At 42.3% G+C, this 57671-nt stretch carries 61 protein-coding genes, 1 tRNA gene and 1 pseudogene (2 of these 63 cut by a window edge); 43 read left to right on the top strand and 20 right to left on the bottom strand.

The window, feature by feature from the left end:
• From IPP74_07915 to IPP74_07900, 4 genes are all read left to right on the top strand, one after another.
• A protein-coding gene (locus IPP74_07915; GenBank protein ID MBL0319199.1) for a hypothetical protein crosses the window boundary here: on the top strand, positions 1-464 show its 3' portion. It extends 265 nt beyond the left edge of the window; 464 of the gene's 729 nt are visible here — the last part of the coding sequence; its start codon lies beyond the left edge, outside the window; it ends in the stop codon at positions 462-464.
• Between the two features lie 369 nt (positions 465-833).
• A complete protein-coding gene (locus IPP74_07910) occupies positions 834-1319 on the top strand; it encodes a filamentous hemagglutinin N-terminal domain-containing protein (protein ID MBL0319198.1) in 486 nt (161 codons plus the stop codon).
• The gene (locus IPP74_07905) at positions 1273-3711 is read left to right on the top strand and encodes a hemagglutinin repeat-containing protein (GenBank protein ID MBL0319197.1); all 2439 of its coding nucleotides are present in this window, start codon (positions 1273-1275) and stop codon (positions 3709-3711) included. Before IPP74_07910 ends, IPP74_07905 begins: the two co-directional genes overlap by 47 nt.
• Positions 3712-3722: 11 nt before the next feature.
• Positions 3723-3926 carry a DUF4926 domain-containing protein gene (locus IPP74_07900; protein ID MBL0319196.1) on the top strand — a complete coding sequence of 68 codons (204 nt, stop codon included), beginning with the start codon at positions 3723-3725 and terminating at the stop codon, positions 3924-3926.
• Between the two features lie 145 nt (positions 3927-4071).
• On the opposite strand, the gene IPP74_07895 is transcribed toward IPP74_07900, so the two are convergent.
• A complete protein-coding gene (locus IPP74_07895) occupies positions 4072-4200 on the bottom strand; it encodes a transposase domain-containing protein (protein ID MBL0319195.1) in 129 nt (42 codons plus the stop codon).
• A gap of 30 nt (positions 4201-4230) precedes the next feature.
• Between IPP74_07895 and IPP74_07890 the strand changes: the two genes are divergently transcribed.
• The 6 genes and pseudogenes from IPP74_07890 to IPP74_07865 all read left to right on the top strand — a co-directional run bounded on the left by IPP74_07890 (position 4231) and on the right by IPP74_07865 (position 11116).
• Positions 4231-4980, top strand: coding sequence for a hypothetical protein (locus tag IPP74_07890; GenBank protein ID MBL0319194.1), 750 nt, complete (start codon positions 4231-4233; stop codon positions 4978-4980).
• Between the two features lie 45 nt (positions 4981-5025).
• Positions 5026-5550, top strand: a complete 525-nt coding sequence (locus IPP74_07885; protein ID MBL0319193.1) for a hypothetical protein — start codon at positions 5026-5028, stop codon at positions 5548-5550.
• Positions 5551-5791: 241 nt separating this feature from the next.
• The gene (locus IPP74_07880) at positions 5792-6640 is read left to right on the top strand and encodes a DUF488 domain-containing protein (protein MBL0319192.1); all 849 of its coding nucleotides are present in this window, start codon (positions 5792-5794) and stop codon (positions 6638-6640) included.
• Between the two features lies 1 nt (position 6641).
• A complete protein-coding gene (locus tag IPP74_07875; protein MBL0319191.1) occupies positions 6642-7436 on the top strand; it encodes a hypothetical protein in 795 nt (264 codons plus the stop codon).
• A gap of 832 nt (positions 7437-8268) precedes the next feature.
• Positions 8269-9360: a Fic family protein gene (locus tag IPP74_07870; GenBank protein ID MBL0319190.1), complete on the top strand. Its 1092-nt coding sequence runs from the start codon at positions 8269-8271 to the stop codon at positions 9358-9360.
• Positions 9361-9933: 573 nt separating this feature from the next.
• Positions 9934-11116 (top strand): annotated as a pseudogene (locus IPP74_07865) (IS256 family transposase).
• On the opposite strand, the gene IPP74_07860 reads toward IPP74_07865, so the two are convergent.
• Positions 11097-11420 (bottom strand): hypothetical protein, encoded by a 324-nt coding sequence (locus tag IPP74_07860; GenBank protein ID MBL0319189.1) that lies wholly within the window; start codon positions 11418-11420, stop codon positions 11097-11099. The pseudogene IPP74_07865 and the gene IPP74_07860 overlap by 20 nt on opposite strands.
• A gap of 235 nt (positions 11421-11655) precedes the next feature.
• On the opposite strand from IPP74_07860, the gene IPP74_07855 reads away from it, so the two are divergent.
• Positions 11656-13452, top strand: a complete 1797-nt coding sequence (locus IPP74_07855; GenBank protein MBL0319188.1) for an alpha/beta hydrolase — start codon at positions 11656-11658, stop codon at positions 13450-13452.
• Between the two features lie 414 nt (positions 13453-13866).
• Here IPP74_07855 and IPP74_07850 read toward each other — a convergent pair whose 3' ends face one another.
• The 3 genes from IPP74_07850 to IPP74_07840 form a co-directional block, all read right to left on the bottom strand.
• Entirely contained in the window at positions 13867-14544 is a 678-nt protein-coding gene (locus IPP74_07850; protein MBL0319187.1) for an alpha/beta fold hydrolase, read from the bottom strand.
• A gap of 217 nt (positions 14545-14761) precedes the next feature.
• The gene (locus IPP74_07845; protein ID MBL0319186.1) at positions 14762-15127 is read right to left on the bottom strand and encodes a hypothetical protein; all 366 of its coding nucleotides are present in this window, start codon (positions 15125-15127) and stop codon (positions 14762-14764) included.
• A 73-nt stretch (positions 15128-15200) separates the two neighbouring features.
• Positions 15201-15335 (bottom strand): hypothetical protein, encoded by a 135-nt coding sequence (locus IPP74_07840; protein MBL0319185.1) that lies wholly within the window; start codon positions 15333-15335, stop codon positions 15201-15203.
• 209 nt (positions 15336-15544) lie between these two features.
• Here IPP74_07840 and IPP74_07835 point away from each other — a divergent pair, with 209 nt between their 5' ends.
• The gene (locus IPP74_07835; protein MBL0319184.1) at positions 15545-15928 is read left to right on the top strand and encodes an HU family DNA-binding protein; all 384 of its coding nucleotides are present in this window, start codon (positions 15545-15547) and stop codon (positions 15926-15928) included.
• Between the two features lie 375 nt (positions 15929-16303).
• Complete coding sequence (locus IPP74_07830; protein MBL0319183.1) at positions 16304-16759, top strand: hypothetical protein; 456 nt, start codon at positions 16304-16306, stop codon at positions 16757-16759.
• A 99-nt stretch (positions 16760-16858) separates the two neighbouring features.
• Here IPP74_07830 and IPP74_07825 read toward each other — a convergent pair whose 3' ends face one another.
• Together IPP74_07825 and IPP74_07820 are read right to left on the bottom strand one after the other, a co-directional pair.
• The gene (locus IPP74_07825; GenBank protein ID MBL0319182.1) at positions 16859-17299 is read right to left on the bottom strand and encodes a DNA starvation/stationary phase protection protein; all 441 of its coding nucleotides are present in this window, start codon (positions 17297-17299) and stop codon (positions 16859-16861) included.
• A 95-nt stretch (positions 17300-17394) separates the two neighbouring features.
• Positions 17395-18576, bottom strand: coding sequence for an NAD(P)/FAD-dependent oxidoreductase (locus tag IPP74_07820; protein ID MBL0319181.1), 1182 nt, complete (start codon positions 18574-18576; stop codon positions 17395-17397).
• A 121-nt stretch (positions 18577-18697) separates the two neighbouring features.
• Between IPP74_07820 and IPP74_07815 the strand changes: the two genes are divergently transcribed.
• Complete coding sequence (locus IPP74_07815; protein MBL0319180.1) at positions 18698-18949, top strand: hypothetical protein; 252 nt, start codon at positions 18698-18700, stop codon at positions 18947-18949.
• Between the two features lie 222 nt (positions 18950-19171).
• Positions 19172-19663 (top strand): hypothetical protein, encoded by a 492-nt coding sequence (locus IPP74_07810; protein ID MBL0319179.1) that lies wholly within the window; start codon positions 19172-19174, stop codon positions 19661-19663.
• Positions 19664-19865: 202 nt separating this feature from the next.
• Here IPP74_07810 and IPP74_07805 read toward each other — a convergent pair whose 3' ends face one another.
• On the bottom strand, positions 19866-20048 hold the full coding sequence (locus IPP74_07805) for a putative selenoprotein (protein MBL0319178.1): 183 nt from the start codon (positions 20046-20048) through the stop codon (positions 19866-19868).
• Entirely contained in the window at positions 20045-22096 is a 2052-nt protein-coding gene (locus IPP74_07800) for a carbon starvation protein A (protein MBL0319177.1), read from the bottom strand. The genes IPP74_07805 and IPP74_07800 overlap by 4 nt, the downstream gene beginning before the upstream one ends.
• Positions 22097-22215: 119 nt before the next feature.
• On the opposite strand from IPP74_07800, the gene IPP74_07795 reads away from it, so the two are divergent.
• The 3 genes from IPP74_07795 (at position 22216) to IPP74_07785 (ending at position 25411) form a co-directional block, all read left to right on the top strand.
• Positions 22216-22788, top strand: coding sequence for a LemA family protein (locus tag IPP74_07795; protein ID MBL0319176.1), 573 nt, complete (start codon positions 22216-22218; stop codon positions 22786-22788).
• 17 nt (positions 22789-22805) lie between these two features.
• A complete protein-coding gene (locus tag IPP74_07790; GenBank protein MBL0319175.1) occupies positions 22806-23876 on the top strand; it encodes a DUF3137 domain-containing protein in 1071 nt (356 codons plus the stop codon).
• 119 nt (positions 23877-23995) lie between these two features.
• A complete protein-coding gene (locus IPP74_07785) occupies positions 23996-25411 on the top strand; it encodes an amino acid permease (protein ID MBL0319174.1) in 1416 nt (471 codons plus the stop codon).
• Positions 25412-25530: 119 nt separating this feature from the next.
• On the opposite strand, the gene IPP74_07780 is transcribed toward IPP74_07785, so the two are convergent.
• From IPP74_07780 to IPP74_07770, 3 genes are all read right to left on the bottom strand, one after another.
• On the bottom strand, positions 25531-26760 hold the full coding sequence (locus IPP74_07780) for a DNA recombination protein RmuC (protein MBL0319173.1): 1230 nt from the start codon (positions 26758-26760) through the stop codon (positions 25531-25533).
• A 22-nt stretch (positions 26761-26782) separates the two neighbouring features.
• Positions 26783-28564, bottom strand: coding sequence for a cation:proton antiporter (locus IPP74_07775; GenBank protein ID MBL0319172.1), 1782 nt, complete (start codon positions 28562-28564; stop codon positions 26783-26785).
• A gap of 69 nt (positions 28565-28633) precedes the next feature.
• On the bottom strand, positions 28634-30268 hold the full coding sequence (locus tag IPP74_07770; GenBank protein ID MBL0319171.1) for a type IV secretion system DNA-binding domain-containing protein: 1635 nt from the start codon (positions 30266-30268) through the stop codon (positions 28634-28636).
• 97 nt (positions 30269-30365) lie between these two features.
• Here IPP74_07770 and IPP74_07765 point away from each other — a divergent pair, with 97 nt between their 5' ends.
• Entirely contained in the window at positions 30366-31322 is a 957-nt protein-coding gene (locus IPP74_07765) for a CpaF family protein (protein ID MBL0319170.1), read from the top strand.
• A 394-nt stretch (positions 31323-31716) separates the two neighbouring features.
• Here IPP74_07765 and IPP74_07760 read toward each other — a convergent pair whose 3' ends face one another.
• Complete coding sequence (locus IPP74_07760; GenBank protein ID MBL0319169.1) at positions 31717-32109, bottom strand: hypothetical protein; 393 nt, start codon at positions 32107-32109, stop codon at positions 31717-31719.
• A gap of 158 nt (positions 32110-32267) precedes the next feature.
• On the opposite strand from IPP74_07760, the gene IPP74_07755 reads away from it, so the two are divergent.
• Genes IPP74_07755 through IPP74_07705 form a run of 11 tightly spaced genes read left to right on the top strand, consistent with a single transcriptional unit; the run spans position 32268 to position 41577 of the window.
• Complete coding sequence (locus IPP74_07755; protein MBL0319168.1) at positions 32268-32582, top strand: VirB3 family type IV secretion system protein; 315 nt, start codon at positions 32268-32270, stop codon at positions 32580-32582.
• A 29-nt stretch (positions 32583-32611) separates the two neighbouring features.
• Positions 32612-32926, top strand: coding sequence for a hypothetical protein (locus tag IPP74_07750; GenBank protein ID MBL0319167.1), 315 nt, complete (start codon positions 32612-32614; stop codon positions 32924-32926).
• Positions 32927-32985: 59 nt separating this feature from the next.
• The gene (locus IPP74_07745) at positions 32986-35565 is read left to right on the top strand and encodes a hypothetical protein (protein ID MBL0319166.1); all 2580 of its coding nucleotides are present in this window, start codon (positions 32986-32988) and stop codon (positions 35563-35565) included.
• Positions 35562-36347: a hypothetical protein gene (locus tag IPP74_07740; protein ID MBL0319165.1), complete on the top strand. Its 786-nt coding sequence runs from the start codon at positions 35562-35564 to the stop codon at positions 36345-36347. The genes IPP74_07745 and IPP74_07740 overlap by 4 nt, the downstream gene beginning before the upstream one ends.
• Entirely contained in the window at positions 36344-37219 is an 876-nt protein-coding gene (locus tag IPP74_07735; GenBank protein MBL0319164.1) for a type IV secretion system protein, read from the top strand. Before IPP74_07740 ends, IPP74_07735 begins: the two co-directional genes overlap by 4 nt.
• Positions 37220-37226: 7 nt before the next feature.
• On the top strand, positions 37227-38063 hold the full coding sequence (locus tag IPP74_07730; GenBank protein ID MBL0319163.1) for a hypothetical protein: 837 nt from the start codon (positions 37227-37229) through the stop codon (positions 38061-38063).
• Entirely contained in the window at positions 38060-38905 is an 846-nt protein-coding gene (locus IPP74_07725; protein ID MBL0319162.1) for a TrbG/VirB9 family P-type conjugative transfer protein, read from the top strand. Before IPP74_07730 ends, IPP74_07725 begins: the two co-directional genes overlap by 4 nt.
• Position 38906: 1 nt before the next feature.
• Positions 38907-40226 carry a TrbI/VirB10 family protein gene (locus IPP74_07720; GenBank protein MBL0319161.1) on the top strand — a complete coding sequence of 440 codons (1320 nt, stop codon included), beginning with the start codon at positions 38907-38909 and terminating at the stop codon, positions 40224-40226.
• On the top strand, positions 40216-40599 hold the full coding sequence (locus tag IPP74_07715) for a hypothetical protein (protein ID MBL0319160.1): 384 nt from the start codon (positions 40216-40218) through the stop codon (positions 40597-40599). Before IPP74_07720 ends, IPP74_07715 begins: the two co-directional genes overlap by 11 nt.
• Complete coding sequence (locus IPP74_07710; GenBank protein ID MBL0319159.1) at positions 40589-41221, top strand: hypothetical protein; 633 nt, start codon at positions 40589-40591, stop codon at positions 41219-41221. Before IPP74_07715 ends, IPP74_07710 begins: the two co-directional genes overlap by 11 nt.
• Before the next feature lie 2 nt (positions 41222-41223).
• Entirely contained in the window at positions 41224-41577 is a 354-nt protein-coding gene (locus IPP74_07705) for a hypothetical protein (protein ID MBL0319158.1), read from the top strand.
• 139 nt (positions 41578-41716) lie between these two features.
• On the opposite strand, the gene IPP74_07700 is transcribed toward IPP74_07705, so the two are convergent.
• The 4 genes from IPP74_07700 to IPP74_07685 are packed head-to-tail and all read right to left on the bottom strand — an operon-like array spanning position 41717 to position 45064.
• Positions 41717-42238 carry a DUF3299 domain-containing protein gene (locus IPP74_07700; GenBank protein ID MBL0319157.1) on the bottom strand — a complete coding sequence of 174 codons (522 nt, stop codon included), beginning with the start codon at positions 42236-42238 and terminating at the stop codon, positions 41717-41719.
• A 2-nt stretch (positions 42239-42240) separates the two neighbouring features.
• Positions 42241-43473, bottom strand: coding sequence for an ABC transporter permease (locus IPP74_07695; protein MBL0319156.1), 1233 nt, complete (start codon positions 43471-43473; stop codon positions 42241-42243).
• Positions 43474-43475: 2 nt separating this feature from the next.
• Positions 43476-44120, bottom strand: a complete 645-nt coding sequence (locus IPP74_07690; GenBank protein MBL0319155.1) for an ATP-binding cassette domain-containing protein — start codon at positions 44118-44120, stop codon at positions 43476-43478.
• On the bottom strand, positions 44117-45064 hold the full coding sequence (locus IPP74_07685; GenBank protein ID MBL0319154.1) for a zinc ABC transporter substrate-binding protein: 948 nt from the start codon (positions 45062-45064) through the stop codon (positions 44117-44119). Before IPP74_07685 ends, IPP74_07690 begins: the two co-directional genes overlap by 4 nt.
• 81 nt (positions 45065-45145) lie before the next feature.
• On the opposite strand from IPP74_07685, the gene IPP74_07680 reads away from it, so the two are divergent.
• Positions 45146-45610, top strand: a complete 465-nt coding sequence (locus IPP74_07680; protein ID MBL0319153.1) for a transcriptional repressor — start codon at positions 45146-45148, stop codon at positions 45608-45610.
• Between the two features lie 117 nt (positions 45611-45727).
• On the opposite strand, the gene IPP74_07675 is transcribed toward IPP74_07680, so the two are convergent.
• Positions 45728-45979 carry a hypothetical protein gene (locus IPP74_07675; GenBank protein ID MBL0319152.1) on the bottom strand — a complete coding sequence of 84 codons (252 nt, stop codon included), beginning with the start codon at positions 45977-45979 and terminating at the stop codon, positions 45728-45730.
• A 252-nt stretch (positions 45980-46231) separates the two neighbouring features.
• Between IPP74_07675 and IPP74_07670 the strand changes: the two genes are divergently transcribed.
• Positions 46232-47374, top strand: a complete 1143-nt coding sequence (locus IPP74_07670) for a DUF2336 domain-containing protein (protein ID MBL0319151.1) — start codon at positions 46232-46234, stop codon at positions 47372-47374.
• Between the two features lie 18 nt (positions 47375-47392).
• Here the strand turns inward: IPP74_07670 and IPP74_07665 are convergent, their stop codons facing one another.
• A complete protein-coding gene (locus IPP74_07665) occupies positions 47393-48418 on the bottom strand; it encodes a nucleoside deaminase (GenBank protein MBL0319150.1) in 1026 nt (341 codons plus the stop codon).
• A gap of 181 nt (positions 48419-48599) precedes the next feature.
• Here IPP74_07665 and IPP74_07660 point away from each other — a divergent pair, with 181 nt between their 5' ends.
• Positions 48600-48938, top strand: coding sequence for a hypothetical protein (locus IPP74_07660; GenBank protein MBL0319149.1), 339 nt, complete (start codon positions 48600-48602; stop codon positions 48936-48938).
• A 367-nt stretch (positions 48939-49305) separates the two neighbouring features.
• Positions 49306-49380: transfer RNA gene (locus IPP74_07655), tRNA-Thr, on the top strand.
• Between the two features lie 37 nt (positions 49381-49417).
• Here IPP74_07655 and IPP74_07650 read toward each other — a convergent pair.
• Positions 49418-50116: a type II secretion system protein gene (locus tag IPP74_07650; GenBank protein MBL0319148.1), complete on the bottom strand. Its 699-nt coding sequence runs from the start codon at positions 50114-50116 to the stop codon at positions 49418-49420.
• Between the two features lie 387 nt (positions 50117-50503).
• On the opposite strand from IPP74_07650, the gene IPP74_07645 reads away from it, so the two are divergent.
• The 9 genes from IPP74_07645 to IPP74_07605 all read left to right on the top strand — a co-directional run.
• On the top strand, positions 50504-50983 hold the full coding sequence (locus tag IPP74_07645; protein MBL0319147.1) for a low molecular weight phosphotyrosine protein phosphatase: 480 nt from the start codon (positions 50504-50506) through the stop codon (positions 50981-50983).
• A 352-nt stretch (positions 50984-51335) separates the two neighbouring features.
• Positions 51336-52520: a type III PLP-dependent enzyme gene (locus IPP74_07640; GenBank protein ID MBL0319146.1), complete on the top strand. Its 1185-nt coding sequence runs from the start codon at positions 51336-51338 to the stop codon at positions 52518-52520.
• 20 nt (positions 52521-52540) lie between these two features.
• Positions 52541-53602, top strand: coding sequence for a deoxyhypusine synthase (locus tag IPP74_07635; GenBank protein MBL0319145.1), 1062 nt, complete (start codon positions 52541-52543; stop codon positions 53600-53602).
• Positions 53603-53619: 17 nt separating this feature from the next.
• On the top strand, positions 53620-54507 hold the full coding sequence (locus IPP74_07630) for a DMT family transporter (GenBank protein MBL0319144.1): 888 nt from the start codon (positions 53620-53622) through the stop codon (positions 54505-54507).
• 42 nt (positions 54508-54549) lie between these two features.
• On the top strand, positions 54550-55431 hold the full coding sequence (speB, locus tag IPP74_07625) for an agmatinase (protein ID MBL0319143.1): 882 nt from the start codon (positions 54550-54552) through the stop codon (positions 55429-55431).
• A gap of 89 nt (positions 55432-55520) precedes the next feature.
• Positions 55521-56072, top strand: a complete 552-nt coding sequence (locus tag IPP74_07620) for a hypothetical protein (GenBank protein ID MBL0319142.1) — start codon at positions 55521-55523, stop codon at positions 56070-56072.
• A gap of 15 nt (positions 56073-56087) precedes the next feature.
• The gene (locus IPP74_07615; GenBank protein MBL0319141.1) at positions 56088-56675 is read left to right on the top strand and encodes a sigma-70 family RNA polymerase sigma factor; all 588 of its coding nucleotides are present in this window, start codon (positions 56088-56090) and stop codon (positions 56673-56675) included.
• Positions 56672-57202, top strand: a complete 531-nt coding sequence (locus tag IPP74_07610; protein ID MBL0319140.1) for a hypothetical protein — start codon at positions 56672-56674, stop codon at positions 57200-57202. The genes IPP74_07615 and IPP74_07610 overlap by 4 nt, the downstream gene beginning before the upstream one ends.
• 161 nt (positions 57203-57363) lie before the next feature.
• Positions 57364-57671, top strand: the 5' end (the start) of a protein-coding gene (locus IPP74_07605) for a circularly permuted type 2 ATP-grasp protein (GenBank protein MBL0319139.1). 1144 nt of this gene lie beyond the right edge of the window; only the first 308 of its 1452 coding nucleotides appear in the window; its start codon is at positions 57364-57366; its stop codon lies off the right edge, out of view.

Here is a 57671-nt window from a genome sequence, read left to right as displayed (position 1 = left end):
TAAAGATTATTCATAGAAATATCATCAATGATGCGGATTATCTTAGTAACAAATCCTCTAAAAAAGGAAATTACTTAAATTATCTTCAAACTCCAATAGCGCTTAAAGAAGGTTACATAAAACACAAATTAGTATTTCCCCTTGATTGTGGTTATATAACCATTGATAAACATCATTATATATGGGCATCGCCGCCCGATAATGCTTGTCGATGGTTACTATATAATTTTGAACATATGGTTGATAAGAATTCAGTATTTCAAATATATTTTTTGAGCGATGTAAGACCCATACCTGAAATGAAGTCAGGGATGAGAAGATATGGTACTAGGCTTGAATCATTTGAAAGAAATGATCCTTATTATGCTCAAGGGTTAATACGCTACTTAGAACAAGAAGGCTTTAGAATCAAAGCAATTGAAGAAGGTGTAAAATTGGATTCAATTGATTATAAAGCCGAATGAGGCCCGTTATCCGCTGACCGTCTTTAATCCTAAAGATTTCAAGGAATAATAACACTTCTTCTTGTTTTCATCGGCTACTGAGATTTAAAATTACAGATCATGATAAATCAATATGTTATTGATTAAGGAATGTTGATTTTGGTGTCCCGCTGAGATTTGGTATGTTCCTTTGAGTACATACGATCCAAGAAGAACAAGAGCGGTAGCCTTTCATGAAAAAGAAAAACAGGTATTCGCTAACTTACATATAAAAATGAGCCAACCCTCCATTTAACTTCCAATTGAAAATAATTCCTTGTTTTCAACTTTATACCATAGTATACAATTTTCCTTCTATGGGAAATAGCCATTAATTCGCATTCGGTATTTATGAAAAAATTGGGTCAAGAATTGTCAATAAAGTTACATCACTGCCTTGTGTTAATGGTGTCTGTAATACTGGCACTACAACCTATGTTAGCGTCCATCGTCTACGCACAGACTGTGATTACACCGGACACAGCCGCTCCTTTAGCCAATCAACCCACTGTTGCTGAATCGCTTAATCATACACCGGTAGAAAATATTGCTACACCATCTGCTGCAGGTGTTTCCCATAACCAACTAACCGATCTACAAGTTGGCAATGAAGGCTTGATTGTGAATAATTCTGCGTCAAAGGGAATCTCAACCCTTGGCAGTGTTGTTATTGGCAATTCTAATCTTAGCACAGGCCATGAGGCGAATATTATCCTCAATGAAGTCACCGGCACCAATACCACCAGTTTAAACGGCCCCACAGAAATCTTCGGCAAGCAGGCGGAGTATATTGTTGCTAACCCCAACGGCATCAGCTGCAATGGTAGCAGGCCATGACATTACGATGGATGCCCATGATGATATTAACATCCTTTCCAGCCAATTACAGGCCGGGCATGATGTGATCCTCAACAGCGATAATAACATTAACCTGTTGGCACTGGATGCTGATAACAGCTACGCCGAATCGCATAAGATGACTAGCATCGGCGTAACCGTTGCTATTCAGGAAGGATTTACCGGCTTGATTGATTCTGTAAAAGGGCTAGGTGATAAAGGTTCCGGCAGCTATGCAGGAATCCAAACGGCAGCAGATGCGTTTAAGGGAGCTTCGCAATTTGCATCGATGTATAAAGCCAGCAAAGGCTTTACGGACCCATCACAATTACTGCCTAGCATTTCTCTCAGCCTTGGAATATCCAGCAGCTCCTCTAAATATGAAACCAGCGGCAGCAATTTTACGCAGACGCAAATTACCGCCGGACATGATTTTATTAGCCATAGCGGTAAGGACACGACTGTAAAGGGAGCGAATATTCTGGCACAGAATGTGAATATGGATGTAGACGGCGACCTCAACGTAGAATCAGTACAAAACACCCAGGAAACCAGTAAAAGCGAACATAGCGGCGGCATGAGTGTGGGTATTAGTTATGGTGTTAATGGCTTATCACCAACATTTGGCGCAAATGCCTATAGCGGCAGTGGTGATGGGCACAGGAAGTGGACGGATAACGTCACATCGATTATCAGCACTAACTCAGTTGATATTGATGTCACCGGCAAAACAACCCTAACAGGTGCTATGATCGCACAAGCAACTCCACAAGAAGATGGCACCTACACAGACGGCGGCAACCTCACCTTAAACACCGGTTCACTGGAAGTAAGCGATTTAACCGATGAAGATATCTGGCATTATGACGGCGCTGGAATAGCCGTTGGCTTTGGCGGGCCTCCAGGACAACCGGTCTTTGGATCAGGTTCTAACTTATCCTCATCCTATACCCCGTCCCTAAAGATAGAAGATGACACCAAAATCGGCGTTACCCACGCCACCATCGGCGCAGGAATCATCACCATAGCAGGCCAGGCGGCAACCGATGACCAACTGAATGGCGTTAACCGCGATGTAAACAAGGTTCAGGAAATCCTGGTCGATGAGCATGATCATCTGGATATAGAAATCCCGCTGAGTGGGTTGAAGAGCATATCTGAAATGATATCGGATATTGCCAGCAAGATTGGAGCAGCTTCTTCGCAAGGCGTCACATTGGGCGCACTTGCCTCATTGGATCAAAAGCTAGCTCAACAGGGAGTATCCGCAGAAGAACGCAATGCCTTATTATCAACCCCGGAAGGTCAGCATTTAGCCAATGTGGAATATGGGATGGAAGTTTTAAAAGCTATTTATGGCAATGATATCCCCATAGAATTTATCCAAGCTATTAATGCTGGCATATTGCCAGTGCAGACGGAAGCTGGCTTACGCTGGTTCCCTGCTGATCAAATTGCAAACCACGACCCTAACTTGCTTGGTGGTGTAGGGCCGACGATTAAAGTAAGCAGCAGTTCGCTACCGGCTTTAACATCGGAACAGATTATATCGGAATATTATGCAACTCCTCAGGCGAGTGATGGCTTACTTGCTGCTGGGCAGTTAGCCACAAGCGTCTTGAATGATATCAATTACCTGCAAGAACACTGTAATTGTTTGGGAGCGATTAATGCTGCTGTGGTCATAGGTATCCCTACGGTGATGGGAGCAATAGCCGGTGGTCCTATTGGTGCAGCTATTGGACTGCTGGAAGGAGGCTCAAGCCTGACCATCCAAACCATCATCATGGATTCTCCAGTAGGAAAATCCGTCAATGATGTCATTACTTCAGCGATCAAATCATCCGCAGAATATTATGTAAGTCAGGGATTATCACCCGAGGATGCGTATTCGTTGGGAACGATATCTGTACTGAGTACTGTTATGGCCGCGCCAGCGGCTTTGGGGATAACCACTAAGGCAGTTTTGGAAGTGGCAGGTACAAATTTAGTCAAAACTTCGGTTATAAGCGAGATTGAAGGCACAGTTGGCAAAGGAGTGAATGGCTTAGCAAAAGATGTATTGGTAAACGCAGACAATGCGGTAATTGATAAAAATAAAATAACTGGTTATGCGTTAAACCCTGAACATCCGGTAGGCGGGAATAAAGCTACTGTTTTTGAATCGGCATTGGGATATAATCAATCAAACGCCGACAATCTTATCTTACAAGTAAAAGAAGGTGTTAAAAATTATCCTGCTACTTTAGGAAATGCCGATGAATTTGGACAACGCTTTACCGTAGATATGCCGATTACGGGCCCGAATGGAAAGACGGCTACCGTTAGAACTGGATGGATTTATGACACAGGTTCTAATATTCCACGATTAACCACTATTTTCGTAAAATAAAGACTCATATTATGAATAATTATTCCCTTCTAGATGTTGTTGTATTGGCAAAAGATATGCCTGGTACAGAACTTAAAGCTGGAATGAGAGGAACTATTGTTCATATTTATTCGAAGCCTACACTAGCATACGAAGTCGAGTTTTGTGATAATAAGGGTAAAACTATCGCAGCACTTGCCCTGCAACCAGAACAATTATTACCGTTCAACTCTTAGTACGATAATTTGATAGATATCCCCCCACATACGGTAGCACTAATAATGTCTATTAAACATTAGTACTGATTCTTGACTATGGAACAGAAATTATGCAGTCGGATGTTTCGTAAGTGTCCGGTGAACCCGCTTAAATTAGCAATTCTTAATCCAGTTTGAGGTTCCAGGCTAGCAACTCGTGGATTTTTTGTGAGTTATGATCTTGGATTTTTGTCAGGACGGCTGCCAGGTATTTTTGTGGATTGATGCCGTTAAGTTTTGCTGTTTCGATCAAGTACTTAACTATAAAGGTTTAAAAAAATTTATGAGAATATTAGCAATTTTTTTTATAGTTGTTTTATCGAGTCTGACGCAAGTTTTTGCAGCAGATCATCCCAAGCACTGGCCAATTAAAAAAAAATCAATGCACAGTCCAGTAAAAATCAGCCTCTCATATTGGGGAGGTTTAGCTATTGCTCCTAATAGCCATGATTATGCAGCCAAAGAATTGAAAGAGAAAATGACGGGTATCCAGAAACACATTCAATCCTCAAAAGAGGCCCTCATTGAATTAAATCAAGATAACACCTGGGAAGAAATTATCGAGTTAAATCCTTTCTGGAAAGGGGGATATTTGCCATATTTAATGGGAAAGAATTCTGGCCAGGAAGGTTATGGACAGCATCCAACTACCCTTCCTCTAGAATGCGGATATTTAGTAATTGATAAACAGGATTTTGTTTGGCCATTCCCTAATAAGGGGCCATGCGAATGGTTGTTATATGAATTCGCATGGCGAATAAATAGGACAAGTAGGGTATCTGTGATAACACCCATAGGTTTCCACGAACGGCCAAAAAAGAAAAATTATGCAAAATCTAGACCCATTCCAGTTGAAACAGGTGTACAAACAGCACATTATGGCCCTGAGGGATTTCCAGCAGGCGATCCTTATTTCGCTCAAGGAGTTATTGGTAGTTTAGAAGATAATGATTTTCGAATTACCAGCATTGAAGAGGATATTGAATTTGATCCTAATAAGTTACAAGCACTTTATCTTCATGATATCAAATGAGGTAATTGCAAAATTATTTTCTGATTCACATTTGGACTTGGGAAGATATGTGCAGCACTCGATAGGCAGCATCCGCGCGATTTATTTGATATCAAATACATGCTTCTAAACGACACATTTACAGATGAGATAAAACGTGGCTTCCTATTATGCCTGCTAAGCAGTGATCAACCACTTCATCAATTATTACGCCATAACCATATCGACCAAACACGTACATTGGATGAGCATTTTAAAGGTATGACGGAAGACAATTTTACGTATGAAGAATTTGAAGCAACCCGTCTATTACTCGATGAAACCATTAAAACATTGCTTACCGATAATGACCGTTCTTTTATTCTTAGCTTTAAAGCCGGCGAACCTGAATGGGAGAAATTTGGATTCAGTGATTTTGAAAAATTCCCTGCCATTCAATGGAAATTACATAACATCCGAAAACTTAAAACTAGCAACCGTACGAGTCATCAACAACAATACTTGGCTCTGGAAAAAATATTGAAGGCTTCCAGTTCTTCCTCACAAATCCTTAGCCTCCTCCAAAACAGCATCACGAAGATGTCGGTTTAATTCATTTTCAAAGATAACATTAACCGGCCTTCCAATTAGCTCGATTAGTTTTGACAATCTCCACATAGCGAAGGAATTTGGGGACTTAACGAGGAAAAAATTATTTTCATCTGCGCACTTGCATTCAGCAAAATCAATCTGCTACATTGTATATAAGATGCAAGAAGCTATTAAATAATCCCTGAATTTGATATAATTCACACGAATCTTTTAATACCACTACAACCAAGAAAGAACGATTATGAAACTTATCCATCGAATGAAAGTTCTTATGTCCGTTATACAGGAATTAGGCGGCACTATAACCAACGAGCGTTTTCATAAATTATTATTTTTATATTGCACAGAGTTTAGTGAGAATAACGCTTATTATGAATTCATCCCACTAGCAAATGGACCTTTTTCTCTCCAGGCTGAAGCCGATAAAACTATTTTAAAAAATAAATATCAACTAGAAAATTTACAAGACTGGGTTGCATCACCCAATATAGAACGTCATGCTATTTCGCTTGATCTCTTTGAAAAAATGGCTGTTCAACAATTAAAGAATGCCTGGAAAGACAAAAGCTCTGAAGAGCTTAATTCCTATATTAAACAAACATTTTCTGACTACGCCGCCTCGGAAAATGCGTCTCTTCCCTGTGATGAAATAAGCTTCTTCACCATTGGTTATGAAGGACGCAGCCTTGAAGGGTACTTAAATATCCTACGTAGAAATCAGGTACGGCTCCTATGTGACGTACGGAAAAATGCCTTTAGTCAGAAATATGGCTTCTCCAAAGAGGAGCTAAAGAACGCACTAGCCCTGATTAGTATCCAATACACGCATATTCCAGACCTGGGAATTGCTTCTGAAAAACGCCAGAATTTAAATAATGACCATGATTATAGTCAGCTGTTTGACGAATATGATAAACAAACCCTTACAAAACAACATGATAAAATAGAGTTACTTTTAAATTTGCTTGAACAACACAAACGTATCGCCATCACGTGTTTTGAAGCAAGTGTGTATCACTGCCATCGCAGCAAAGTAACATCCGCATTAAAATCAATGAAAGGTTTTATTTATCCAATAAGGCATTTATGATATGGAAGATACAAAAATACTTATTACAGTAAAAACATACCCACTGCCTTCTAAAAGTCACCTTGAAACCGTATGTACAGCTGGCATTTGCGAAGATGGACGTTGGGTACGCTTATATCCCGTTTCTTTCCGGCAAATGGATAAGGAACAACGTTTCTCTAAATATCAATGGATTCAAGTTCCACTCATTAAAGATACTCGTGATCCAAGACCGGAGAGCTATAAGCTTGCTGGTAGTATAATTCCTCTTAATAAACTTGATACGAACCAACTTTGGGACAAACGTAAGGAGATCGTTTTAAATCAAGTCTATACCAATCTTCAATTGTTAATAAACGAAGCAAGGGATACCTCTATATTCACTTCGCTTGCTACATTCAAACCTGAAAAAATTATATCGTTTCAGGTTATAAATAATCACTCAATTCACGAAAAAAAGATCCAACATAAAGTACTTGAAATGCAGTTAGGAAAGGAAATAGGAAAACGTCTTGCTGAAAAAGTACCGTATTCGTTTTATTATATATTTACGGATGACTCAGGAAAAAGAAGTCGCATGCAAATTCTTGATTGGGAAATTTATCAACTCACGCGCAAGTTAATCCATAAATATAGGGGAAACAAAGGAATGATCTATTCCCATCTTAAAGCAAAATATTTCGATGAATTCACTCAAAATCGTGACCTATATTTCTTTCTTGGAACGCATAAATATTGGCATATACGCAGAAGCACTAATCCTTTTATGATCGTAGGAATCTTCTATCCACCGAAGCAAGATATAGTTATACATTAATTTCTGCGAGTAATTTCGATCCAATCCTTATCTTTATTTACTCAGCTTTTATCTCAAGAGTCATCATATCGATTGGTTCATATTTTCTATGATCCTAGTATGCCAGATAGCTGCTTTTTTGTTTCACAGATATTCGAAGCGAATCGGGATAAGGTATTAAGTGATCGCTCTTCAGACATTTAAAACCCTAAAGTTTGCTCATCTCATTCAAAAAAATACTATACGAAGAGCTTCCAATTTTTCTTCATAAGTATTTTGCCTTTCAGACAGCATCACAAAGATGGCATTTTTAAGTGTATAATTAATTCTATAAAGGTACTTATAGTACCTTCATATCAATATTTTCAAACTAAATAGCTTGATCAATTTTATCAGCGATAGTTGGCATAATTTTCTCCTTTTCCAGAACTATAATCAATATTACAAGTTATGCAATTAAATAATGTCAATTAGAATCCATTGCATATTTACAATATTTTATTGTTTCATTAATTATTTATTAAATTCAAGATAATTAACCCAATCATGGCCGGCCTAACCTACCTCCCCTACTTCATTACCCCATCACAAGAACAAACTCTCCATAACTATATCGACCAATAAAAATATACTATTTCGCGCCCAATATAGCCTATATTATAATACTGACTAACAGCCTTGCTGATGCTATAATACACGCCAAACCCCTAGACCGTATTTTAATACTTGCTAAATCTTCTTCCTCTATTATAATACGGGCCAGCACCCTTGCTAATGTTATAATATAGGCTAGCCCCTCAGCCCGTATTTTAATATCATCAGAGCTGGCAAAATAATAAAATAGAGAGCTTTTATGCCCGATTTTATCCTTAAAAAATTACCTATTCATATAAAAATTGATTACCCTAAGGAAGCTTATATTCTGATATCAAAATATGATGGGATGGTTGAGCTGATTGAAAATCCGGAAATTTTAACAACGTTGTTATTCATGCAAGAAGCCGTGACATCCTCTAATATTGAAGGAACCATTGCGACCATTTCAGATATCTTAAATTTTAATGTTGGTGATGAAATAGGTGAAAGGAAAAGTCTAGATATACAAGAAATCGAAAACTATCAAGACGCTTTAAAATACGCTATTAAAGAAGTAGAAGATAAAAATTATCTTATAACACCTTCCTTGCTTAAGAACATTCAGCATATCCTATTAGATAACGTTAGAGGAAAAGATAAACTAAGAGGAGTATTTAAGAAAAATCAAAACTATATCGGGAATAAATATGATCAGAAAATCACCTACATACCTGTTTCTCCACTTCTAACTACTGATTATGTAGAGAATCTTATTGAATATATTAACAGCTCTATTCCAAATGAATTAGATCCTCTCGTTAAAATTGCTATAATTCATGCGCAATTCGAATTAATCCATCCTTTTGAAGATGGGAATGGCCGAGTAGGAAGGATACTTATACCACTTTTACTGCGGAAATATAAAATAGTGGAAAGCCCTTTTTTCTATGCAAGCTATTATTTAGCTAAAAATAGAAACGTATATATAACAAGCCTAGAAAATATATCCAGCCATAATGATTGGGAAAGCTGGATCTATTTTTTCATTAAAGCGATGACAGAACAAGCTAAAATTTCAATGAATATCATAAGGGATTTGAATCAAATAAGAAAAGACACAAAAGATAAGATTAGTGAATTAAAGACATCCTTTTCTATACAAATAATTGATTTCTTATTTGAAAAAATAAAATTCGATACACTTTATTTTAGTAAGAAAACTGGCATTAATATTAATACGGCAAGAGCATTATTAAAAGAAATGGTTGCTAAAGAAATATTATCTGTTGAAAAGGTTGGTTCCGGCACAAAATCCAGCATTTATAAATTCAATGCGCTGTATGAAGTGATCAAGAAAATTGAATCTTAGAATAGATTGAATATATTGCGCAGGGCTTGGTCCACGATTGTTAGATGAACGCTCGCCTTCGGCTCACCGCTCATCTTCTAACAACCGAGGGTGGATTCTTACCCATACACGCCGTCATACTCACCTTTTTTAAGCAGCATGAGCCATAGGCAATAATGTAAAGCAAGTTTGTTGGTCATCACGCCTCACACTAAGAACCCCTTTTATCCTCAAACCATCTTAGGCCATGTAAGACAGAAAGAATCCTGTCTAAGGCAAAGCAGTCTTCATAAATTATCAACAGCAAATAAAAATCTCTGTTTCTAAGGAAATAACGGGCGCAGTTCAGAATACAGATTGTGATCTTTATTGACCATCGCGGATTTAGGGTTAGCCATTGCCCCTAGCGTAATGCTATCCCCTTCCATTCCGGGAGTGTTTAAATAACTGTGTCAGTTTCATCAATAGCTGTATATAACAGCGCAACAGGAGAAACTGATTATGAAGAAACAAACAAAAAGAAAAAGCCGTGTCCCCGAATTAACCCCATTGCAACAGGAGATCATCGCGTCGATCAGATCTGGTAAATCCCTGATGGGTGAAGGAGGTGTTTTGACCCTCTGTGATCAAGGGAGCCCTGGAGGCGGTTTTAGAAGGGAACTTGAATCACATCTGAGTGTTGAAGGAGATAAAAGGGTTTATCATGCCGAACCTACTTTAGTGCCTTCCCCACACAAACCGTAGGAACGGAAAGAGCACCAAGACGATGCGTAGCGAGCATGGGACATTTGAGCTTGTGACTCCCCGCGATCGTGAATCGAGCTTTGATCCCCAGCTTGTGAAGAAACGACAGACGGTACTTACCGATGAATTGGATAGCAAGATCCTGGCGTTGTTTGGGCTTGGCATGAGCTATGCTGAAATCTCCGGTCACGTGAAGGATATGTATGCGTATGAGGCTTCTCCCGCTACGATAAGCGCAGTAACTGACAAGTTGATTCCACTGATTGCGGAATGGCGAAGTCGACCACTGGAAGCGCTTTACCCGATTGTCTTCCTTGATGCGATGTTTTTAAAACCCGTGAGGGTGGCGAAGTTAAAACGAAAGTCATCTATAATATCCTGGGCATAGATAAGGACGGGCATAAGGAGATTCTTGGCTTTTATGCTGCAGAAAGTGAAGGGGCAAACTTTTGGTTGGGAGTACTAAACGACTTGAGGCAGCGTGGCGTAAAAGACATACTTATAGCCTGCATCGATGGTCTGAAAGGTTTTCCTGAAGCCATAAATACACTATTTCCACACACTGAAATCCAACTCTGTATTGTGCATCAGATTCGTAATTCCCTAAAATATGTAGCCAGTCGTGATCAAAAGGAATTTATGGGTGATTTAAAGGATGTTTATAAGGCACCTTCCAAAGATGCTGCAGAGTATAACCTGTTGAAACTAGACGAAAAATGGGGGACAAAATATCCCTGTCCTCAAATCATGGAATAATAATTGGCACCATTTGTCCGCGTATTTTAAGTATTCCGCTGAAATACGCAAGATGATTTATACCACCAATGCCATTGAGGGCTTTCATCGACAGGTCAGAAAATACACGAAAACCAAGGGTGCATTTACAAGTGAAAATGCACTGTTTAAACAGCTATTCTGCGCCATAGAACGCATTAAAGAAAAATGGACTCATCCCATCCAAAATTGGGCATTGACCATTTCTCAGTTGCATATATACTTTGGAGACCGTGTGGTCATAGACCTAAAAAACTAAGCCCTGACACAGTTGGGTGAACCTTCTCTCCATTCCCATTGTTATAGCCAATTCCATTCACCCGTGGGTGTTCGCGTTGGCTACTCTTTTGCTGGTTAACCTCTTCTTTCAACATTTCTTGAAACTCTTCTTCTGGTATGGGCTGACAACCTTCTATCTTACAATCGTTTAGATAGGACTGGTATGCCTCATTAGCCATTTGGGCTGCTTGGTTCAGATGCCCTTTTGCCTCATCGTGCTTCTTATTTGCATCATTTTTTAACAATTCACCAATCGTTTTCATTAGGCTTTTTACTTTGCTCATAAAAATATTCTGCCATTCTATTTAGAAATATCCTCTTATATTAAACCAGTTAATTGATTTGTAAGCTAGCTTTTTTAGAGCAGAACAAATGTCGTATAAACGTCATGAACAATGAAATAAATAACAATAATTATCAATAATTCATATTACCTCAACATTTATATAATATTATATTGATAAAGTTATTCATATTCAACTAATTAAAACGTTAATTTTCCTAATGACGGAGAAATAAATGAAACAAGTAGCTAATTTTCTTGTCAACAATGCCTTATACAACCCCCATGCGGCGCTGATCCTTGACAAGAAATTGAAATCAGAGGACCTCACACACCCCCTTGAGAAATTACGGAATATAATGACGCCTAGCTTTTCAGGTTTGAATAATGTTTACACGACTTATAATGATCAAATTAATAAAGAATATAAAAATCAATTAAAGTCACTGGCCAATCAAAAAACAATAAATACTAAGGCAATAGTTAATTTTGATCATACAGAACTTACTTATAGTGACCTGCTTAAAGCTAAAAAAGTTTCTATTAATTTGGACCGCGCTCCCCGAAAATCATATTATCTTAAAGCCCAAGAAGGGAGACCTACTATGGTATTTTTTCATGGCAATATCGGGCAGGCTTCCCAGGATTTCGCTAAATTATACGTCGATGCTAAAAAAGAGGGCATTGGCCTTCTGTGCGTGGAATACACAACCTTTACCAAAAAAGGCAGAAAAGCACAGGCTCCAAGTGAGTCTGAAATTAACAAAGACGTCCAAGATGTCATACATTTCCTTCATTCCCATGATATTACTCAGATCATCCCCACCGGCGCATCACTTGGTACGGCAGTAGCAACAACATTAGCCCATGAATGCATAACGAATTACCACAATCTTCAGTGCGTCGGGCTGGTGCTCGATTCGCCTTTTACTAGCGCTAAACATGCGGTAAAGGGATGGGCCGAACTGAATATGAAACACCTTGCAGAACACGAAAAAATTGGGCAAAAGGCAATTAACTATGTCGTGAATTCGTTAAAGGACGAATGGGATAGTATTAACAAAATTACGAAAATAAACGTTCCCACGATCGTCTTAACGCCCATGACAGATGATATTGTACCCAAGGAACAACATGAGGAATTATACGCCTTTGCAGCCGGCAATTCTTCTTTGGTTTGCTATGATTCAGTGCATGCCAATGCTTCCAGCAGCCTTTTAATAAGCAACGCCAGTTTGTGCGAGCGTATCTTTATATTAGAAAAGAGCTCTATCTATACAAATATAACACTAGCGGTAATCAGATCCATAGATAAAACATTTGATAATCTGGATATTGATATGAGCTCGCTTGATACAACCAAAGCACTCCTTACCAGTCAAATAGCAAAAGGACTAGCAACTCCAAAAAGTGTTTCATTTCATCAAATGGATCCACAAAAAATCGATTATTTATTGCGATTTCTAGAAGATACGTTAACAAACAATCTTAGCAATCCTAAAATACAACAAGATATTATTACGTCCTCTCCCGATGCAGGAGAATTCAAATTTGATTTAGATCGTTTGACTAATTTGTCGATAAAAATGGCTTTAAAAAGTGTGAAGAAAAGTAATACACACGATGCTGATCAAATGAATCCGAAAGCTACATCACAGGATCCAGCACGTGTCCTGGCAGAACGGCATATACAACGTTATGCACAGAAGATCGCTTTTCTAGAAAATAAAGCAGAAAAAAAGGAGTTAGGAGCTCAAAGAAAACAGATAACGATCAATCTTGTCCAAAAATATGAGACAAAAAATGAAAAGCCCGAACGCGTTAACCATGCTGAAATTGAAAATTTCAAACATAAGATTAGTAAAAAAAATATAATAAGTAAGAGCATCGACAAAACAGAGATATCTGATCATTCAGCAGATACCTATAAGAAAAAAGAAAGAAAGAATGAGCCTTCAGAAAATTCCACATTTTCTGAAAAATCCAAACGAGGCTCAAGAAGCGAATCTGAAAATAGCCATGAACGACAATAGCCTTTCAATGGCCGAACGCTTTCAGGGTTTGTTTGGTATGTATCCTTTTTAAGCGAAGCCATATGAGATAGGAATTGCGCCGGTCGCGCACTAAGTATTGTGTTGGGTCCACGATTGCTAGATGAACACTCGCCTACGGCTCGCCACTCATCTAACAACCAAGGAGGACGGATTTTTGGGGTGGATTTTTAGCCATACACGCCGCCATACTCACCTTTTTTAAGCAGTATGAGCCGTAGGCGAGTGCTGATTAAAAGAGGCATTGCTCATCTGTGAATATTTCTTTCCACCCAGATATATGATTCATAGCAACGTAGTGCCCCCCCTCATAAGCTCAAACCGTTACGTTACGAAGGCATATATCGTTCAAGCGTTGATTTCCACTGTCTATACGAACGATAGGGATAATCATTATCAGGTCATTGTATCAGGAAATGTTCCATGTTTGAGAAAATAAGCTGTGCTTTGTTGAATCTCTTTATTTTTAGGAAAGTACATATGGCACGTCCGAACAACCTTATGGGCTTTCATATCTTTTAACTTGGTACTTTCCACCGAAACACTGCCATCACCTTCGCCTGGCATCAGATACGAAATAAAAGGTAACCGGGTAACATTGCCCGCAATACCCCCCAATTCATAATCTATCTTGCCAAAAAGAGACTGTATCTCTGCAATATCTTTGGTTCCAAGCTGCTGTCCTGCTGGACCATAGAATTTTCTATAAAGAAAATTTTGTTTTAAAAAATCCGCCACTTCACTCCCATGGTTGGGTGTGCCAAGCAATACCACCCTCCCCAAATGTGCCGGTCTGTCATGCTGGATAATTCCCCGTGCGATCAATCCGCCCATAGAATAGCCCACAAAATGCACTGTACTTGTTTTATCCGTGATGCGGGCCTCAATATCCTTTGCCGTGCGCTCTATCAATTCCGCCAATGGATAACGAGTCGATGGGTAATCAATGTTCAACACCTCGTACCCCTTCCCTTCTAAAAAACGTGCAAGGGGTTTCATATGCCTACTCGTACGGAAAATACCGTGCAGGATCACCACATATTCCTTTGCCTGTAGCGTAGATAATAGGACCATATATAATTTTAAAACACAATGGAGACAATCGACTTAAATCCATTAAACCGTCTCCGGAATCCTTTGTCCAATGCTTTACCTTTTAGCATTGAGAGTTATGTAGAGGGCTTCTAAAAGCAAATCCTAATTTTTTCAATCATTCACCTGCGGGGGCGGGGGTATTGGTGGGGCACTTACTCCCTCTAAATTCACGAAAGACTATACTTCCCTTCACCTCTCACCCCTTCAGCGTATGCGTCACCAGCTCCGCCCAAATATACAAATAACAGGTATAAGGCAGCGTACAATGTTTTTCAAAATAGCTAATGAATTCTTCCATCGAATCCTCTTCACAACCCATCATTTCCAAAAATTCGGCATCATCATATTCCTCAATCCCCTCTATACGGTCTTTAAAAACAGTAATTTTACGCACATCCGTACATCGAGCCACCTTCAGCATTCTGGCTTTGCGCGTCCTAAGGCCTGTATATAATTGCAGGGTATCACCTGGCTTTGCCCGTCTTGTGGGGCGTATCGTGGCGCATTTCTCGCCAGACTCCACTTTTTTTATCTGCGCTTTTATAAAGTTAAATGCTACCATACTCCGCCCTCAGACCTTTTTAACACGAAATCCAAAATCCCGTAACGATGGGCACTCATTCTGCCGTTGTCAATCAACCATCTATTAATACCAGAATAGCCATTATTTGTCCCTTGTTGTTCATCACTACATGAAGCTTCAATCCAAACAACCATCCCATGGTTGTTTGGCCTCTTTTGGCTAATCCTTCAAATACTTTAGGTCGCATGATATGTTTATTATGCAATGGTGACGAATGTTGCTTTCTTCAAAGGGCAAAAAAACATAGAAAAACCAATCATTTCCAACAAAAAACTCTTTTTATCATAACCCGCTTTCATCTTTTAACTTCTCGTTAACTTCTTTGCGATATCACCATACATAGCCTGTTCATTCAGGCGCTTCATTCTGATTTCACACTAAAGAAGGACCTTCATCATGGCTAAAAAGAAAAAAAGCAAATCTACCGTCACCAGAAGCAAACCAGCTCCTGCTGCAATTCGTCCAGTTAAAGAAACCTTGACCAAATCTGCATTGCTGAACCTGATCGCAGATAAAAATGATATAACACGCAAACAAGCTGGTGAGATTTTGAGCACCATTGAAGGCGCAATCCTTGGTTCTGTTCATCCAAGAGGCGTCGGTGAATTCACGTTTCCTGGATTATTAAAAGTGACGTTACGCAAAGTTCCTGCACGTAAAGCAGGTACATTGGTACGCAATCCTGCTACTGGCGAAATGGTAAAAGCAGCGGCAAAACCAGCTTCTGTTCGCGTCAAAATTCGTGCTTTGTCTAAACTGAAAGCTGCTACATGTAGTTAATGAATGCCGCTTATGTATACTTGCTCCCCTCCATTTGCGGAGGGGAGAGCTGCATCGGCATATATTCAATTATCACTAAAATAAATGATAAATATATGTCATGATTCATCAAACATGCCGCCCAGAGCAACTGTCGTCTCGATTCCCACATGAACATTTTTCCACGTTAATCTCGAAGAATTTGTTATCGCTGATAGTGAAAACCCTGATTCTGGAAAGAGCTCCCCAAAAACAGCACGCGATACCCTTAAACGGCACACAATCTCTGCAAGAGGCGCATTCACGCACAGAGTGGAATAATTTAAAACCGCAGGATTATTATTGGTTATTCGTATCACCCATGTGAACGTCTCTAACTTGTACAATGGATAATGTATGAACATCAACACAAATGCTAAAAAATTGTCATATCTAACGTTAACGGTATCGATGGCCATGGTTACTTTTATGGCATCGACCGCTGCTAAAGCACAAGAATCCTATTGCCGGGAATATAACCAAACATTTACCATCGGCGGCGAAACCCAGCACGGCTTTGGAACAGCATGCCTTCAGCCGGATGGTTCTTGGGAAGTTATGTCTCAACATAATAACCCACAGGACGTATCCAGACCAACGGATATTACCTATGTGGTGCGCGAACAAAATGTCTACGTAGTCCCCAACCGGTATATTTTTGCTCCTGGACATCCGTGGAACCACCGCCCCATCAATGTTATTGTGAGAGCATCGCCGCGGTGGATGTATGAACGTGGCAACCACCAACACCGGGAAAACTATAACCACCGCCACCATTCCCGCGATACGCATGATATTAAGGTCAGATGGTAACAGACATAAACTGTGGAAAGCCAGCATGCTCAAAACGTGCTGCCTTCCACCAAATGCCTAGCTAATACACATCTAAATACGCGATTGCTATTTACCTATTTACTCAGTACAGCTTTTAAGCATCCAACGATTTTTACGATGAACCGTAAGGCGTTGGATTAATGCATCAGCAACCACTTCATCCCCAGCCTTCTGCGAAACGGATAAGGCTTTATCCAGCGTTTTAATAATAGCCTGCTGGTCATTGACTAAATCTTTGAGCATGCCTTGCGCATTTATTTTATCACGCGCATCATCTATGGCTGTTGTGGATGCCAGGCCTTCGAATGATATTTTTACTTTTTCATCAAGCCCACGTATCAATTCAGCCACTGTATCAATAGCCTCGGCCAGTTCTTTATACTGGTCTTCAAACAATTCATGCAGCGACTTAAAGTCTGCCCCTTCGACATTCCAATGATAAATTTGCGTTTTTAAATACAGCGCATAGCTATCTGATAAAACCTGCTCTAACGACACGACAACTGGATTTTTTTTCATTTCGTTACCTTTTATAAAATCAACTCACCACCATTGCTTATACCATTAATCATCGCTTAATACATCTATCTTCATGCACACGGTTAGACCATGTGTTAGACATGCTGCCCTGCAGCAAAACCGGATGACCATGCCCACTGAAAATTAAATCCTCCCAAATGGCCAGTTACATCGACTACTTCACCTATAAAATATAAACCTGGAACCTTCTTAGCCTCCATAGTCTTTGATGAAAGCTCATCTGTATTCACCCCACCTAATGTTACTTCGGCTGTCCGGTAACCCTCGGTTCCACAGGGGATAAAACTCCATTGCGTCAAAGAATTGGCAATTGTTTGCAAGGATATATTAGAGAGATCTGCCATTTTTCCGCTAAATCCATACTCACTACACAGATAAAGTGCCAAACGTTTTGGAAGATATTGCGCTAATAATGTTTGAATCTCCAATCGCGGTTGCTGCTGACGTTCGTATTTAAGCCAAGCCAGCACATCACGTGAAGGCATCAAATCAATCGAGACTTCCTGTGATTCACGCCAATAAGAAGATGCCTGCAAAACGGCTGGACCACTTAACCCACGGTGGGTAAAAAGAATGGCTTCGTTAAAAGCTCCTTTGCCTGTTAGCACCCTTACATCATCAAGACTGACCCCCATCAATTCCTTTTGTTTTTCTAAGCGGTGCTCATCAAAGGTAAAAGGAACTAATGCCGCACGTGTAGGAATGATATCTAATCCAAATTGTCGTGCAATCTGATGGCCAAAACCTGTTGCTCCCATTTTGGGAATAGATAAGCCACCACAGGCCATCACTAATGACTCGCATGTATAGTGCCCCTGGCTGGTTTGAACTAAAAACCCCATTTCTCCTTTGGATATAGCTTCGATGGTCGTTTGCGTGCGTATGGACACTGTTGCTTGGTTACATTCTTCAACCAGCATCGATATAATATCACCAGCACTCCTATCACAAAAAAGCTGTCCATGTTTTTTTTCGTGGTAGGGAATGTCGTATCGCTCTACCAGTGAAACAAAATCTTTTGGTGTATAACGACGCAATGCGGATACGCAAAAATGGGGATTAGCAGAAAGAAAATGAATAGGCGCAGTATGAATATTCGTAAAATTACAGCGGCCTCCACCAGAAATACGAATTTTTTCTGCAACCTTTTTTGCATGATCAAAAATGGCTACACTGCGGCCGCGCTTACCCGCTTCAATCCCGCACATTAAGCCGGCTGCACCTGCTCCTATAATAATAACTTGATAATGTAACATAGATGAGAATCTAAACACCCTTTTTAAATTAATGCAATACCTTACCTGCAATGATCAGAATTTGTTAATCAATTGCTGCTAGCGTGAGAAATGTTGATTAACACTAAAAAAGGGGCCATTTATGGTTAAGAAAAAAGTAACTGCTAAAAGACCTGCTGCTAAAAAAGTAGCAACTAAAAGACCTGCTGCTAAAAAAACAGCAACTAAAAGACCGGCTGCTAAAAAAACTACAGCTAAAAGAACTGTTGCTAAAAAAACTGCTGTTAAAAAAACAGTACGTAAAGCAGTTAGAAAACCAGCGGCTAAAAAAGCTACAGTTAGAAAAACTGTTGCTAAAAAACCAGCTGCTAAAAAAGCTGCTGCTGCAAAGTAGTGTGAGGGTGAAGCTTGCTTCACCTGTCCACTTTGACCAGGAGTATCTCCTGAGTAAAGGGCATCTCTGGAATATCATTTTTAAAGTGAGATTCCGGAGATGTCCTTTTTTATGTGAACCCACACAATCCAAATTAAATAATAATTTATTATTTAATATTCATTTCATTAATTATTAAATATTTCTCTATACTATAATATTAAATGCAATATGGAGAAAGAAATGCACTATAATTTATTAACAACATTTATGTTGTGTATGTTAACAGCCACGACAGCAGGCTGTGCCTCAATCACCAAGGGTCCTACCAAAAACATTTCTATCAATACCACTCCAACAGAAGGTGCCGAATGTCAGCTTACGAATAAAGCAGGAAGTTGGACCGTTGAACAAACGCCTGCCATGGTGAATGTTCATCGCGATAACTCTGCCATGGAAATTTCCTGTAAGAAAGGGACCATGGCGGGAAAACAACGCATTTCCTATTCTCCTGAACCTGCCGCTTTTGGAAATGTTGTGATGATAGGCGGATTAGTAGGTGCGGCCATCGATCTCAAAACAGGTGCGGCATTCAGTTATCCAGATAAAATTACTATTGACCTTACTGGAGGGCCATCCTCAGATGAGGACACAAAGACTTCAGCTAATAAGCAGGCGGATAATTCGATTACAGAAAAATCGGCCATTCTACTGATAGGAAAAGAAAAATCTTAGCCATTCAGTGAATCATTTAAGAGACTCTATGCCCAAATCCCATTCTTACACAAGCCGTGAAGAGGCTTTAAACGCATTAGCATAAGTCTCTCAATTTTCCCAACCGGATGGGTGCGAATTGGAAATTTATAATATGGCAAGAAGCAGCAAAAGGATATCCAGTAAAGGACAATGATTAGAAACCATAATACCCACACACACGTTAACAACACCGATTAATTTTACTCCAGCGCTCTTGTTGAATATAACGATAGTGGGCTTTACGATCCATAGGCCGCCTATTGGGATGCACAAGCCGGTGATGTCGCAGATAATCCGCATAAGCATGATTGCCATTTAGCCAGTGAATCAGCAACCTGCCATAATATACTAACTGCCGTATCATGCTGCTTCCGTAGCAGGTAATGGCATAAAGGGTTCTTCCGATGAAGGCTTTATGGTTTTACCACTGATAACGCCATAGCATACAGAAAGCATATCGATGAAAATAACCCATAACAACACCATAAAGAAAACAGCCAGCAAGCCTACCAATTGCTGATTGAATGCCAACTGACCCGCAATGGCAATTTTTTCTGGGGGTAATAATCCATTGGCTGCTTTCGTAACGATATCGCGTGCACCAGCAAAGAAACCAATTTTGGGATCGGCTGAGAATACCTTTAACCACGCAGCAGACGTTGTAATGGCAAGAATCCATAACAGCGGCACAAACGTTACCCAGGCATATTTAATTTTTCCCGATTTCACCAGCATCGTCGTGGCAGCACACAAGGCAATACCCGCTAACATTTGGTTCGATATACCAAACAAAGGCCACAGCATATTAACGCCACCATTGGGATCGATAACCCCGGCATAAAGGAAATAACCCCATGCACACACAATCAGCGCACTGCTAAATAATACAGAAGGATACCATGACACTCTACCCAATGGCTCCCACACATGCTTTAATACATCCTGAAGCATAAAGCGCCCTACCCGCGTTCCAGCATCCAACGTTGTTAAAATAAACACGGCCTCAAACATAATGGCAAAATGGTACCACATGGCCAGCAGATGTTTTCCAAAAACAGTGCTGAAAATATGCGCCATTCCCACGGCTAACGATGGGGCACCACCGGTTCTGGCAAACAACGTTTTTTCGCCCATTGCCTGCGCCAGGTCCTGCATCTGTTCGACACTTACCGGAAAGCCCCAGCCTGTAATGGTTGCAACAGCATCCGCAGGTAATGCTCCCACAGCTGCTGCAGGTGCATTGATAGCAAAATAAACACCTGGGTCAAGGACACATGCAGCAATCATCGCCATCACCGCCACAAACGATTCAAGCAACATGCCACCATAACCAATCATGCGGATATCTTTTTCATTGGATAAAATTTTAGGTGTTGTTCCCGATGCTATCAATGAATGGAATCCAGACACGGCACCGCACGCAATCGTGATAAACACAAACGGAAATAGAGCTCCGCTGAAAACCGGCCCCGTGCCATCAATGAAGCGGGTTAGTGCCGGCATGTGAATCGATGGATTCATCATTAAAATGGCAACGGCTAATAAAAAGATCGTACCCAATTTAAGAAACGTAGATAAATAATCACGCGGGGCCAGCAATAACCACACCGGCAAAACAGCGGCTATAAATCCATAGGCAACGATTGCTCCGGCAAGGGTAGTGGCGTCCCGGTCAAAGAAATGGCTAAAGACCGGATGAAGCTGTACCCATTGACCGCCAAAAACAGCCGCCAAAAACAATGCAACTCCTAGAATAGTAGCCTCCAGCACCCTTCCTGGACGAATGTGATATAAATAGGTTCCGATCAACATAGCGATAGGAATCGTTGCAAATACCGTAAATGTTCCCCACGGGCTGTGGTTCAACGCTTTAACGATGACCAATCCCAAAACCGAAATCAAAATAATCATAATGGAAATCGTGCCAATCAAAGCCGCAATACCACCAATGGGACCTAATTCGTCCTTTAACATTTTTCCTAATGAACGGCCACCGCGTCTGGTTGAACAAAACAGGATAATCATGTCCTGCACACAACCACCTAATACCGCACCAATAATAATCCATAACGTACCAGGCAAGTAGCCAAACTGTGCGGCCAACATAGGTCCAATCAATGGGCCAGGTCCGGCAATCGCTGCAAAATGATGCCCAAACACAATCCAACGATTAGTAGGAACATAATCTCGACCATCATTGATTCTCCAGGCCGGCGTTGCGCGCGTTGGATCAAGGCTCAATACGCGTGCTGCAATCCAGGCACCATAGACACGATATGCAAAAAGCTGCGTACAAACGGAGGCAATGATAAACCAAAGGGCTGAGACATTTTCACCCCTGTAAAGCGCAATTCCACCTAATGCACTCGCACCCACAATACCCAACAAAGCCGTAACTAGAAAACGAACCATTTTTTTCCTTTGAAATGAACTGGCTACTCTTATAGCATAAGTGGATGCGGTATCAATCGAACTTTAATCTTTTTCATCGATGATACCCTCATCCAATCTAAGGAACTGATCTTATGACGATGTCGACTGCGCTTGCTATAATGGGAATCCTACTTGTTGGAATGTATAGTTGGTATGTCACGCTGATTAAAAAGCGAAACAAGGCTCTAGAAGCACTTTCTGGTGTGGATGTATTCCTGCGGCAACGTTTTGATTTGATCCCTAATATTTTGGCCATTGCCCAAAAATACATGCAGCATGAAAAATCACTCCTGGAAGAAGTAACCTCTTTGCGTGCTAAAGCCGATCAGAATTATGATCCTAAAAGCCGCCAACAAGTTTCCGAACATTTGCAAGCATCCGATTTACTCAATGCTCGGTTTTCCCAGCTTATGCTTGCCGTTGAGAATTATCCTGACCTTAAAGCCAATCAAACCATGCTCGAAGCCATGCAGACCAACAATGAAGTAGAAGGCCACATTGCTGCCGCACGGAGGTTTTATAATGCGTCCGTCACCACCCTTAATAATGCAGTAGAAATCTTCCCTGGTAATCTCATTGCCAGAATGGTTGGGGTGACAAAAATGCCTTTCTATGAAACCGATGCATTATCAAAAGAACCCATTAAAGCTTCACAGATTTTTTCTTCTTAGTGAGAACATTCATCTTTATGTCCTTATTGATCAATCCTTTTGCTGCCTGTTCTTCCACAGTAAAAAGGTGGGTGCATTCGCATAAAGACCCCTTTTATAGACTCAAAAAAACCACATTTTCTCCTGAATTCCTCACCCAGTTCCAACCCTATTTTGATACGCATCTCAACCATTCATTAACAGCTCTGGATCAAGAACGTCGACATACATTAAAACGTATGATTATCCAAACGTTCTGCATCTTCCCATTTATTTTAGGATGGGCGTGGATGTTTTATCATCCAACGTCATTTGCAGGTTTAAATATCCAACATCCGGAATTGCTTAACCTGATAGGTACCATGAGTTTGCTTGTGGGACTCGGTTTTATTTGGTCGCCGGTGGTGCGTTTTAAAATTAAAACCAAAGAACGGATCATCCCCCCTATCCTTCATTACTTTGATCCTTCGTTTGTTTATCAATGCCAATCGCCTTTTAAAAGCCGTGATTTAACTCCGTTTGGTATTTTGCCGTTGCATGATATTTCAAAATACGAAGATTACATAAGTGGCCATTTTAAACAGACCTTTATTGAACTCACCGAATGTACCCTGCAAAAAAAGATTGTCGAGTATCGCAATAGAAAACAACATGTTCGTCACGTCACCTTGTTTCACGGTTTGTTTGTTGTTCTTGAAATGAACAAACCGTTTAATGGCAAAACGGTTATACTTCGCGACGAGGGAGCCATTGGCAATTTATTTCAAAATCGCATGTCTGGGCTTCAAAAAGTAAGCCTGGAAGATCCTCGTTTTGAAAAACAATTTGAAGTCATTTCATCTGACCAAATCGAAGCACGTTATCTGCTTACGCCTAGCTTCATGGAGCGTTTGCTGGAGTTATCCAACACCTTCAGCCATAAACTTCAATGCAGTTTTTTAAATAACCAGATTCTGTTAATGATTCCCTGCCAAGGCAATTTGTTTGAAACCACAACCCTTTTCAAGTCTCTTTCGTTTGAAGCCACGATACACCCCCTTCTTAAAGAATTGGAAGTGATTTTAGGCATTGTGGATACACTCAAACTGAATGAGAAAACAAGGATTTGATGTAACCTCACCACAGCCTCACTTCCAGCTGCATGGACTCGCTTAAATACAAAATAATCTTGCCATTCAAACTACACTGTTATAGATTCCGGCAAGGAAATTAAGGAATAGGTGAACAAATGTTATTTTCAATCAACGCAATCACGCGCAAAAAACTACCCTCAGATCAAGATACATCCGAGCATTTGCGTTCCTGCTTAACAGGGTTTGATTTATTTCTGCTAGGTGTTGGCGCCATCATCGGTACCGGCATCTTTGTCTTAACCGGTATTGCTGCCGCCACTCAGGCAGGCCCTGCGGTGATTTTATCCTTTGTTGTTTCTGGTCTTGCCTGCGCGTTTGCCGCACTTGCCTATTCCGAACTTGCAGCCAGCATTGGTGGATGCGGGAGCGCCTATGGTTATTCATACGCTGCCTTTGGTGAATTAATGGCCTGGATTATCGGCTGGGATCTTATCCTCGAATATGGTGTGGCCGTTGCTGCCGTTGCTAACGGTTGGTCGGGTTATTTTAATACTGCACTCACCGCTATTGGTATAGGACTTCCCGATTATCTTACCAAAAGCCCTGAAAATGGTGGCATATTCAATGTATCTGCTGCCTCTATTATCCTGATATTAATGGGATTTTTATTGGTTGGCGTTAAAGAAAGTTCGCGTTTTAATGCGATTATGGTGTTTATTAAATTAGTCACTATTTCTGTTTTCATTGCAGTAGCGGCTACACATGTCCAACCCGATTTATGGCATCCTTTCATGCCTTTTGGATGGTTCAGCAAATCGCCTGATGGTACCACGACTGGAGTACTGGCTGCGGCTTCCGTTGTGTTCTTTGCCTATATGGGATTTGATGCAGTATCGACCGCTGCAGAAGAAGCCAAGAACCCACAAAAAGATATACCTTATGGTATTCTATCCTCATTGGCTTTCTGTACTGTTATCTACATTGTGGTTTCATTATTGCTCACCGGTATTGTTCCTTATACCTCGCTCAATGTGTCGTCTCCAGTTGCCCATGCCTTGCTGCAAATCGGCATTAAATGGGCATCAGCTTTAGTTGCCGGTGGCGTTATCGCCGGCTTAACAACGGTGATGCTGGTTCTGTATTATGGCCTCACCAGGATTATTTTTGCCATGTCTCGTGATGGTCTTTTGCCACCATCCCTCAGCCACGTACACCCTAAACGCTTAACACCCGATCGCACCACCATTATCTGCGGTTTGTTCATGGCATTTGCCGCTGGTCTGTTGCCACTTAAAACGCTGGCCGAACTGGTGAATGTAGGCACACTTGCTGCTTTTGTCTTGGTCTGCGCTGGCGTGATTGTACTACGTAAAACACGCCCCGACATGACACGTCCATTCAAAATACCTTTTGGGCTTGTTATCCCTGTGTTAGGTGTCATTTCATGCTCAGCCCTCATTGGATTCCTGCCCCTCGTAACCCATCTTCGTTTTGCCATCTGGCTGGCAGTGGGTATGGTGATCTATGTTTTTTATTCAGCAAAAAAGAGTAAGCTGGCCGCGATAAAATGACGTGCCCTCCCCCAAAAAGCCAAACCTTGGTAAAAGCATCCATTTTCGACTAAAAGGGTCAATGGGCTTTTACCCTAAAACGAGCAGTTAGAACAGAGAGAGAGAAGTCCTGAATAGGGTTACTCTTCAATCACCAAAGGTTCTGGCACCAGATGTTCTGGCAACTGCTTACTGGAAGACACGCCTAACTTGCGCATCATTTCAGCACGGTTGATTAGGTTTCCGCGTCCGGTTGAAAGTTTGTTTAAGGCATCATCATACGCCATTTGTGTATCGCCAATGCGTTTACCAATTTTTTGCATATCGTCAATAAAGCCAACAAATTTATCAAACAACTCACCTCCCCGTTTAGCAATTTCCTGGGCGTTGCTATTTTGTTGCTCTAACCGCCAGAGCGATGCTACCGTCCTTAGCGTAGCAAACAAGGTCGACGGACATACCAACACAATGCGCTTATCCCAGGCATAACTATGTATTTCAGGATCGCTTTGTACCGCCAACATATACGCACCTTCTACCGGAATAAACATCATCACAAAATCGGGAGTGCCTATTTTATCTGTATCCTGGTAACGTTTGCTTTCCAGATCTTTAATATGGCCACGTAACGAGTTTTTAAATTCTTTTAAGGCAACCAGGCGCACGGGATCCTCTTCCTCGGCCACAAAGCGTTCGTAATGAAGTAATGAAACTTTGGAGTCGATGACAATATGTTTATTGTCTGGCAACTTAACCACAATATCGGGTTTGAGATGACCGGTGGTTTCAACATGCGCTAGCCCTAATCCCTGTCCTTGTGTTACATAATCCGTATTCTTTCTTAAACCAGAATCAACCAGGATTTTTTCCAGCAAAATTTCTCCCCAATTTCCCTGGACACGATTATCCCCTTTTAAAGCACGGGTTAGGGTTTGCGCCTGTAAGGAAATATGCTGATTTGCTAAGACGATTTTTTCGATTTCCTGCTTAAGTGCAAATTGTTCTTTGGCCTGAGTACCAAACGATTCTTCCACCTTTTTGTTAAACTCGGTAAAACGTTCTTTTAATGGCGTTACCAATTGTTCAATACTGGTTTGCGATTGTTGATTAAATTGCTGGCTGTTTTTTTGAAAAATTTCGTTAGCCACCACTTCAAAATGGGTCTTTAAATAGTCCTGGGTTTGCGCTGCCATTTCCTGCGTGGTTTTAAACCGTTCCAGCAATACCTGGTTGGTTGCCTGTGCTTCCATAAATTGTTTATTTAATCGATCATAAGTTTCACGATTTACCCATAATTGCCTTGCAAGTACCCATGTTGTACCAGCACCAAAAACACCTCCCCCAATCAACGCCAAAACTACCCACATCATGATTACCTACCTTAGTTATATATCAATCCATTCCCAATGATTCTTCATCTGGAAAAGATCTTATCCTATTCAATAACGCCATTTTTTCATCCCGCTTTATATGGACTATTTGGTGGGATGTATGGGCTGGCATACCCATCACGTTCAAAATTTCTTCTGCTATCTGTATACCCGATTCCAGTGTTTCAAGCACTACCGCATTCACCCCCAGGCGTAAAAGTTTTTGAGCCTGAGCCACGTCTTTTACACGCATCACCACGGGTAAGGCAGGCCAGTGACGTTTAATCAAGCGGGCAATTTTTTCTGCAAAATGGACATTATCCACGGCAATAGCAATGGCTTCTGCACGATCAATCCCGGCAAGGCTTAACATTTCGTGACGCGAGGCATTGCCATAAAACACTGGCATCCCACTTTGGGCTAAACGTGACACACGTTCAGCATCCATATCCAGTGCCACAAATGGGATAGATTGTTCCATAAAAATTTCACCCAACATTTGGCCAGTACGGCCAAAACCTGCAATGATGATATGACGCGACAGCGACTGGCTGTCGGCCACTCTTTCTTTGATACGAACCTCGCCATATTTGCGGTCAAGGTGATCGTGAAGCCAACTGGCCAGTTTAGCAACAAACGGGGTCATGAGCATCGACATACTTACCACAATTAACATAAATTGGCCGATCTCTTTTGGAAACAAATAATTTTCAATGCCCAAACCAATGGTCACTAACGCCAATTCACTGGCCTGACCGAGCAGTAACCCTATTTCAACAGCGATACTCAATGGAATTTTAAAAAGCAGCGCCAGGGGAATCATCACCGCCGCTTTAATTAAAAACAGCCCGATAATGGAGATAACCAACCATCCTTCTTTATCGCCGATTACCGAAAAATCAATACCCATTCCCACCGACATCGCAAAAACACCCATCAATAATCCCTTAAAGGGATCCATATCCATTTCAATCTCATGCTTATATTCCGTTTCTGAAAGCAGTAAACCAGCAATGAACGCACCAAGTGCCAGCGATAATCCAGCAGATGCCATCAAAACACCTGCCAGGATAATAACGAGCAAGCTGGTAGCCACGAACATATCGCGGCTATGCGTTAAACCAATAAACCTGAAAAGGGGACGAATAATTACGCGCCCCAGCAACATCACTACAAAAAAAGCACCCACGGCCTGTGCACTGGCTTCGACAAATGTAATGATAATTGTTTCCTGTGAATGTTCGCCGATCATGCCAACCAATAAAAGCACGGGAAGCATGGCAAGATCCTGAATCAACAACACCGCAAAACTGGCTCTACCGAGCAACGAATTCATCCGCCAGCGTTCGGTAAGCAGCTGCATCACAATTGCAGTTGACGACAGTGAAAGTGAGATACCAAGCACAATCGACCCTTGAGCGCTATTGCCAAATCCAAACGCAATCATGCTAATCAATGCAGACGTAATAACCACCTGCAATAACCCAAGGCCAAACACATAACGGCGCATTTCCTTTAAACGCTGGTACGACAGGCTCATGCCCACCATGAAAAACAGGAACATGATACCCAATTCACCCAGCGCTTTAATCCCATCGTAATCGGTGATGAGAATATAGCGTATCCATGGAAATGTTGGCCCCAACTGCGGCAGTCCGTAAGGGCCAAGCAATAGCCCAATCGCCAAAAAACCCAACACCGAACTCATGCGCAGGCGGTGAGTAATGGGAAGGATGATCGTCATCGCTCCCAAAAAAATAATCACTTCACGAAGATGCAGGCCAATGAGGATGTGATCAAGCATAAGATATCTGCAATAGCCATTTACAAGAAAGAGTGTATCGTTAGATAGTACTTGTTTAGCCTGCGTAAATCAAACCTCAACCGGCACCCAACATGTATAGACAATCTGTGCTGGCTGATTAGGCCGAAGCAACACACCGGTTCGCTCTGGCAATGCTTTCACCAGATTTTCTGGAATAGCATATTCTTCTACCATTGTTACGGTGCGCTGGTCGCCCCATGTTTCGGCTCCCCATTCATTGACCTTAATGGTTTCACTGCGTGCCACCTGTTTTTGGACAGTACCGGAAAGTTCAGCAACCCATTGCGCCGTCTCATGATTCACTGCCGCATAACACAACGTCAATTTACAGTTGGTGTTGATGCTGGCTTCAAGTGATTCGCTATCGGATACTCCCTGTTTAGCCGCTCTTATGTCCTTAACGGATTGATAGGCAAGCACAACATTGGCATTAAACCCGACAATCGTTGCCAAGGCATCACCCAATAAATCCGATACCATAAACCGCACTTCATCAATCACTAAAGTAACGTGATGATTGCGCTTCCGCTGAATAAAACTTGATTTGATTGCCTGCATGGTTTCCATAATCAACAAGCTCGCCACCTGTTGAATCAATCGATCATCCAGACTGGCACGCATATAGACTACGGCGTTTTCTTCAAGGCTGCGCATGACCGAAAAACCTTTGCCTTTTTTAGGATTAAGCCTTTCCAGCTGCATCCACTCACGCAATACACCCTGGATGCGCGGTGCTTCATGGTGGCGCGGGTGATGGTGAAGACGTTCCTTTAATTGCTGCAAGCTACCATCCCAATCATGGCATAATTGATCCAAAATCGTGCGTTCCTGCAATTTATAAAAATCCGATTCACCCCCTGAATCATTAAGTCCAAACGCATAAAGAACCCGCGCGCGACGTTCCCTTTCTGTTCCCCCAGCAAAGGGTGCCCAGTTCCCTTTGCCTTCAGGAGAAAAATCCAGCGTAATCATGGTTCTGCCAGTATCCACACACGCTTTTGCCATGATGGTTTCCAAGTGGCGATCGGGTTTGGGGTCAATCACCCATACCCCCATGTTTTTACGGATAGCCTGATCTACCTGCACCCCTAAATGCACCCCCTTACCTACTTGGGTAGGCCCAATAATCTTTTGATTCATTTTGCACCAATCACTCAGCCGGTCATGCACAGGTTGATGAGTATCGGATAAGCCATAAAACATGCTATCCGGGTGATAATAATCAACAGGCAAAAATTGCTTTGGCTTAAGCCGTTGATAATCATAGCGGATATCACTGGCTGTTTCTGTTTTCTGTTCCACCCTTATATATTTTATGAAACGCGATAGCAACGGACGCAGATAACGTTTTCTGCCTATATGACAGCAGATTCCAAGCAATATGGCTAATATCATCATCGAGCTATAACGTTGCCCCATAATCATCAGGAGTGATGCTTGCCACTCTATGCCAATCTTATAGCCAAGCACCGCATGGATCATCCACACAGCTAAAAGGCAGATAATCCATAACCCAATACACGGGCGTAGACCTAAGCGTGCATGCGTTTGCACATCTGTCTTACCGGCCGCCTGCTCTTTTTTTCCAAGCATGATCAGCAACCCCACACCCGCACATAACCCAATCCATAACGATAGGGAATGCAGGATCACCCATCCATAGAACCATAATATCACTTGCATAAGCGTCCTTCTATGCTATTTTTACAATGTTTATACAAAATACAGTTTATTTTCAAGACTTAACATTGTTCATTCACATTGATGAGGAGATTGGTTTATGGATACACAACCGGATGTATGGTCACTGGTGAGCCATTATTGCCTGCCTGTCCAGCCCTTTTTAGACATGGAAGGCGTAACCGAAATCTGCATTAACCGCTTTGACGATATTTTTATCGAGCGCCATGGTAGAATGGTCAAAGTGGAGGCGCACTTTAGTGATGAGTTTCAACTGGTCAACCTGGTCATGCAAATCAGCCATGCCCTGAACCAGCCGTGCTCCGCCGACCATCATCCTATTCTGGATGCCAGGTTGCCGGATGGTTCCCGCGTGTGCGCCGTGTTATACCCCACTTCCACCAAAGGAACCTCTCTCACCATTCGCGTGGCTCCCAAACAGCGCTTTACACCTGCAATGCTGGTTGCCAATCAGATGCTCACGCAAGACATGTTGGCCCTGCTCACACAGGCCATTGAAGACAAAGCCAATATCGTAATTTCTGGGGGAACGGGTTCGGGTAAAACCACCATTTTATCTGTTTTGAGCCAGCTTATCCCTATTGAAGACAGGGTTATCACCGTTGAAGACACCCACGAACTTCACCTGTTAGCACCCAACAGTATTCACCTCGAAGCTCCTAAACGCCAGGTGAAAGGCGACCATCAACACGTTGATATGGCGCAGCTCATCAAAACCACCCTCCGCATGAAACCCGACCGCATCCTGGTAGGCGAAATTCGTGATGCCCAAGCCGCCATGGCCTTCCTTCAAGCCATTAACACCGGCCATCGCGGCACTTGCACCACCCTTCACGCCAACAACCCCGAAGATGCCATCAACCGACTACAGACCTTAATTGCGACCTATCAGAATTTTTCGTTTGAGACTATACGGCAGCTGGTGATGGGCAATCTTGATCTATTGATACACGTAGAACATATCAGAGGGGTAGGACGAAAAATGACACACCTGACCCGGTGTTTGGAAGGAAAAATGGTTCATTTATACAAGTGATTTAATATCAACATTCGTAAGGAATAGAATGGATAAATAACCTATCCTAAAAATAAGGCAGAGTGAAAGTGTAAGGTTTATGCTACCCCTACTCCTCTACCCTTTTTGGCAGAAAGACGAGAGGCAAAATTAACGTGTTCATTATAATCGCTCAATAATTGAAGACTACTTTGGTAAGCATTTTTTTCTGGCATAAATTCTTATTTTCGTGAAATCACACTTATAATCAGGGCTCATTCTAACATAATTTCAGAGCTCTTTCTCTACAAATCTTCACGGATTAATTAAATTCAACAATTTTAATATAATTTATGTACACTATATTATATAACCATTATGTTTTTGTTATTTATAGAAATATAATAAATATTTTAAAATTTTTTAACTTGGTTGACTACCAGTTTGAATCTCTGTCACATAGCCGTATCTGCTGCTGTCCACTTCGTCGGTCGCGATAGGTTCTAATGCGCTCCTGGCACAAGGTATAACCAGGAATAAGTCGGTATGAATCCATGCGATAATTCGTGTCATTTTCGTCAGGCCCATAGGTCACAATCTGCCTGTCTTCTACCTGATAAGGATAGAGAGTTAGACGCTGCGAAAAAGAGGCAGAAGGTGTGTCCATATCCTTGGTACGGTATGAATCCATACGCAAACCGTAGGTGTGCGTTTCTGGGAAATAACGTAAGGGATCCGTTTCCGACTCACCCGATCCTGGAAAAGCAATTCCAATGATCAAAAGGAAGCTTAATAACGACCACCCTGATTGCTGAAATACCCCTCGCATAGCCCCAATTACCTCACCTTATTCACTTAGTGTACCCCTCTCGGGTTAATGATTATTTTATATTGCATACCTACAGAAAAAATAATTTACAATTTATCTATTGACACGTTGTATTATGTATTGTAAACCTATCGCACCAACACCTAAGAGAATGCACTATGTCAAACCGTCATATCGCTGAAAACCCTCGGGATTCCCGTTACTTCAAGAACATTAGAGCGTTCACCCGAACTGACGTTATCTTGGGGTTACCCTCTATGGTGTTTGTAACAGGCATCAGCCTCAGCCTGGGTTTGGGGGTTGCTCTTCATTGGTATGTAAGCTTATTTATATTATTAGCCTATTTCCCAGTAATGTTTACCATCCATAAAGACGACCCCCAAGCTTTAAAACTGTGGATACGCACCCTATCCCACCGGGAGTATGTTTTTCGCGGCGGCTACCACCATCATTATGCCATTATCTGGCTTTAATCTGACATGTTATCCATAGAGGGAATTTTATGTTAAAGCACACTTACCAAACTCTTTCCATTACACCCGCCCTGACAATGTTAGGAGCAACAAATGCTCTGGCGGGTTATGACATTGGCGCCCCATCCAGTGGTCCCTTTGCCAAACTTGGCGCATGGCTACAGCAATATATCGATTTTATGGATGGCCCGTTTGCGGTGGCTGCCGTTGTTGTCAGTATTATCCTGGCCATTGTTATTTGGAATTTCTCTCCACGTGAAGGCATTATGTCGCATGTACTGAAAGCAGTCATTTCAGGGATTGTCCTGCTTAATATTGGAACCTGGATCGCCAGCTTCAGTTGATTTCAGCGGCGACTTCTTCTCATTCACTCTCATTCATTATTATAATCAAAAGGTATCCTATGCCAACGTTAGCTACGCGGCATGAGCGGGCGGCTTCGTCCTTGCATCAATTTACGTCTGTCTTTGGCGACTTCGCCGTGACCCAATATGGATCGCTCATCGGCGGCATCATCCTGGAAGGTCATGATCCAGATGGTCTCAACGACGTGGAAATGACCATTCTGTCTCTAGCGGCTCGGCAAATATATCAATATCTGCCCGAATCAGTGGTTGTTACTCAGTACTATATTCATGCACCGGGAGCCGCAACCTTGGTTCGGCAGCGCTCCCACCCTATCAGCGAACTTTTATCCACACGCCGCAAAGCATTTCTTGATAACAAATCGTTATCAGGTACGTTTCTGATTCACCTGATAGAAATCCTTCCTAATCGTCGCTTAGATAAATTATCACCACTTGAACTTTTAAAAATATCGGCCCATTCATTTGTTTCTACTAAAGAAAGGGACTTACTTAAACATCTCTTATCGCCACACAAAAAAGTTGTGATCGATCAGGATAAACTGGAGCAGCAATTTACCATCCTTTATACCCTCATTCGCCAAATGACTGAAAAGTGGAAAGCCTTATGCCCAGCCCGCTCCATGTCACTTGGTGAATTATGGCATTACTGTAAATTTCTAAGCTGCCTTGATCCATTTGTGCTGCTGCGTTCACTACCCGTTTATCCACCTGTCAAAAATTGGGATATGCTGCTTGGCCAAACCGGATGTTACACAACCCGCATCGGTGGCGTGGATTGTTTAAAGCTCGACTCCAATCGGCCTCAATACGCACGGCTTGCATCGGTGATTCAATTTGGCAGCGACCGAATAACACCCGGCATGTGGGCTTCTACCCAGGAAAGCCTGGTGCGTTCCGGCAAGCATTTTGTGATCATGCTGCGTTTTCAACCCTTATCCGGCCTACGTAAATCACTGCTTTTTAAATCACACGAAAATCAGATTCTGCGCAAAAACATCAGTGTCCTTTCCTTATTACAGTCGCAACAACCTTCTAACGCGCCTAACCCACACACACTTAAACCCGTGCTTAAAGAACGGCTCGAAGAACTAAACCGCGCGGAAGATACGCCCGATAATTGGGGCATGGCTCATGCAATGGTTGCCGTCTTCGATAAAGATCCTTATGCCTTGAATGAAAATTCCATTGAGATAAAAAAGAAAATGGATACTAGCGGTATGTTCACCTGCTGGGAAAGCGTCAATCTCATTGATGCCTGGAAATGTTTCTTACCCGGTGGCCTAGATAGTGCTACACGCCTTATTCCTGTCACCACCTCCCAATTTGGCGCACTCACCCTGCAATATCGCGAACTAGAAGGACAAATAGAAGTCAACGATTTGACAAATGCGCAGCATCAAAAAGAAGAAGCCCAATATATTTTTCTTACTCACAACAATACACCATTTCATTACAGCCCTTTTATCGGTGGACGGTCGATGGTATTTGGGGTGGGGCCTATACGCTCCGGTAAATCGTTTACCAAAAATACCCTGGCTACTCATTTTTTAAAATATGGTGGCATGTTTAGGGCCATTGATATCGATCCTGGTACCGAACCGATTGCGCAACTATATGGCGATGAAGGTGGTATCTTTAAAATAGATTATGAAGCCAGGCAAGGGTTCAATCTCTTCGCCTCTATGGAATCAAAATATGATTTAAAATTTGCTGCCCATATCAAACAAATGATCATGGAGATGATCAAGCTCAACGACAGCGAAGATTTGCAAATCATTGACGCGCAGGAACAGGCCCATCTCGACCGTGCTGTCCGTGCATTGATGTTCTTACCTAAAGAACATCAAACGCTTTCAACTCTTATTTTTCATACCTGTCCATCGTTGCGCCAAAAAATGGCACGTTGGATACGGGGCACTAATGGGGAACCCGACGGCTCCTTCAGTCACACCTTCGACTGTGTAGAAGACGCTATCGGCTCACTCATCAAACCCGTGGCGGTATTTAATCTGGCTAACGTAAAAGACATAAAGCCCCTGTTTCCCCTTGTCATGTTAGAGATTTTTTACCGTATCACGGGTTTGTTCGAAAATCCGTTTCACCGGCATTTACCCAAATTACTGGATGTTGACGAAGCGCATGCGTTCCTTAAAGTGGATTTTATCCGCGATTACATCGTACGTTCCGTGCGCACCTGGGGTAAATGGAACGGTGGCATTAATTTATGGACGCAAAGCCCCAAAGAATTTCTTGATGTGCCCGATTGGCCAGCACTGCGTTCTGCCGCCACTACCTTTTTCTTTATGGCAGACCCACAATTAGATCCAGGCCTTTACCAGGAAACTTTCCATATCAGCGAAGGCGAATGCGAAGCCATTAAGTCGCTAATTCCCAAACGTGAAGCCTATATCGTGCAGCGCGAAATTGGCATTTCTAAGAAAATTATCCTGGAAGTCGAACCAGAACAATATGTGGTATCTACTTCAACACCGTATGAAGTGATGATGCGCCAGAAAAACATCCATGAGTGGGGCGTGGAAGAAGGTATTAAACGTACCGTTGATGCGCTGAACAATCGACATTTATCGATTACCCATAAGGGAGAAAAACAATGACAATACGGTGGCATGTTCCCTTATCCCTCTCCTTGTTTTTTACTGGTTCACTCAGCTTATCGCAAACCTGCCACGCTAACGGATTTCCTGTCGTAGATGTGGCGAGCATCGCCCAACTGGTCACCGAATATAATCAAATGATGACCGAGTATGCGCAATACCTCAATCAGGTCACCGGGTTAATGGATAAATTTCCCAACCAGGATTGGTCAGGGCTATCGTCACAATCCACAGCTTATTATGGATCGGGTTCGCTTTCTTCCGTTGCATCAACACCGGTTTCTGGTTCTGGTTACCAGCAAAATCTGGAAAAAGCACTTCAGGGTTATGGCGCGTATGTGCCCCCTTCACATCAAGTGAATCAATCCTGGCAGGATGTTGGCATGACTCTTGGCAACAATCATCCGCTTTCCGTGCAAAACGAATTAAACGAACAAAATGCTTCGCGCCAGCGTGATATTTATCAACAGGTTTCCACCAACCAGGAACAAAGTGAAAAGCGCCGTGATATCATTACCAAACATCAACAAATGCTCAAAAAACTTGGTAGTGAGTCCGATTTAGCCACCATGCAATTCATGGCTTCGCAAAACCAGGTGATCATGGACCAGCTTGAATCACTTAATAGTGAACTCAACCAGATGATGCTCACGCAGGAAAGTTCTCACGCCATGCAGGCCGAACAATCATCTCATGCCATCCAGCAGGAAATCAGCAGGCTGCACGAAGAAATTTCATCTACCCCCAAACCGATGGGCCGCGATAACTGGGGACATTTATGACCGATCAATCCTACGATTCTATCACCCATTACCTGGATCGATTCTGGCAGCAGGCTGCCACTGCCATACAGCAGGTCATTCATGATTCTGAACTACAGAATTATGCGTTTATGCTCTGGGCGAGCTTCTCATTTATCATGCTGGCGCATTTATTATTCCAATATGTTGTCAACGGCACCTCGCTTGGTAACATTATCCAAACCGTTTTGTTAATCGCTACCGTACGTATATTGATGAATCATTATGATGATCTCACGTCTGCACTATGGGATACCTCCGAAGGCATTTCTTCTGGTATCCAACGCGTGACGCTTGGCACCAGCGATTTATGGTTTGCCAGTGGATTCATTCAAGATGTGATGGGCGCAATCAGCAGCGAGCCCATTTCGTGGACCTCTCCTGTAAAAATTATCCTCGCCACTTTTTTTCTTTACACCTCCAGCTGTTTTTTAACCATCATGGCATTCGTGGCCGCTACTTGGTCGTTATGGGGATATGTGATGGCTAAGATGATTGGCTTCTTCATGGTGCCCCTCATTCTCTTTGAACGCCTTTCCTGGTTGTTTGATGGATGGCTGCGCTTGTTTATCGGCTTTCTCCTCTACGGTATTTTAGCCCGCATCAATGTCATTTTATGTGTCATTTCGATCCAAGCCTTTTTTGATCTACCGTCTGGCCAATTGCCTACCGGCCAGAGTTTCTTTTTTTCGATGGAGCATATGAGCGATTTGATCGGCCTCTTCTGCATCATGATGTTGAGTATTTTTGCACTCATCAGCTCCGGAAAATTTGTTGGGATTATCGCCGGAGGCGGTTCTGGTTTTGGCCAGAACATGCGCGAGATCATGCACAGTATCAGTCACATGAAATGAGTTACCTATGGAACATGCACCCCACTTACACCCACATACTCATCCGCAATCATCGACCTCGCCTGCACTCGAGGTAGCCGCCATCATACCGGTTGAAGTCACCGATTCTATTAAAAAACACGATCCACTTATTCGCGAAGCGGTTTTGTCGGTTGATCGTAACCGCTGGTGCCTGGCTGCCTGTTTTTTAATGGTAGCGTTGCTGATTGCCCTGCTTGAAATCTTTATTATCCATCAGCAATTTGCACACCAGGTAAAAGTGGCCTGGGTTAAAATGACACCATCAGGCACCTGGGATATTGAATTTTATGACGAAACCAGGCAAGTCGAATTTTTCCCTGCGACCATCGATTATATGCTGTCGCGCTTTGTCGAAAGGCGCTATTCCAAGAATCCCTATTCCATCCGTTTTGATTATGGGTTTTCTCAACAATTAATGAGCCAGCAACTGGCACAGCAATTTATTTCACCTAATCAATTTAATGCTCCGCAGGTTGCCGCCGATTTTATGAGCTGTACCAGTTGCCCCGAAATTAAAATAACCATGCGCAACATCAATCATTTTGATTCCGAAAAAACCCATTTCAATACCCAACCAGGCCATCTTTATCGCACCAATGTCTTTGTCAGGGAATCATCTTATTACCGCGATGGCACTCTCAAAGAAGAAGCCAACAAAATTGTTTTTCTCACCTGGCGCCTCAAAAGTAAATCCGATATTGAAGCCGATAAATCAATGCTGCGCATCAATCCTATCGGCATTGAAATTTTATCCAGCGACTATCTCGATGATCCCGCCTCACCAGAAAAATCAAAGCCGCAATCTGTCAAGGAAACCATATGAATAGACCATCGAAACGACATTTCTTACTCGGCACTTTAAGTGTTTTTATCCCGATTCATTCTGCCTATGCGTCCACCAATCACAGTGGGGATAGCTGCCGTATTATTCACTGGCAACCTGATCAGCTTAATCATCTGCAAGCAACCATGGACCACGCCACCCATGTGATCCTACCTAAAAAAATATTAGGACAACCGATTGTCGGCAATCGCGAATTATGGAACGTTGAAGGTCAAGGCACTCATTTATTTATTAAACCCAACAGCGACCTGGATGAAGGCAAACAAACCACTGTCACCGTCATTAATCTTGATAATGAATCCTATGATTTTGTAGTTAGTCGTGCCGATATGCTGGATGAGCCCTGTATTCGCATCACTCATGACGGCAATTTGATCACGGATAATGCACTGGAACATTATACCCAGTCTTCCGATTCAACCATTGCCAGTCTCAAAAGCCAGATCACCACCCTGCAAACCCAAATGAAAGAACAAAAGAAACAGGAACTGGAAAAAATTCAACAGGAAGTCAGTTACCACCGCCAGCATATTTATACCCTCTATAGCTGGGATAAAAGCACGGGCTGGCTCGGCAGTAATGCCATTGACGATATTTGGGATGATGGCCGGTTCACTTACATCCGCATGACCCAGGATAATAAAGGATTATTCACCATTTCCGCAACATTGGATAAAGAAGAATCGATCATTGAATATACCTACGATGCTTCCTCAAAAATCTATCAAATTGCTGGCATCTTTGCCGAATTTAAACTTAAAACTTCGTCTCACAGTTTAACAGTCACCCGTAAAAATGCCAATACCAGGGGAAGTTATTAATATGGATAACAAACAGCCCGCACCCCCTCCTCCTCAACCACCCACAACTACACCTTCCGCACCCAAAGCATTTGCCGAATCAACACCAGCTTATCGCAAGAAAGCTCAAATTTATTTGTTTACGGTGATTGGGTTTTTAATTCTAGTGCTGGCATTTGATGTGATCTCTAAGCTTCGCAAGGAACCTAAATCACAAGATGCCAGCCTACAGCAGGCACCTGCGGCCAATAGCAGTGTTGCCGATTTTGAACAGCGATTTCAACAAGCAGCCCGCAAATCGCAGGATCCCTTGTTGCGCCCAATGAATGGCGACGACCGTCCCGTATTACCTGCGGTACTCACTAAATCCAGCACTGATTCACTCTTTACCTCCCCTCAACAAATGGCAAATGGCACAGACAATCCCATCCACCTAGCAGAAGAAAAAAGAGTGTATCTGTCGCGACGTGCACCTTTTGAGTTAGCGCTGGAAACAAATAATCCATCCTCACGAGCTGCATTGAACGCAAACAACAATAAACCCATGCAAACAACCGAAGAAATACGGCAACATCTCGAGCAGGAAAAAAAACGTGTCCAGCAATTACAGGAAGCATTGCTACATCCTCAAACGATGAGCATGAATCCCAATGAGGCATCTTCCAATTTACCTCAGTCAGGCTCCGCCAGTTCTGCACCGCATCAACCATTGCAAACACAACAGGAACAAGCTGCTGGCACCTGTGTACTTGCCAGCACCACCATCATTTATGCCACCTTAGACCAAGTCGTCATAAGCGATTATGAAGGGAGCTGGCGTGGATTAATTACCCATGATGTCTATGATGTTAGCCACCGGGCGATCCTCATACCGGCCGGTTCAAGAATAATAGGTAAAACGCTGCGAATTAAAAATATAAATGAGCCCATTCAAGCACGCATGGGGATGACGGTTAATAAAGTGATTTTACCCACCGGGGAAACGATTTCATTTGAAAAATCCTCGCTGCTGGATCAAATGGGCATCGGTGCCGTTGCCGACACAGTTGATTACCACCTCCTGGCGCAATTTATGGGAGTATCTGCCTATGTGTTGCTGACGTATCAAACCAATACCACCGATTCAAATGATCCTAATTCTCCTAATTACGGTCTAAGCCAATCTATCCAACAGCAATTTGCACCCATTGCCGCCAAATACCTGTCGCTGACTCCCTCCATCACACTACGGCAGGGCCTCACGCTGCGCATTATGGTAGAAGATAATCTCTACCTTAAACCTTGGAAAAATTTGATTCTACTTTCTCCACCTTTATTTAAGGAGACCACTCATGCGTGCTAGTTTTCTCTGCTGCTTCTTTCTGTTGATAGGTTCTACCGCCTTAGCCAAATCAAACTACGGTTATAACCCGCTTCATCTCTCCTTTCGGCCCTATTTTCCTGAAGATATCACCTCCAAAGGCGCAGCTATTCAGTATATGCTTAACCCCATCGGGTATCATTTCATTACCCGCTCACCTGCCACCGAACCCATCGATGCATTAGCTTCTGAGCTCCTACCCAAAGAATCACAACCAGACGAACCCGTGATACTTGAAACCTATTTACAGCGACTCGCAGGTTCTTCCTACCGGATTGTTGTTGATCACGCCCACAAACTACTCACATTCGAACGTGTCTTACCCCCTATAAAGGAAATATCCCATGCAGACTAACCTTATAATCCGACTTGTTTTGGCCCTTATCACAAGCAGTTTCCTGCTTTGTTTCATGAATGGCTGTATACCACAAACCCTTGAGCACCCCGCCAAAGACGAACATACACCTATTGAAAAAGACCTAACCCAATCACCTCCTCCAGAACCGCAAACGCTGGAAGATAGTCCTGAGCCAGGAAGTGATGAACCTCTTGGCGATCAATCCACTCACGATAAACCTATCAACGTCAAAGCCATGAACCAAAAACCTATCCCTAAACACCACGCTGTAACCAAACCCGATTTTACGATCCCGTTTGATTCCACCAGTACAACTCCAAAAGAAGAGCCGGATTACCAGGCCCTCCTTAAAAACCCAAACCGTAAACCGCTTCTCGTGTTGATGAGTTATGCTTATGGAGATGATTACATCGATCCCGATCATCTAGCCTCCGAACGTATCCACACCATCATGGCCGGGCTAACGCAGGCCGGCTTAACGGAAGAAAGTATGATTCCCATTACTTCATGGGGATCAACCACCCGTACAGATATCCCCAATCATAGCGTCATTGGATTATTTATCGATCGAAGTGATATCGGTAAGTACCTCACTAAAACCACACGCAAAAAGGATTAGTTATGCGAACCATTATCCTGAGATGTTTATTCTTTCTCTTCACGGTCATCATTCCCCATGCCGGAATTGCCGACAATCCTTATGAATTTGACTGGGACAGCCGCAACGACATGCGCGGCGCATGGGTACTCTGTAGTTCAAGTGGGTTCGTCGGGGGCAATTGCCCGCAGATCCTCGAAAAATGCTGGCAGGCACCCATGATTTATTTCATTAAGCTGAAAAAGAACAGATACAAAGTCGCCACTTATTGCGTCGATGCTGCCCATTTCTCAATTACCGTTGATGACGTCAATAGCGCTCTTACAGAAGCCAAACGCCGTGTTGCATCTGGCATTCCTTTTAGCGATTGGGAATAGTTGATAAAGCCAATCGCAGGAGGTAGCTCTGATCTTTGGTAGAGCGGTGGGCGGTCTACTTAAGGGCTACCTCTTGCGATTGGCTTTGAAGTTCCTAATCTCATTTATAAATCCCCCCCCCTGTTGCTTACAGAAGGGCTTACTCATCTAGCTGTGCCTGCCTCAAAATATAGAACACACCATTTGGGTCTTTGGGTGTTAGATGCAGGCGCCCCTTTATACGAATAGGATGATAAGAAAATTTGATAGGTTTTGAAGTCACCACTTCAACCACTTGGTTAGGATTCACATGATAATGGAATGGGCAAGATGGCGGAAAAGGGCCAAACAGGAAATCAGATTGCTTTTCTGCTTCCTGAAGCGGGAACATATAGCCCATTAACGTCACCACCTGGCCATCAAGCGCCTTGATGTCTGCTGAATAATGAGGCAATAGCACAAAATATTTTCCGAGCAAATCAGACATTTCTTTTTCTGTTGATTTTGTTTGAGCAAATTTTTCCCATGGAACCGCACCCTTGCTAACCTGTAATGGCTTAATCCCCGTTTCAAAAATACCGGGATCATCCACTTTTGTCGTCAAGATGGCTTCCGCAACACAAGGAGTTATGCACCATAATGCTATGAGTAATCCTTTGATTAATAGGTTCATTCTACTCATCGTCACGTCCTTCTAAGTAATGATGCCACTTCAACACGATACGACTGAATGGCAGGATATAAAGCAGCCATAACAGCTGTCACCACTAACGCAAGATTAAGCCATATTTCTTCTATTTGAAGTGGATAAAGCAGGGGAAGCCCATATTGCACATCGCGTAACCAGAATGCCATGACGCACAACCCTATACGGGCAATAAGCTGCCCTAAAACAACACCTGACACGACCAATAATAATGCCTCGACGATCATCTGCACCGAAACCCGCATCCGCGATGCACCCAGTACCCGCATCAGTGCAATATCGTAACGACGTTCTCTCATGGTATTCGTTAGTGCCACCCAAACACTCAACAATGAAAATGCCATTAAACCATACCCCATCGCTTTAAGCACCTCTTTACCAATGCCTAAAACATGGAACAAACGCGTCACTTCAAATGCCGGGCTTGCTGCCTGCATCTGTGTCCTTTGATTAATAATTCGCGGAAGTGTCATCGCCGCAACAGGAGAGCGATATTTGATCAGTAACGCCGTTATTTCATGCTGGGGTGAAACGGTTTCCAACATCGTATGTTTATGCTGATGGCTTGCCATTTCTGCGCGCTCTTGGTGTTCTTCTTCTTCATGAATATCCCAAACACTATCGACCGATGTTAAGATTAAACGATCCATCACCGTACCTGTTTTTGGCATAATACCCACCACCACATATTGATGATCCGCATGTGTATTCCCCCCAGGTATCAACCCATGGCTTCCAGCAAAGAGATTACCAATATTCATATTAGCGCTGGTGGCGACATCTGCGCCAATAACCACTTCCATCGATTTATGCCAAAGCCTTCCCGCCGCCAAGGCCGATGCATAGAGACTGGTAAAGATAGGCTCGGTTCCCACAATTCGAAAGCCCTGGTAATTATCACCAAGCGCCAACGGGATAGCTAATTTCACCTGAGGATGGTGCATTAATGTTTGTGCTTCACTCAATGCAATATTACCTGTAGGAATATCCACATGATAGACCGATGACAAGATAAGCTGTAATGGACTTCCTTTAGCACCTACCACTAAATCAATTCCAGCAGCATCCTTGTCTAATCTATCTTCTAAGTGCCTGGAAAGCAGCAATACGATGGTGATTGTGGCAATACCAAGTCCAAGCAGCATAATATTGAAGAATGAGTTCCAAAACCGGTACCGTAAATAAGCAAAACTAAGTGCAATGATATTCATGACTATGCCTCACTTTTTGATAAATCAAGAATAGTGGTAAAATGATTCTTGATACGTTGATCATGCGTCACCACCACCAGTGATGCGTGGTATTCTTTTGCATGCTGTAGTAACAGGCCAATCGTGATATGGGCATTTTCATCGTCTAATGAAGATGTGGGTTCGTCTGCTAAAATCCATTGAGGACTATTAATAAGTGCCCTGGCAATCGCCACACGCTGCGCCTGCCCAACACTCAATTCATGATACGCATGTTTGGCTTCCTGTGACAATCCAAGCGAAGCAAGCAGTGTGTGTATTGGTTCTTTAGCCGGTTCAAAACCAGCAAGACTTTGTGCCAGTAACATATTTTGTTCTACCGTCAGTGCCTTTATCAGATGAAATACTTGAAAAATAATCCCCATAGAACGGCTGCGAAAATGATCTAACTCTCCAGCAGATAAATGATTAATAACGCTCTCACCATACATTATGCTTCCCTGTTGCGGTGCCAACAAGCCGCACAGCAGATGCAATAAAGTTGTCTTACCACACCCTGATGGCCCCACAATTAATAAATGCTCTCCCTGCGGAAGAGTAAAACTCAAGGGTCCAACGACATTTTTGGAGCCAAATTGATAACTGATATGATCCACTTTCAACATCATGGCCTCTTTTTTTTAGGAGTTGTTAAACAAGTATGGATTTCATTGGCAATATTTTCAATCAGATGAAAATAAAGGTCAGGGCTCACAGGCAATAACACTCCCTGCTCATCTAGTTGGCCGATGATAATTGGCAACCCTTCACTGACTGCATTGATAACACCACGGTTAACCTGTGGCTCAGTGAAGACACAACTAACGCCCAGCTTTCTAATTTTGTGACGAATCGCATTTAGCGTTTGGGCTGATGGTGGTTGTTCAGGTTCAAGGGCAATACTGCCTACCGCTGAAATGCCATAGGCTTTCTCAAAATAATGAAAGGCATCATGAAACACAATATAAGGCATGTGGTGCAAAGGTTTTAATTCAGCACTGACTCGCTGATCCAGTAGACGAAGCCGCGCTATCGTTTTCTGCGCATTGGCATGGTACTGTTGTTGATTAGCTGGATAACGATGTGACATAGCCCGCTCGATTGTGCTCACCATCTTCATCGCATTGGCTGGGTCAAGCCAAACATGGTAATCAAATCTAGCACTGTCATGGTCATGGTCATGAATATGTTCATGATGGATATCCCAATCACCGTCTCTCCTGAAAGGGAGCAACGCAAGATGCGAGCTTTCTACCATGTTAATGAGATTCGTCTTTTTGGTTACCAAGCCAAGCGGCTTTTGAAGAAATGTCTCAAAATGAGGGCTGACAAAGAAAAACATATCAGCATGTTGTATAAGTGTGACTTCGGATGGCTTTAAAGAATAATCATGGGGTGAGGCATTTTTATCGATAAGCAGCGTTGGGGTTCCCGTTTCTCCCATGACGCTGGCAACCAACGAATAAAGCGGTTTGATAGATACAACAACCTTACCGTCACCGTGCGGTATCGCCGCCTCGGCAGACAATGAAAAAACAAAGAAAAGAGATATCAACAATGTTAAAAAATACATATTATACCAAGACAGTTGCCAGAATTGACGTTATGTTATATAATAACAAAAACTTGTCAAGCCACTCCTTTATCCATTGCCATGCCTTATCATTCGCACCATAACCATAAACAATGTATCAGTCAGGCCCTTCACCAGGCCGACAGACTCTGCCATCAGCATGGCCAAAAACTTACGCCCATCAGAAAGAAAATTCTTGAACTGGTTTGGCAAAGCCATAAACCAATCAAAGCCTATGACCTACTCGCCATGCTTGATAAAGACGATGGTGCCAGCGCCCCTCCTACTGTTTATCGTGCCTTGGATTTTCTTCTTGATCAGCGTTTAGTACATAAAATTGAAAGCCTCAATTCCTTCGTTGGATGCCCGCATCCAGGCGATGAGCATCAATGCCAGTTTTTTGTGTGCAACACCTGCCACAATGTTACCGAAATGTGTCATGATGAACTTTCCCAAGTCATTACCGCCTCCTGTCAAAAAAATGGTTACCGCGTTGAATCCATGATTCTTGAGATTCATGGACAATGTCCGGAATGTTTAGGGTAATACATCGGGTCTATAAATATAAAAAGAAGGGAAAATCAGCAAAAGCTGATTCCCTTCTTTATAGGTTTCCATAAAGGAAATCACCACCTTACTAAAGAGCAGGTGGTGATGACACTATTAACCTGGAATTTTCAGATCTGGCCGGTAAAAACTTTGTACCGAAAAGAAATCTGAAATTTGATCCAGGCCCCGCGAAAGCGTATTCATGCGGTAACACAGGTCGCGAAGCATAGCATTGGTAGATGCTTGATTGCGAATAACCCGGTGCTCATAATCATACGACATGGTATCCACATCAAATGATAATTTCCGAGCCTCCATGATTAACTGCAAAATAGCTTCAACTTGAGTTGCAGGAATTAAGTACATACGATATCTCCATAGATTAAGTTGATGATACCATCTGCACAGCGCTAACGAGGAAATCCTCTATCCACCCTATGGCAGACTAGCAGCCATACAGCGGTGACAGAGGATTCTGTCACCGCCTGTTGTATCACACCACACCGCTATTTACAATATCATTTGCATTATTTGATCAAAATAAAACACACCCTTATAAATTAGCAAATTATTAACCTTATCCTGACATTCTATATTGAATTAACCATAGGGCATATTATGCAGACTTTATCGCTCTCCGATGTTGGAAAATTGATACAAGACCCAGATCAACAGACCAAATCACAGATGGTTGAGAAATTAACCAAAGACTTAAACCGTGATTTATTTTCCTCCCGGGAAAGAACCATTGTTTTTGATATTGTCCGTCTTCTCATACGCGATACTGCGGTGCTTGTGAGAAGAACGATTGCTGAGAATCTCAAGCATAATCAACTCATCCCACATGATATTGTACTGACATTAGCAAACGATGACGATATTGATGTTTCCCGTCACATACTAAAATGCTCACAAGTATTGACAGAAGATGATCTCTTGCAAATAATTGGCAGCACATCATCCGTAGCAAAATTACTCGTGATATCAAAACGGCAACATTTGCCAGCCACCTTGGCAACCGCGCTTATCAAACGCGAAATCAAAGAAGTCTCAGAGGCAGTCATTGCCAACAAGACCGCACATATCACCGAAGAAGCTTATGACTGCTTGATTAACCGATATGAACATCATCCTGATCTTCTCAGTAAAATGGTTGAACGCAATGACTTGCCTATTTCTATCATCGAAAAATTAATCCATCTCGTTGAAGAAGACGTCGCTAAAACAATGGCAGAAAAATATCAATTGGATCTTGAAACAATCAACAATCATCAGCAAAATCTCGTAGAAACCATTACGCAAACCAGCAAAAAATCACTTAAAGATGAAATTGAAAAATATAATTTAATGATTCAAATTGCCTCAACCAAAACCACCCTTGAAGAAATGAATACCTATGTTTCGCTTATTAAGAAGCAACGTCAATTGAGTCATAGCCTAGCAATTCATGCCCTTTGCACTGGAAACCTGCTCTTATTCACCGTAACCTTGGCTCATCTTGCTGATATATCTGCGGAACACGCAAATACTATCATTAAAACTAAAATCCAAGACCCAACGTTTGAAGCACTTTACAGAAGAGCCACCATGCCTTCACCGTTACTTCTTCCTATTAAGGAAGTCATTACGTATCTCCAGGAGCTTATCGCCAACCATATTCCGACTATTTCACTTAAAGATGAGCTTTATCAGCATTTTAAAGAGTTTTCTTCTGAGACAGGGTTTGAACAACTTCTTCCCCTTATGAATCCTAAACTCTAGGATTGCATGGGCGCACATCTAATAGGCTTCATGTTCTCCTACTTTGACACCCTGCGCCCACTGCGCGAAGAGTTGTTTTCCAGCATTGAGTAACTTAATATCCTCAGTCCTATAAATCGATGTATCGTTTTCTGGAATCTTCAATAGAGCCGTAATTTTTTCGACTTCTTCTTCCACATATATAACACGATGTTCGCCTCTAGCTTCCTTATCGTAGATAGGTTCATCCTGGTGCATGCAATCTGGGTCACGCAATATGCGTGCCCAGTCACATGCCATCAACGCCGATAGGTGTAATTTTTTTCTGGAAATAAGGCTATATTCAGAACCCAGCCATACATTCTTAGTCAGGTTACAGGCTGTTTGGATAACCACCATGGAGCTCGTTGTTAACAAATCCATACTTGGTTCTACTTCACATCGTGCACATTCCGTTTTGCTCTTCAATAAGACTGCCTGTGATGTCCCCAGTATCTTCTCGTAATAATGCTGTTTATCATCCGATAACGTGTGTAACGGAATCATTAATCTATCAAGGCTATGCTGTAAAATAGAATACTGCGCTTCGTCTGAAAACCCAATCAATGCCGCCTGATGCCGATCATTCACATAAAAAATGTCCGACACCCCGGCACTTTTTGCCATTCCCAAACACATCGGGCAACATTCACTTGAAGAATAAAGGACTAATTTTCCATCGTGAAGATGCCGGTGCTCGCGAGCGGTTTGCCTCAATGCTTCTATTTCTGCATGTGCAGTTGGATCATCCTTGGTCGTCACATGATTGGTTCCCATACCAATAATCTCCGGTACTTGTGTACCCATCTCATCAGGGTACCAAACTAATACTGCGCCAAAAGGCCCGCCTTGGTGCATGGCAATATTGTCTTTCGCTAAATGCAGCGATAAATCTAAAAAACTTTCTGCCGAAGGCATTGTCCCTAGGCTATACCATTCTTTCAGCTGGTGGTTATATGAAGAATCAGATACTCCATTGGGTCTGCTTGGTAGCAATAAGAATCGTAATGCGTTATTGAGATACATGGGTCATTCTATTCGTGTAGGTGGGTTCGTCCTAGCAAGACAGCAGTGATTTAGTCTACCTTTAGAATCTATTTTTTGACATACATTTTACCAAAAATTTGATACACCTAATATGGGGGATATAGGGAGACTTCTTAAGACACCCTATATTTCATAAATGTCACCATTAAATGAGGCTATCATGAACACTTTAAAAACCATTTTATTTTCACTGGCAATCAGTTCAATGCCAGCAGCTGTTTTTGCGCAATCGCTTGAGCAAGGCAATACGGTTCGGATTAACCAAGAACAAGGAACTGAAGCACAACAACAAGAACCACAACACGAAAAACACCATAAAGCATCGCATAAAGCAAAAAAGCATCATGCCCATAAAGCAGCTCATCATAAAAAAGCTCATCATAAAAAAGCCAAACATCCTAAAAGCAAACACCCCCAGGCAAAACATCATGCAAAGCATGAACAGCACAATCCCCAGGAACAACCACAATTTGATACATTAACTCCTAATAGCCAATAATTTAGGCTCCCCCTCTTGGAATATTGAGTCCAGGAGGGGGAAAAACACCTAATTTACTTCCGTTAGACTGTTCATTATCCCTAAAGCCGCGATGTTATCAAAAACAGTACTGCCCTTTCAGTTAAAAAGCACAGACGATTTGATTACCAGCCATGCTGGCTTCCTGGTACTGCATGGAAATCATGGAACGGTGTTGAGATTGCAGAAACATCGCACGCCATGGATAAAATAAAAACCCCATTCCGCCTTATTATTATCCGGCGCAGTTTAGGATACTGCTTGTAGGCTTTATTGACCATCGCCGATTTAGGGGGATTATCAAAGCACTTGATTATTCATATTTGCACATTTATAATAGGTTCTTCGTGCCGGATTAGCTCAGGGGTAGAGCAACCGCCTTGTAAGCGGTAGGTCGTCAGTTCAATTCCGACATCCGGCACCACTCTACCGCCTAACGAATCACACAATTTAAAGAAATATTAGTCTATCCTGAAAGACAATCCGCACTCCAGTACCTGTTTATCAATGAGATACTTTGTACCATCCTGACAATTCGCAGTTGAAGCCGTAGTCGAATGGACATTGCCAGAGGCTGGGAGTCCGTCATCAATTTTACTGTCAATATTGCGAGCATCATCCGGAGAAATAGTATTCTCAATCGTACTCACACCGGTTGGGCGGCCGAATCTTAAAACGTTATTTTTGGCAAAACTATCGGTTCCATATTCAGCATAATAGCCACTGGTACCTTGTTTAGACTCAGGTACATTGGTTCCAAGTACTGGCACACCAAGCACAGCCGTACCATTATAACTACCAGGAACAATATCAGCAGCAACCAGGTGAATCCATACTTTGAGTGATTCATCTGTGTCATTCACGGCGGACGCTTCTATCTTCCCATCTCCATCACCATTACAGTTGACGGCAGAAATACAGTTAGGCTTAGTTGAGAAGAAATCATAGGCTTCGGCGAAATCGCCTGGAACACCATTATACTGGAGATCAAACGTATTAAAGGCGCTACGGAATTGCTCTACTTCCCGAACAACTGCACGAATTTCAGCATTTTTAATAAGACTCGCCCCGACAGTAACACCTCCTGCAAGCAATGCTATGATTACAAGTACCATTGATAATTCAATAAGGGTGAACCCCTTTTCTGCTGTGCGCACCATAAAAAACCCTTCTTAGGCCGAATTTATTATCTCTAACCCTACTTCAATCATCTCAAATATCCATTAATATTTGATTAATTTGCCAATTAATATATCTTTTATTTGATTAATATTATAAATTAAGAATAAGAACGAATCATAGGAATAAAAAAGACAGATTACAGCAATAACGTCTTGCTCAACATAGATGCTTCCTTTGACCTTGCCTAGTGATTCCACTACCTTGGATGGTCACTCATACCCATTTTCCTAAGTAAGGCAATCCTTCCATTCCTTTCCTTGGTAAATGAATGACTTCAATCCATCGGATTCCTTTTTCTATTTTTGGTGTATATAATAGGAAAAGAAGCATAATATGACGAAAATAAACCTAAGGATCTATCGGTGATGAAAGTGTTGTTTGTATGTACCGGAAATATCTGCCGTTCTCCTACAGCCGAGGGCGTTTTGAGGCATTATATCGAAAAACATGGTTTGCACGATATCATCGAGGTTGACTCGGCAGGTATTCATAATTTCCATATCGGCGAAGCTCCCGATAGCCGAAGCCAACGTATAGCTAAAAAACGCGGGGTTTCACTAGCCGCACTTCGGGCTCGTAAAATTGAGGCCGCTGATTATGAATTTTTTGATCTCATTTTAGCCATGGATCAGTCGCATTTGGATTATTTAAAACAACAGGCCCCGTCCAACAAAACATCACATCTTCACCTTTTTCTCAATTTTGCTGGAAAAGAACATTCGCTTGAAGTGCCCGATCCTTATTACGGGGATGACGGTGATTTTGAGTATGTCTATGATTTAATCGATCGCGGCGTACAGGCTTTAATCAAAAAAGTTTCACTGCCAGTTGGCCATGAACTTTAAAAAGATCAACCTGTTTTGCTTTGCTGTAGAGCACGCCATCATGAGTACTCTTGAGTACTCATGATGTGATACAGATAATAAGGGGGTGCCATAAACGTCATATCTCCATTCATACAGCCGTTTAACTTTTGCTCGCTATTTCCTATCCAGGTGGCGTTCAACGCTTTATTCGAAAGGTATCTTTAAGTTTTTTTAAAAAACCTTCACAAAAAAAATCCCCCTAAATTCAGACACCCTTAATTATTTCCTTGAAAAATAAGGGAAAATTTGGTATTTACAAATATGAGATTTTATCTTAAACAATGGAGCCTTGCTCGTATGGTATTGACTGGTTTTTTGTAGGTTATAGAGAATGAAACATTTTGCGTCTGTTTTTGATGTTGTCAAACATCAGCAACCACGTGATCCTGTCTTCCTTTATAGACGGGATAGTATTCACAAGTCAGTTGCTTGGTTTCAGCAGCATTTTAACGGGCACATACTGTACGCCGTTAAGACCAACCCAGAGAAATTCGTCTTAAAAGACATCTATGCCGCAGGAATCCGTCATTTTGATGTGGCATCTCTTGGTGAAATCGAACTGATTTCATCCCTTTTCTCCGATGCCCACCTTCATTTTATGCACACGGTTAAAAACCGCGATGCTATACGTGAAGCCTATTTTAATTATGGTATTCGTGATTTCTCCTTAGATAGCGTCGACGAACTTGAAAAAATCGTCTTTGCCACCCATCACGCCAAAGACCTTAACCTGATTGTCCGTATCGCCATACCCAACACCCACGCTGAACTGGATCTTTCCGGAAAGTTCGGTATTTTACCCCACCTGGCCCCGCGATTATTAACCTTAGCTAGAAAATATGCCCAAAAATTAGGGATATGTTTTCACGTTGGCTCCCAATGTATGCATCCTAATGCATTCAGCATGGCATTAAAACAAGTACGTCAGGTTATTCAACAAGCCAATGTTCCCGTTGAAGTCATTGATGTTGGCGGAGGATTTCCTTCTATTTATCCGGGTATGATCCCTCCCCCACTTTCTGACTATTGTGAAACTATCAGCGAAGAAATCGAAACACTTGGCCTTGCCAATGGCACAGAAATCTGGTGTGAACCTGGACGTGCCATCGTTGCCGAGAGCGGCTCCGTAATCGCCCGCGTTGAGCTCCGTAAGGGAGAGTATCTCTACATCAATGACGGCACTTATGGTAGTCTTTTTGATGCTGGATATCCTGGATTTATTTATCCCGTGCGTTTGTTACGTGGTGATAAAGGTGCGAATCTGTTGCCTTATAGTTTCTACGGCCCTACATGTGACAGTCTTGATTTCATGAAAGGACCTTTTTATCTGCCAGCAGATGTTGCTGAAGGAGATTACATTGAGATAGGTCAGCTTGGATCCTATAGCCGAACCTTACGCACCAAATTCAACGGCTTCTATTGTGATGACGTTGTTACCGTGGGTGATGAGCCCATTTTATCAATCTTCTCACTTCAGGAAGAAGAAAGAGAAGAAAAAGAAGCCCTTAATTCCTAAACATTTTGTCGAAATGGAGTATTGTCATGAATAAAGCCGTTGCCCCTGTTCCAAACACCAAAGCTGAATTATTAAGCACCCCGATACAACATATTGATATTACCAGCTTTGATGCACGGCCTATCATTGATCAAATGAACAACATGTCATTCACTTCGCGCGATATGGCTAGGGCTGCTGGTATTTTTAATAACATGCTGGCCGATAAAAACTGCTCTGTGATTCTCACCATCGCCGGTTCAACATCCGCTGGTGGCTGCATGAAACTCTATGCTGACCTCATTCGTTTTAACATGGTCGATGCCATCGTTTCAACCGGTGCAAGCATCGTTGACATGGATTTCTTTGAAGCACTTGGATTTAAACATTATCAAGGAAGCCAATTTATCGATGATAAATATCTGCGTGATCATTATATCGATCGTATTTATGATACCTATATCGATGAAGAAGATTTACAGAGCTGTGATAAAACCATCTTTGAAATTGCCAATTCTTTAGAGCCTCGCCCTTATTCTTCACGCGAATTCATCAAAGAGATGGGACGTTTCCTAGCCAATGGCGGAGCTAAGAAAAAAGATTCCTTAGTCCAATTAGCCTTTGAACATAATGTTCCTATTTTCTGCCCGGCATTTACAGACTCATCAGCAGGTTTTGGTTTAGTATTGCATCAAGTGAAGAATCCTGAAAATCATTTAAGCATTGATTCTATTAAAGATTTCAAAGAATTGACCGACATCAAAATCAAAGCTGGAACCACAGGTCTGCTAATGATTGGCGGCGGCGTGCCCAAGAACTTCGTGCAAGATACCGTGGTGTGTGCAGAGATTTTAGGGATCGAAGCTGAAATGCATAAATACGCTATCCAGATTACTGTTGCAGACGTACGGGACGGTGCTTGCTCAAGCTCTACTCTGAAAGAAGCATGCTCCTGGGGTAAAGTCGACACCGCTCAAGAACAAATGGTTTTTGCAGAAGCATCAAGCGTTCTCCCATTAATTGCCAGCGATGCTTATCATCGTGGCCATTGGCAAAAACGTCAGCGTCACAATTATTCTCAGTTATTTACAGATTCTAAATAGGTAAAACCGGGTGTTGTATGAGGCGTCCTGAATATAGAGGATTAGGTTGGTATGTTACACATGCCTTCCTTTTTTCAACAATCGCGGCGGTTTATAAACACCTGATACCTCTTTTCAATGTTTTTCAGATCACGTTTCTCCAGACGCTATTTGCAACCCCAGTCCTTTATGTTCTCTGTGTTAAATCAGGGCAAAAACTAGTTCCTTTACAGCATCAAGGACTTCACTTGAAGCGCAGTTTGTCATGGCTTATTGCTACCGCCATTTATTTTTACGCTTTGCAGTTTATTGATCTTCCTAAAGCTACGGCCATTAAATTCAGCGTTCCTCTATTTACAAGCATTCTTGCCATTTTGTGGTTAGGGGAAAAGGCAACCCCTTCCCGTTTTGTATCCCTGTTTTTTGGATTTTGTGGTATGACGGTCATTTTAGAAACTGGGCTGCCCGGTTTTGAAGTGGCTTCTGTATTGATTCTAATTGCTTCGTTCCTGTGGTCATTTACTGATATTTTTATCAAGCTGTTATCGAAACATGTGGACCCTATTATTAAGACATTCTACTTTGCCTGTTATAGTTCTTTATTTTCACTCCCTATGGCTCTTTATTACTGGAAAATGCCTCTGGGAACAGAATGGTTATGGTTTATGGGATTGGCTGCCCTTTTTGTCTGCAACATTATTTCTGTCTCACATGCCTATAAGGCCGTTGACTTGACCGTACTGATGCCCTTCTCGTTTACCCAGCTCATATTCATCGCATTCTACTCCACTGTATTTTTCAATGAACCCATCACCCTTAATACCGTGCTTGGCTCGTGTATTATTATCTGCAGCACCAGCTTCTGTGCTTATCACGAACGTAAACGGCAGCAGACTATCCGCTTAAAAGAACAAACCATTTTATAAACAAAAGGAATTTATATGACATCCACATTTAAACATGCGCTCATGGACTCAGAAGAGGGTTTTTTAGGTATAGCCGCCGAAGATAGCTGCACCTTTGAAGAAGCCAAAGCCGTTATTATACCTTTTGGTCTGGAAGCATCTGTCAGCTATGGTGGTGGTACAAAAGATGGCCCGGCCGCTATGATTAAAGCTTCTAAACAAGTCGAATTATTTGATGATGAAGCATGGTGTGAACCTTACCGCAATATCGGTATTCACACATTGGTTGAACCAGACATTGATCGTGATATCCCCACGGCCCTCAACCAGCTTGAACACATGGTGGAAGATGTCCTCGTTGCTGGAAAATTTCCGATGACCTTTGGTGGCGAGCATTCCATAACGGCTGGTACCATCAGACCTTTTGCCAGACGTTATCCCGATTTAACCCTTTTGCATTTTGATGCTCATGCTGATTTGCGAGATGGTTATGCAGGCGAACATTATTCCCACGCTGCGGCACTGCGTCGTGTCCTGGATTTTGACCACATCAGCCTCGTTTCCTGTGGTATCCGCAACATTTCTGCAAGTGAGATTCCTTTCCTTGAAGCCAATCGTCACCGAATTCATATTTATTGGGGACGCGATCGCAAACAATGGAATATCGATGAAATTGTCAGCCATCTTAAAGGTAAACCCGTTTACCTTACATTTGATATCGATGGATTCGATGCTAGCCTTATGCCAGCCACCGGAACACCGGAACCAGGAGGCGTTTTTTGGGAAGATGCTATGGATATTATCCGGGCAGCCTCTAAAGTTTGCACTATTGTCGGCGCTGACGTCAATGAACTGGCTCCTCGCGAAGAATTGCATTCCTGTGATTTCTTAGCTGCAAAACTGGCTTATAAAATCCTCATGTATGCGTTTCTTGGGAAGAAATAAATTATTTCTGAACTAACGCAGGGTTTACTTCGCTAATACGTATAATCCATAGATTGACTGTTAATATTGATTCCCCAAAGGAGGGTTCTATGAAAATGTTACCCCTTGCCATGGTGCTGGTGGCCGCTCTGGCTTCGCCTGTCTATGCAGAAAGCATCTCAATCCACAAAGAAGCACATCGTCCTCATTATGACGATCTAACACCTCAACAACAAGCAATCATCAAAAAACGACATGAAGAATTCGATAAACTCTCACCAAGCGAGCGTAAAGAAAAATTTAAATTGCGCCGGAAGGAAATGCACCAAGAATTTGATAGATGGAAAGGGTTATCAGCCGACGAAAAGCAAAAGGAACTCGATCAACTGCAACATAAAGATCCGGAGCTTTATTCACGCTTAAAACATCGCGAACGCATGCATGACGAACTGATGAAACTACCTCCCGAACAACGTGAGAAAAAAATTGAGGAGTGGAAAAAAGAGCATCAACAGCAACGAGAAGAGCGTAAAAAACACTTTGATGAACGATGGGAAAAATCTTCGGATGAACAACGTCAGCATTTTTGCCAGACCGTCCATGATAAATGTAATCGAGGTATTGACCGCGCCTGCATTGTTGTAAAAGAAAAATGTAAGTAAGGGATGACAGCCTTTATGGCATATCAAACCAAATCGGCCTTGCCTGCTCCTCTTTCGGACACAGAACTTATTGCACTAACGGCCAATGGTGACCGTGATGCATTTGCAGAGTTAATGAGGCGACATATGCATACGATGAACAGAATGGTTTACAGTATGTGTTTCGATAAAGACCTGACAGAAGATTTACTTCAGGAAACATGGTTGCGGGTGTGGAAAAATGCAGCCCGTTTTGATCCTCAACGTGGGGTTAAGATAACAACCTGGATGTACCAAATTGCTAAAAACCTTCTCTTGGACTGGAAGCGTAAAGCCCATCATACAAGCAGTGAAGAACTTCCTGACGTTGCGGACATCACTCCCTCACAAGAAGAAATGATTGATGATACACGCCAGCAAAAACGCCTCCACACTGCGATTGCCTCGCTACCAGAGCGACAAAAAAATGCGGTTATGCTTTGTTTTTACCAAGGGATCACACAGCAGGAAGCTGCCAGTCAGCTCAATACCTCGGTGAAGGCTCTCGAATCGTTATTAATCAGGGCTAAGAAAACGTTGCGTGGGCAATTATCAGACAGATATCAAGAGGAGGACACTCTATGAAACTTAATGATTTTGAACGCTATCTTGATATTTATGGCAGTCATCTGTTTAACTGGCCTGCATCGTTGAGTAGCAAAGCAAATGCACTCCTGATCCATTCCGCTGAAGCACAAACGTTATTGCTTAAACAACAAATGCTCGAAGATCAGCTAAGTCAGCTTAAAATACCGGAGTTTTCGCCCGACCTGATCGACCGCATCCTTCAACAAACCTACCACACACCGCAAATCAAGAATCTTACCTGGAAAGACCGTCTCCATCACTGGTTTTCTGCTTCACAGGCCCGCCATTACTCCGCTCCATTAGGGGTAACCCTGGCACTTATATTACTGGCAGTACCTTTCCTGCCCTCAACGTTCCTTCTCCATCCTAATTGGGATAAGAAGATTGATGAAGTAGCTGATATCGAACAAAAAGCAGATGCTGAAAAATATGCACTCGATGTCCTTCACAGCCAATCAATTGAAGATATGCTTGATGATCTTATAGATACAGACGATGCTGATGAGATTTATAATACGCTTTAATGGGTTATTGAATGTTTAACTACCGATATTAGAAACACAAATAGCGTATAGCAAAACAACTGCCTCAAATTAATTTGATCCAAACACCTCAGAGTTAACGACTCAGTAACCTTTTTCTTAGATCGTAATGAATATTCATACGAATCTAAAATGGGTTATCCATGACTTTTGGCTATTACCAAACCGAATATTTTTTTGATGAGCTTTTTGAAAGAACGGGCGAACCACGCCCTCATACAGCAAGCTTTATTGAATCGCTGGAAGGCATCTCCTATCCTGATTTACAGGCGATCCAGCGAGCGGCAGAAGCTTCTCTTTATAAATTAGGGATTACCTTTAACGTCTATGGCAACAAAGATGGAAGGGAAAAAATATTCCCGTTTGATATCATACCACGCATTATTGATGCCACTGAATGGAACTATTTGGAATATGGCCTCAAACAACGTATCAAAGCGCTTAATCTGTT

This window comes from Alphaproteobacteria bacterium (assembly GCA_016722515.1).
Taxonomy (GTDB): domain Bacteria; phylum Pseudomonadota; class Alphaproteobacteria; order Rickettsiales; family JADKJE01; genus JADKJE01.
Note: the sequence above shows the minus strand (reverse complement) of the source record. Positions and strands in the feature narration are given on the sequence as shown.

Bases quoted from the DNA above. Each gene is read 5' to 3' on its own strand.
- IPP74_07910 (MBL0319198.1), top strand. From the start codon at position 834: ATGAAAAAATTGGGTCAAGAATTGTCAATAAAGTTACATCACTGCCTT.
- IPP74_07900 (MBL0319196.1), top strand. From the start codon at position 3,723: ATGAATAATTATTCCCTTCTAGATGTTGTTGTATTGGCAAAAGATATG.
- IPP74_07890 (MBL0319194.1), top strand. From the start codon at position 4,231: ATGAGAATATTAGCAATTTTTTTTATAGTTGTTTTATCGAGTCTGACG.
- IPP74_07880 (MBL0319192.1), top strand. From the start codon at position 5,792: ATGAAACTTATCCATCGAATGAAAGTTCTTATGTCCGTTATACAGGAA.
- IPP74_07875 (MBL0319191.1), top strand. From the start codon at position 6,642: ATGGAAGATACAAAAATACTTATTACAGTAAAAACATACCCACTGCCT.
- IPP74_07870 (MBL0319190.1), top strand. From the start codon at position 8,269: ATGCCCGATTTTATCCTTAAAAAATTACCTATTCATATAAAAATTGAT.
- IPP74_07860 (MBL0319189.1), bottom strand. From the start codon at position 11,420: ATGAGCAAAGTAAAAAGCCTAATGAAAACGATTGGTGAATTGTTAAAA.
- IPP74_07855 (MBL0319188.1), top strand. From the start codon at position 11,656: ATGAAACAAGTAGCTAATTTTCTTGTCAACAATGCCTTATACAACCCC.
- IPP74_07850 (MBL0319187.1), bottom strand. From the start codon at position 14,544: ATGGTCCTATTATCTACGCTACAGGCAAAGGAATATGTGGTGATCCTG.
- IPP74_07845 (MBL0319186.1), bottom strand. From the start codon at position 15,127: ATGGTAGCATTTAACTTTATAAAAGCGCAGATAAAAAAAGTGGAGTCT.
- IPP74_07840 (MBL0319185.1), bottom strand. From the start codon at position 15,335: ATGCGACCTAAAGTATTTGAAGGATTAGCCAAAAGAGGCCAAACAACC.
- IPP74_07835 (MBL0319184.1), top strand. From the start codon at position 15,545: ATGGCTAAAAAGAAAAAAAGCAAATCTACCGTCACCAGAAGCAAACCA.
- IPP74_07830 (MBL0319183.1), top strand. From the start codon at position 16,304: ATGAACATCAACACAAATGCTAAAAAATTGTCATATCTAACGTTAACG.
- IPP74_07825 (MBL0319182.1), bottom strand. From the start codon at position 17,299: ATGAAAAAAAATCCAGTTGTCGTGTCGTTAGAGCAGGTTTTATCAGAT.
- IPP74_07820 (MBL0319181.1), bottom strand. From the start codon at position 18,576: ATGTTACATTATCAAGTTATTATTATAGGAGCAGGTGCAGCCGGCTTA.
- IPP74_07815 (MBL0319180.1), top strand. From the start codon at position 18,698: ATGGTTAAGAAAAAAGTAACTGCTAAAAGACCTGCTGCTAAAAAAGTA.
- IPP74_07810 (MBL0319179.1), top strand. From the start codon at position 19,172: ATGCACTATAATTTATTAACAACATTTATGTTGTGTATGTTAACAGCC.
- IPP74_07805 (MBL0319178.1), bottom strand. From the start codon at position 20,048: ATGATACGGCAGTTAGTATATTATGGCAGGTTGCTGATTCACTGGCTA.
- IPP74_07800 (MBL0319177.1), bottom strand. From the start codon at position 22,096: ATGGTTCGTTTTCTAGTTACGGCTTTGTTGGGTATTGTGGGTGCGAGT.
- IPP74_07795 (MBL0319176.1), top strand. From the start codon at position 22,216: ATGTCGACTGCGCTTGCTATAATGGGAATCCTACTTGTTGGAATGTAT.
- IPP74_07790 (MBL0319175.1), top strand. From the start codon at position 22,806: ATGTCCTTATTGATCAATCCTTTTGCTGCCTGTTCTTCCACAGTAAAA.
- IPP74_07785 (MBL0319174.1), top strand. From the start codon at position 23,996: ATGTTATTTTCAATCAACGCAATCACGCGCAAAAAACTACCCTCAGAT.
- IPP74_07780 (MBL0319173.1), bottom strand. From the start codon at position 26,760: ATGATGTGGGTAGTTTTGGCGTTGATTGGGGGAGGTGTTTTTGGTGCT.
- IPP74_07775 (MBL0319172.1), bottom strand. From the start codon at position 28,564: ATGCTTGATCACATCCTCATTGGCCTGCATCTTCGTGAAGTGATTATT.
- IPP74_07770 (MBL0319171.1), bottom strand. From the start codon at position 30,268: ATGCAAGTGATATTATGGTTCTATGGATGGGTGATCCTGCATTCCCTA.
- IPP74_07765 (MBL0319170.1), top strand. From the start codon at position 30,366: ATGGATACACAACCGGATGTATGGTCACTGGTGAGCCATTATTGCCTG.
- IPP74_07760 (MBL0319169.1), bottom strand. From the start codon at position 32,109: ATGCGAGGGGTATTTCAGCAATCAGGGTGGTCGTTATTAAGCTTCCTT.
- IPP74_07755 (MBL0319168.1), top strand. From the start codon at position 32,268: ATGTCAAACCGTCATATCGCTGAAAACCCTCGGGATTCCCGTTACTTC.
- IPP74_07750 (MBL0319167.1), top strand. From the start codon at position 32,612: ATGTTAAAGCACACTTACCAAACTCTTTCCATTACACCCGCCCTGACA.
- IPP74_07745 (MBL0319166.1), top strand. From the start codon at position 32,986: ATGCCAACGTTAGCTACGCGGCATGAGCGGGCGGCTTCGTCCTTGCAT.
- IPP74_07740 (MBL0319165.1), top strand. From the start codon at position 35,562: ATGACAATACGGTGGCATGTTCCCTTATCCCTCTCCTTGTTTTTTACT.
- IPP74_07735 (MBL0319164.1), top strand. From the start codon at position 36,344: ATGACCGATCAATCCTACGATTCTATCACCCATTACCTGGATCGATTC.
- IPP74_07730 (MBL0319163.1), top strand. From the start codon at position 37,227: ATGGAACATGCACCCCACTTACACCCACATACTCATCCGCAATCATCG.
- IPP74_07725 (MBL0319162.1), top strand. From the start codon at position 38,060: ATGAATAGACCATCGAAACGACATTTCTTACTCGGCACTTTAAGTGTT.
- IPP74_07720 (MBL0319161.1), top strand. From the start codon at position 38,907: ATGGATAACAAACAGCCCGCACCCCCTCCTCCTCAACCACCCACAACT.
- IPP74_07715 (MBL0319160.1), top strand. From the start codon at position 40,216: ATGCGTGCTAGTTTTCTCTGCTGCTTCTTTCTGTTGATAGGTTCTACC.
- IPP74_07710 (MBL0319159.1), top strand. From the start codon at position 40,589: ATGCAGACTAACCTTATAATCCGACTTGTTTTGGCCCTTATCACAAGC.
- IPP74_07705 (MBL0319158.1), top strand. From the start codon at position 41,224: ATGCGAACCATTATCCTGAGATGTTTATTCTTTCTCTTCACGGTCATC.
- IPP74_07700 (MBL0319157.1), bottom strand. From the start codon at position 42,238: ATGAGTAGAATGAACCTATTAATCAAAGGATTACTCATAGCATTATGG.
- IPP74_07695 (MBL0319156.1), bottom strand. From the start codon at position 43,473: ATGAATATCATTGCACTTAGTTTTGCTTATTTACGGTACCGGTTTTGG.
- IPP74_07690 (MBL0319155.1), bottom strand. From the start codon at position 44,120: ATGATGTTGAAAGTGGATCATATCAGTTATCAATTTGGCTCCAAAAAT.
- IPP74_07685 (MBL0319154.1), bottom strand. From the start codon at position 45,064: ATGTATTTTTTAACATTGTTGATATCTCTTTTCTTTGTTTTTTCATTG.
- IPP74_07680 (MBL0319153.1), top strand. From the start codon at position 45,146: ATGCCTTATCATTCGCACCATAACCATAAACAATGTATCAGTCAGGCC.
- IPP74_07675 (MBL0319152.1), bottom strand. From the start codon at position 45,979: ATGTACTTAATTCCTGCAACTCAAGTTGAAGCTATTTTGCAGTTAATC.
- IPP74_07670 (MBL0319151.1), top strand. From the start codon at position 46,232: ATGCAGACTTTATCGCTCTCCGATGTTGGAAAATTGATACAAGACCCA.
- IPP74_07665 (MBL0319150.1), bottom strand. From the start codon at position 48,418: ATGTATCTCAATAACGCATTACGATTCTTATTGCTACCAAGCAGACCC.
- IPP74_07660 (MBL0319149.1), top strand. From the start codon at position 48,600: ATGAACACTTTAAAAACCATTTTATTTTCACTGGCAATCAGTTCAATG.
- IPP74_07650 (MBL0319148.1), bottom strand. From the start codon at position 50,116: ATGGTGCGCACAGCAGAAAAGGGGTTCACCCTTATTGAATTATCAATG.
- IPP74_07645 (MBL0319147.1), top strand. From the start codon at position 50,504: ATGAAAGTGTTGTTTGTATGTACCGGAAATATCTGCCGTTCTCCTACA.
- IPP74_07640 (MBL0319146.1), top strand. From the start codon at position 51,336: ATGAAACATTTTGCGTCTGTTTTTGATGTTGTCAAACATCAGCAACCA.
- IPP74_07630 (MBL0319144.1), top strand. From the start codon at position 53,620: ATGAGGCGTCCTGAATATAGAGGATTAGGTTGGTATGTTACACATGCC.
- speB (MBL0319143.1), top strand. From the start codon at position 54,550: ATGGACTCAGAAGAGGGTTTTTTAGGTATAGCCGCCGAAGATAGCTGC.
- IPP74_07620 (MBL0319142.1), top strand. From the start codon at position 55,521: ATGAAAATGTTACCCCTTGCCATGGTGCTGGTGGCCGCTCTGGCTTCG.
- IPP74_07615 (MBL0319141.1), top strand. From the start codon at position 56,088: ATGGCATATCAAACCAAATCGGCCTTGCCTGCTCCTCTTTCGGACACA.
- IPP74_07610 (MBL0319140.1), top strand. From the start codon at position 56,672: ATGAAACTTAATGATTTTGAACGCTATCTTGATATTTATGGCAGTCAT.